We start from the raw sequence: 56955 nt of genomic DNA, 5'->3' as shown, positions 1-56955 counted from the left end.
TTAAAGACATTCAGCAAGTCTTCATCGAAGGACAATCAGCTGATCCAAGTCAGGCTCAAGCGATATTTGAAGAAGCTATGGGGAAAATTGATAATATTTTACTACATTTCTAATAAAAAATAGCCACGCTTCATTTGGAGCATGGCTTTTTTTGCATTTCTGCAATATAATTTAACTTGCTCTGCCGGCTACGTCTTTTAAACAAGGCTTCGGCAGACATGGCTTCCTGCTTACTGGCAAAAACTTCTTGATAGAGTAGTTTGACAGGCAAACGACCACGTGTATATTTAGCACCTTTTCCACGATTGTGAGTAGCGAGTCTTTTTTCCACATTTGTTGTATAACCGGTATAGAGGCTATCATCAGCACATTCTAAAACATAAAAATAGGCTTTATTTTCCATAATAAATCTCATGAATAGCAGGAGTATAGTCGCCGTTTTCCTCGTGAACAACCAGAGGTGGCAGGATATGTAATCCATCTACAGAACCATCTTTGATAGCCTCAATCAGTAACATATTCGCTTCCTTACTGGCCTTGGGATAGACAAACTGGATGCGTTTTGGAGCCAGTTTGTAGATACGTAACTTATCTAAAATATCCAAAAATCGATCTGGTCTATGGACCATGGCCAAGCGACCATTGGATTTGAGTACTTGTTGTGCTACCTGGCAAATATTGTCAAGGTTGGTCGCAATCTCGTGTCTGGCTAAAAGGTAATGCTCGCTTTTATTGAGGTTAGAAGATTCATCTACTTTAAAGTAAGGAGGATTGCAGAGCATTAAATCAACTTTTGATCGTAAATCATATTGAGGTAAGTTTGCCAAATCGTCGTTAATCACTGTTAACTGTTCCTCTAAACCATTGAGTTCGATGGATCGCCGATTCATGTCCGCTAAGCGTTCCTGTAATTCAACCTGGACAATCTGAGCCTTTGTACGTGTGGAGGCAAAGAGGCCCACCGCCCCATTTCCGCTACAAAGGTCGACAATCAATCCTTTTTTAGCTGGCATTTTCGGAAAACGCGATAGGAGGACGCTATCAACTGAATAACTAAAAACTTCCCGATTTTGAATAATTTGAACATCTGTTGAGAAGAGCTGGTCAATCCGCTCCCCATCTTGTAATTCTATTTTATGCATATGATAATTATAGCATATTGTAAGAACAGAACTTCAGATTTTTTTCGGAGATAAAATATGGTATAATGTAAGGACTGAAAAGGAGATGACTATGTTTTACGCCTATTTACGTACCTTACTATCTTTTTTACTTTGGGCAATTAATGGAAATATCCATTATCATGATAAAGAAAAAATATTGCCACAAGAGGAGAATTATATTTTAATCGCTCCACATAAGACCTTCTGGGATCCTGTTTTTTTAGGATTTGCTGCTGCGCCAAAACAGTTTATTTTTATGGCTAAAAAAGAACTTTTCAAGGATCGCGGTTTTGGCTGGTGGATTCGCAAATGTGGAGCCTTCCCAATTGATCGTGAAAATCCTGGGATGGCAGCTATTAAATACCCTGTCAACATGTTGAAAAAAAGCAATCGTTCTTTGGTCATGTTTCCTTCTGGAAGTCGTCATTCTTCAGAACTAAAAGGTGGTGTAGCGGTCATTGCCAAGTCAGCCAAGGTTAAACTCATGCCTGCAACCTATGTGGGACCGATGAGCATCAAGGGGCTCTTGGCTGGTGAGCGAATCGATGTGGCTTTTGGAAATCCTATCGATGTTTCAGACATCAAGCGCTTGGATGATGCAGGGACGGCTGAAGTAACTCATCGAATCGAAACTGAATTTAAACGTTTGAATGATTACGCAGCATCCTTCCAAACTAAGAAAAAACCAAATATATTAACTTATATTTACCGTCTCCCTATCCTTATCCTAGTAGCAATTATTTTAGGATTAACCTATGTTTTTAGTTACATAGCAAGCTTCTTTTGGAATCCATCGGTAGAATTAAAAAAATGAATTGAAAAACTCGTTTCTGCGGGTTTTTCTTTTTTATTTTCGAATAAAAGGATGGAGGTAAATTTATGGAAGAAATGTTAAACATAGTAAAGGAACATAAGTGGTTTTGTGTAATTGCAAGTATGATGACAGTAGTGGTTGTGAGTGTTCTATTGCTCAACCAGCCTTCTCAGCCTGCAGATCAAACGGGTTTGGCAGCATTTTCACAGGACAACCAAGCAAGTAGTGTTCCAGAAGAGGTTGAAGAATCCAGTACAGAAAGCAAAACAAGAGATACTGAACAAGAAATCCAACTGGTTGTGGTAGATGTTAAAGGAGAAGTAGAGAGACCTGGACTTTACACACTTAAGTTCGAGAGTCGCGTCAATGATGCGATTGTTGCGGCTGGTGGTTTTACAGCAGAAGCAAATCAAAAATCAGTCAATTTAGCTCAAAAATTGGCAGATGAAGAGATTATTTACGTCGCACACAAGGATGAGGATGTTTCAGTAATAACAGCACCAAATTCAAGTGTTGTAGCTACTCAAACTCAAGAGGAGAGCCAATCTTCTTTGGTCAATTTAAATACTGCCACCGAGGCAGATTTACAAACCATTTCAGGTATAGGTGCAAAGAGAGCGGCGGATATCATTGCTTACCGTGAAGCCAATGGTGGTTTCAAATCGGTTGATGATCTCAATAATGTTTCAGGAATTGGTGATAAAACGATGGAAAGTATCCGACCATATGTCACGGTTGATTAGACTCCCCTGTCAGCCCATTCACTTTGCAGTTTTGGCGGTGTTAGCCTACTTTGCCGTTCACTCTTTTTCCCTTTTGACAATGAGCCTGCTGAGTCTGTTACTAGCAGTCTTTAGGCTTCGGCAAGGAAAGGTGGTCTTCATCAAAACGCTACCGCTTCTAGCCTTATGTGGTCTCTTCTTCGGATGTCAGAAGATACAATGGGAGCGGACAAATCAATGGGCTCCAGAGCAAGTGACAACTGTGCAGGTTATTCCTGATACCATTGATGTCAACGGAGACAGTCTATCTTTTCGTGGTCGGGCTGAAGGTCAAGTTTTTCAGGTTTTCTATAAAGTTGCAAGTCAGGAAGAACAAACCTACTTTCATGAGCTTACGGACTTGGTGCAGTTAGAGGTAGATGCAGAAGTTTGCCAACCAGCAGGTCAACGTAATTTCAATGGTTTTGATTATCAGGCTTATCTCAAAACCCAGGGCATCTATCGGACAGTAAAAATAAGTACCATTAACAATATTCTCCCTGTTCATTCTTGGAATATCTTTGACTGGTTGTCAACCTGGCGGAGGCAGGCTCTCGTTTATATCAAATCTCATTTTCCTGCTCCCATGAGCCACTACATGACTGGATTACTATTGGGAGAGTTAGATAGTGACTTTGACCAAATGAGTGACCTCTATTCTAGTTTAGGGATCATTCATCTTTTTGCCCTGTCTGGGATGCAGGTTGGTTTTTTCATTGACAAATTTCGCTGGCTTTTATTGCGTTTGGGTTTAACAAAGGAAACTGTCGATAAACTTCAAATTCCGTTTTCTCTTATTTATGCAGGATTAACAGGATTTTCAGTATCAGTCGTGCGGTCCTTGGTCCAGAAAATTCTTGGTAATCTCGGGCTACGAAAATTGGATAATTTTGCAGCAACAGTCTTTGTTTGTCTCTTGCTTATGCCACGGTTTCTTCTGACTGCAGGCGGTGTGCTAACATTTACCTATGCTTTGTTATTGACAGTCTTTGATTTTGAAGAGCTAGGGCAGCTAAAAAAGATAGCAGTGGAGAGTCTGAGTATTTCTCTTGGGATTTTACCGGTCTTGATGACCTATTTTTTTGCCTTTCAGCCCTTATCTATCCTTTTAACGTTTGTTTTTTCCTTTGTTTTTGATGTGTTGTTGTTACCTGGGCTATCTGTCATTCTTTTACTATCGCCCTTCATTAAAATGACGTGGGTCAACGGATTCTTTATCCTTATGGAAAAGATTATTGTATGGGTGGCAGAATTGGGGATTCGACCTTGGATTTTAGGAAAACCTACGGGCCTTGTCTTTTTGCTCTTGCTGTTCTCCCTTTTCTTGCTTTATGATTTTCACAGAGAGAAGAAATGGCTCCTTGGATTGAGTCTGATCCTTGCTCTGCTATTTTTCATAACCAAACACCCGCTGGAAAATGAGGTGACGGTGGTAGACGTAGGGCAGGGGGATAGTATCTTTTTGCGGGACATTCGGGGGCGGACGGTTCTGATTGATGTGGGTGGTCGGGTTGACTTTGCTGCAAAGGAAGCTTGGCGGGAGCGGGCTAGGGAAGCAAATGCGGAGCGAACACTGATTCCTTACCTGCATAGTCGAGGTGTGGATCGGATTGATGATTTGGTTCTGACCCATACCGATGCAGATCATGTGGGTGATGTGCTAGAAGTGGCTAGGCAGATTCAAATAGGTAAGATTTACGTTTCTCCAGGTAGTTTGACTGTACCAGATTTTGTTGCGACTTTGAGGAAAATAAATGTCCCTGTTCATGTTGTAAATCCTGGAGATCGATTGCCCATTTTTGATTCCTATCTAGAAGTTCTATATCCCAATAGAATCGGAGATGGAGGTAATAATGACTCAATTGTACTCTATGGTCGTTTGTTAAAAATGAATTTTCTCTTTACCGGTGACTTGGAGCAAGGGGAATTAGATTTAATCACTTCTTATCCGCAGCTACCAGTCGATGTGCTGAAAGCAGGTCACCATGGTTCCAAGGGCTCTTCATATCCAGAATTTTTAGACCATATTGGAGCAAAAATTGCTCTGATTTCTGCTGGTGAAAATAATCGCTATCAACATCCACATAAGGAAACTCTGGAACGTCTTGACAGTCAAAATATGCAGGTTTACCGAACGGATCTGCAAGGAGCAATCCGTTTCCGAGGTTGGAAACAGTGGAGTATTGAAACGGTAAAAGAGTGACGCTCTCTCTGTAGCTGTTTTCTTTTTTGCATGGTATAATGGAGAGAAGAATACGGAGAGATTATGACAGTAATTGAACAGATTGAACAAATAAAAAAAGGGAACTTAGGTTTATTGACCATTTTGTGTGGTGAAGATGTTGGTCAATATCACATTGCGAAAGACTTATTGATGAAGCAACTGGAATTTGATACTTCGGACTTGGGTTTTGCCTATTTTGATATGTCAGAGGCTGACTATCATCAGGTGGATTTGGATTTAGTTTCTCTTCCTTTCTTTTCTGATGAAAAAGTAGTAATTCTTGATTATTTCGCAGATTTAACAACGGATAAGAAGCGCTACTTGACGGATGACGAACTGAAGCAATTTGAGTCTTATTTGGAAAATCCAGTTGAGACCACGCGCTTGATTATTCTAGCACCTGGTAAGTTGGATAGTAAGCGTCGACTTGTCAAACTTCTGAAAAGAGATGGATTGGTTTTAGAAGCAAATCCTCTAAAGGAAATGGAGCTGAAGAATCATTTCCAGAATGAAGTTGGTCGACTTGGGTTGCGGATGGATCCAGATGTTTTTCACTATCTTATGGTAAAATCCAACTTTGATTTTGCAGAAGTTAGTAAAAATTTGGTCTTTCTACAATCCTATAGAGGACAAAATGAAATTTCGCTGGCCGATATAGATGTGGCAATCCCAAAAACTCTTCAAGATAATATCTTCGATTTAACTCAACTTGTCCTTCAAACTAAAATGGATGAAGCAAGCCATCTTGTTCGGGATTTACGATTGCAAGGAGAGGACGAAATCAAGTTGATTGCGATTATGTTAACTCAGTTTCGCACCTATCTTCAAGTGCAAATACTACATGAGCAAGGTCGTGGTGAACAGCAGATTGTTACTGCGTTGTCAGATTTATCTGGTCGCAAGATTAATCCCTATCAGGTAAAATATGCCTTGCGTGATTCAAGAAATCTGTCGGTTGGTTTTTTGAAAAAGGTCGTCAAGCTATTAATTGAAACAGATTACAAAATTAAAACAGGACAATTTGATAAAGATTATCTATTTGACATTGCCTTGCTAAGAATCGCAACATCGTAATTTTCAGACAAATAAATTGAAAAGGCTCTCAAAAAGGGTTACAATAGAACTATCAAATTTATAGGAGAACAGAATTATGGCGATTATTTTACCAGATTTACCTTATGCTTATGACGCTTTGGAACCACATATTGATGCGGAAACAATGACTTTGCACCATGATAAGCACCATGCAACTTATGTAGCAAATGCCAATGCAGCACTTGAAAAGCATCCTGAAATTGGCGAAGATCTAGAGGCTCTCCTTTCAGATGTTGAACAAATTCCAGCAGATATTCGTCAGGCCTTGATCAACAATGGTGGCGGACATCTTAACCACGCTCTCTTTTGGGAATTACTTTCTCCAGAGAAAACTGAAATTTCTGAAGAGTTGGCTACAGAAATCGATGCGACATTCGGCTCTTTTGATGCCTTTAAGGAAGCATTTACTACCGCTGCAACAACACGCTTTGGTTCAGGTTGGGCTTTTTTGGTAGTTAATAAAGAAGGAAAATTAGAAATTCTTTCAACCGCTAACCAAGATACACCAATCATGCAAGGCTTGAAGCCGATCTTGGCTCTCGATGTTTGGGAACATGCATACTACCTAAAATACCGCAACGTTCGACCAAATTACGTCAAAGCCTTCTTTGAAGTGATAAATTGGAACAAGGTTAACGAACTTTATAAAGCTGCAAAATAAGCTATTTACTCTTCCATTGGGGAGAGTTTTTTATGTAAATAGTCTGTAGCCCTACCTTAGCCACGGTAGAAAATTCATCAAAACGCTTTACATAGGTGGTTAGTTAGGGTATAATATAGTCTGTGTGTAATGGACACACGAAAATACAGTTTATCCGCTGGGTTTAAAAGCACCTAAGATTGACAAAGATAGGAGAATAAAATGAATCCATTAATCCAAAGTTTGACTGAAGGTCAACTTCGTACTGACATTCCTTCATTCCGTCCTGGTGACACTGTACGTGTTCACGCTAAGGTTGTCGAAGGTAATCGCGAACGTATCCAGATTTTCGAGGGTGTTGTTATCTCTCGTAAAGGCCAAGGCATCTCAGAAATGTACACTGTACGTAAAATTTCTGGTGGTGTTGGTGTTGAGCGTACTTTCCCAATCCACACTCCACGTGTTGATAAGATTGAAGTCGTTCGTTACGGTAAAGTTCGTCGTGCTAAATTGTACTACCTACGTGCATTGCAAGGTAAAGCAGCACGTATCAAAGAAATCCGTCGTTAAGATAGTCCCTTGGACTGACGTAGTCGGAATGAGAAGAGGCAGCTTTAGCTGTCTTTTTTCGTTCTAGACATTTATTCGGCAACAGTCTATGATGATATCGAAAAAGACGGGCGGTTTGGTAGAATACTGAGAAGAGATATCTGGAAAGATATGAGACAGACGTCTCGCAATCTTTCTATTCATCATTAATTGTGATAAACTAAATATAATATCATATGGTTGGCAGTTTTCTAATACTGCCAATACTTGTTTCATCTTTTAGAAAGTTAGAAATGAAAATAATAAAACAACTTTGGTGGTTTTTTAGGCTAGAGAAAAAACGGTATGTAATGGGGATTGTTTCCTTGTGCTTGGTAAGTGCATTGAACTTGCTTCCGCCCTATATCATGGGAGAAATTATTGATCAGATTGCAGGGAACCATTTATCAGGCAATGAACTTCTGATTGGGGTAGCTGGTTTGGTTCTCTCTGCAATCGGTATGTATGTATTGCGTTATATTTGGAGAATGAATATTCTAGCGACTTCCTTTCGGCTTGGCAAAATTATGCGTGCTAGGCTATTTGAACATTTTATGAAAATGTCTCCACCCTTTTTCAAAATCACCGAACAGGTGATTTGATGGCGCACGCTACTAACGATATCAATGCTTTGACACGATTAGCAGGTGGAGGAGTGATGTCATTTGTCGACGCGACGGTAACGGCTATCATGACATTGGTGACTATGTGTTTCATGATTTCTTGGAAAATGACCCTAGTTGCCATTCTGCCCTTGCCTTTTATGGCCATGACAACTAGTTTTTTGGGCAGAAGGACACATGAGAATTTTAAGGCTTCTCAGGCAGCTTTCTCAGAATTAAATAACAAGGTTCAAGAATCGGTATCAGGTATCAAAGTGACCAAGTCATTTGGTTATCAGGAAAAGGAAACTCAGGCATTCCAAGAAGTCAATCAAGCAGCCTATTTACAAAATATTAAGACCATGCGGTATGATGCCATGTTTGATCCAGCCGTTTTATTCTTTGTTGGTCTTTCTTACGTACTGACCTTGTTCGTTGGTGCTCAATTTATTCGACAAGGTCAGGTGACAGTTGGGCAACTCGTAACCTTTATGACCTATTTGGATTTACTGGTTTGGCCATTAATGGCGATAGGATTCTTATTTAATATTACACAACGTGGCGCTGTTTCCTATGAGCGTATCCAACGATTATTAGATATTCGTTCAGATGTTGAAAATCCACAGAATCCTTTACCTGCACCTGAAAATGGAGACATTCGTTATGAAATTGATGCATTTTCATATGAAGAACAACCGACACTTGAAGACATCTATTTCACTATTGAAAAAGGGCAGACGGTTGGTCTAGTAGGTCCTACAGGGTCTGGGAAAACTACTTTATTAAAATTAATCTTGCGTGAATATGATGTGGAAGATGGTCGTATTTTATTGAACAATGAAAATGTAAAAGACTATCGTTTAGCAGATTTGAGGAGTCTGCTGGGCTATGTTCCCCAAGATCAGTTTCTATTTGCAACAAGTATTTCAGAAAATATCCGCTTTGGAAATCCCAATTTGAGAGAAGAGGAGATTGAGGAAGCTGCTAAAATTGTTCATGTGTATGATGATATAATGGATATGCCTGAAAAATTTGACACCGTTGTGGGAGAAAAAGGTATTGCCTTATCTGGTGGACAAAAACAGCGATTGGCTATGGCACGCGCAATGATTTTAAATCCAGAAATCCTATTGTTAGATGATTCCTTATCAGCAGTTGATGCCAAGACGGAACATGCTATTATTGAAAATGTCAAGGAGGGCAGGCGAGGTAAAACAACCATCATCACAGCCCATCGTTTATCGGCAGTAGTCCATGCAGATATGATTTTGGTATTAGAGAATGGGCGTATTACTGAACGGGGACGTCACCAAGAATTACTTGAGAAGAAAGGTTGGTACTATAATACATATAGGATGCAGCAATTGGAAATGGAGGAGTATGATGAATAAGAAAGCACCACAAAATGTCTTTTGGCGGCTATTGTCCTATGTCAAACCCTATCTATTTCTAACCATCGCTGCCTTAAGTTTTTTATTGTTAACCACAGTTATTCGTAGTATCATTCCCTTGCTGGCATCTTATTTCATTGATCATTATGTCCATCAAGTAACAGATGGGATTTTGTTGGTTTTAGGTGGCTATTTTGGTCTGTATATCCTCCAGATGTTGTTTCAGTATATTGGTAATTTTTGGTTTGCGAAGGTTTCTTACAGTATTGTTCGAGATATTCGCCAGGATGCCTTTTCTAAAATGGAATCTTTGGGGATGGCCTATTTTGATCAAACACCGAGTGGTTCGATTGTATCTCGATTGACAAATGATACGGAGAGTATTTCAGAGATGTTTTCTGGGATACTGTCCAGCTTCATTTCCGCTATTTTTGTCGTAGCTGTCACTTTGTATACCATGTTTGCTCTTGAGTGGAAATTAACCAGCCTCATTGTCCTCTTTTTACCAATCATTTTTATATTGGTGAATATGTATCGAAAAAAATCAGCACCCGTTGTGGAAAAAACACGGAGTTTATTGAGTCAAATCAATAGTAAACTTGCTGAGAGTATTGAGGGAATTCGGATTATTCAGGCCTTTAGACAAGAGGAACGATTATCTGATGAGTTTGAAGCTATTAATCAAGAATATCTAGCCTTTGCCAGTCGGTCAATGGCATTGGATAGCCTGTTTTTGCGACCTGCTCTTTCGCTGATAAAAATACTAGCCTATGCTTTTCTAATGACCTATTTTGGCTTGGATTGGTCAGATGCACCGGTTTCCGCAGGCCTCATTTATGCTTTTATCCAATATGCCAATCGTTTATTTGATCCTCTTTCAGAAGTTACCCAACACTTTTCAACCCTTCAGACTTCTATGGTGTCTGCGGGGCGCGTGTTTACTCTAATGGATCAAACGATTGAGGAGCCAAGGCAAGAGAGTACGGATGTGCGAATCATTAAAGGTGATGTTGTCTTTGAAGATGTGTCATTTTCTTATGATGGCAAGCGGAAAATTTTGGATCATGTTTCATTCGAAGTAAAAAAAGGACAAACTATTGCTTTTGTTGGGGCTACAGGATCTGGAAAATCTTCCATAATAAATGTATTTATGCGTTTTTATGAATTTCAATCGGGCCGCATCCTTATTGATGGACAAGATATACGTCAATTCGCACCTCACGAATTGCGTTCTAATATTGGGCTTGTATTGCAGGAACCGTTCTTGTATCATGGAACCATTGCTTCCAACATTCAAATGTATCAAGATATCAGTCAGGATGATATCATTGAAGCTGCTCGTTTTGTTGATGCAGCACCATTTATTGAAAAATTACCTAATGGTTACCAACAGCTTGTTACAGAGAGGGGTTCTTCGTTTTCAACTGGGCAACGGCAGTTACTTGCGTTTGCAAGAACCATGGCAAGCCAGCCCAAGATTTTGATTCTAGACGAAGCGACTGCTAATATTGATTCTGAAACAGAACAGACTGTTCAGCATTCACTTGAAAAAATGAGAAAAGGACGTACAACCATTGCAGTTGCGCACAGGTTATCAACGATTCAAGATGCAGATTGCATTTACGTTTTAGATAAAGGCAAAATTATTGAATCAGGTAGCCATGAAGAATTACTAGCCCTCAAGGGAACCTATCATCGGATGTATGAGCTTCAGGCTGGCCAATTGGCACGGTAATTAAATTGTTAAACCACCGTAGGAGGTATTATGATGACTCAACCACATATCCCATCAGTCATGTCTGATTTACGACAAGATATTGTTCAAATGCCCAAAGTCATAAAAGAATGTAGTGGCATTCGCATTTATGGTCGTCGCATTCGTTCCATCTTATTTACCACCGATGTTTCAATTATTGCGAATCATGATGCGGATGCCATTCTAGCGGTTTATCCCTTTACTCCAGTTCCTGCCATTATTAAGAGTATCATGATAGTTGCTTCTGTACCTGTTCTGGCTGGCGTGGGTGGTGGCTTAACAACTGGTGTGCGTTCGGCTAATATGAGCTTATTGTCTGAATCAGAGGGAGCCTATGCTGTTGTTGTAAATGGCCCAACAACTGTTGAAACAATTGAGGAAATCAATAAGGTCATCGATATTCCCATTATTTATACAGTCGTTTCAGATAAATCTGATATCAAATCTCGGATTGAAGCGGGGGTAGATATCTTGAATGTTTCATGTGGTGTTGAAACCCCGAAAGTTGTAGAAAAAATTCGGAAAGAGTATCCCGATTTTCCTATCATGGCAACTGGTGGACCAACCGAAGAAAGCATTCGTCAAGTTATAGCAGCTGGAGCAAATGCTATCACCTATACCGCCCCAAGTAATGGGGAATTGTTCAAAGGTAAAATGGAAAAATACCGTAAACATGCAGCAGACTAAAACAGTCTCAGTCTTGCATTCTGTCCTTTTCTGAGTTACAATAGAAAGGCAGACTTCCCTTAGTTAAATGGATATAACAAATTCCTCCTAAGAATTAGTTGCAGGTTCGATTCCTGCAGGGGAGATAGAAATACAGAAAAAACCCTTGATACACAAGGGTTTTTAACTTTCTTGCCCCGAATTCGCCCCAAATTTTTCCATTAAATTTCTGACTTTGTCGAATGATTGTTCTTGCTTGGCCTTAAATAAGTGCGAATATGTTTTCAATGTTTCAGTTGCATCCTTGTGTTCAACTAACTTGGCAATGGTCACAGCGTCCACATCATGATAGATTAGCCAGCTAACGTAGGTATGATGCAAGCCATGTACATTAAATGTTTGACGTGTCTTTTTCTTTAAAATTTTATTTTCGCCAGTCCCGGTCAATTTGGTAAATAATCTTTTATCTGGATTGTCTATATATCCAACTTTCATGTACTCGTCGTATGCTTTCAGCCACTCGCTATCAAACGGTACATCTCGTTCTGATTGCGGATTCTTAGTAGGTCCCCAACCTTTCTTCTTTCCGTAAACCTTGTAAGTCCTGCGGATTCGTAAACACATATTTTCGCGGTCAACGATAGGTTCTGTAATGCCGGCTGCTTCCGAAAATCGCAAACCCGTCTTTCCAATTGTGTACAGGAAGAAGTGAGAGTGGTACTTGATTGTCTTTCGATAATCTGTGATTAATTGTTCATATTCATCTAGTTCTAAATAATTGTCTTCTTCTCTTTTGGACTCGACATCGGAGAAAACTTTGACAATTTCGGTAAAATCTTTTTTTAAAATACCTTGATGGAAAGCAACTTTAATTGATGCCCTTATATGCGAATTGAACCTTTTGACACTATCTTTCACATAACATTTTGCCAGTTCGTTTATAATGTTTTGATAGGAAGTAGCATTTATCTTTGAGAGTTTCGTTTCAGGGAAATAGTTAGTAATTAGTTGTCGAGACATTAGTTGTCGGATATGATGATGAACAAGATGCCATACTTGCAGCAGATAAAATCAGTAGGTTTATAGTGGTAATTTTTTTCATTGTATACTCCTGCACTTTCGCTTTGGTCAGTTGGAAGTGTGGGGATTTTTTATTTTTAACCGATAATAGCTTCAATGATATTCCACAATATTAAGAATGGTATTCCAACGACAACCAGACCTGATATACATCCAAGAGCAAAAAGTCCGCCCTGTAGTTTCCGAAAAATTCTGCTCTTTGTTGTGGCCAAAAAACTCTTGGTACCATGAAGTCGTTTTATTATAAATTTTATTATAAACCGCCTTCTTTGGATTATTAATCAACTCCATTCCATTTTTACCATATGTAGGATTGATAGAGCTTTTTAACATTCTTTTCGCTCTGCCTGTTGTTCTAGCAGACAAACTTTTTTTCACACTTGGTTTTCTGTATCCGATTTTCATTCTATATACCTGCTAAATTAGTATACTCCTCAATTACAATAGTCTCGTTGACTGTGGTTTTTAAGTCGTATTTTTCCATAAAGCGAACGTAATTAAACTCTCTGACATCGTCCACTAAGGTCAATTCTTCTTTGACCAGATAATGAATCATATTTCTATCCGCTTGCAGTTTGTACTATTCACGCCTTCGGTCATATTGCGACGGGTCGTGGTCTTCGTGGCCGATTTCGTGGTAGATGACCTTCTTGTGTTGGAATTCATCCAAGAAGGCGTCAACTGCAATCATGTTCGCACGCTTGTTGTATATGCCTTCTTGATTCAAAAAATGCTCCTTATTTGGTACTCCAAGAAAATCTTGACTCTGTTTACCCGGGATTGTTGACAGCAAGTGTCATCGTCTTCTGTTGGTGGCTGATGGCTAAGAAAAATCTTTCTCCGATTAAAACTATGTTGCTACTCGTTGTTATTGCCTTTATCGGTGTTGTTCGTGGAATTTTTGATCCAGGCTTATCATATTAAGATGGCAAAATATTGATGGAGAGGAAGTCCTAGTATGTCAAATGATGAGATAATTAACGGATATCATGTTGAGATTGCCTATCAGAAAAGGATGATTCAGAATCTTGGTAAATGGTTGAGTCTAGCTTTTGCTATAACTGGCATTGGTGGGATGCTACTCTATTATCAACGAGGTCAACTTTTAACCTTACTAGTTGGTATTACTTTGGTCATACTAGGTCTTTCAGGAATGCTAATCATTGGCTATGGCATTTACAAGGGCACAATAAATATTCAAAAAGTGGTTAACCACCTAGAGGTTACCATTGAAGCGAATTCATAATACTATATATACAATAAAACTACAAAAAAACGCATAAAATCAAGCTTATTTGGAAGGCGATTTTATGCGTTTTACTTTTCATGGCAATATCAGCTTATTTTGAGAACTTGGTGTTTATGCATATTTGGTGTTTATGCATATAATATGTATTCTCTTCCATTTATCTCACTTGCATTCCATAAATGGTTTGCTTTCGATTGACAAAATACGCTATGATAAGTACGGGTATTGCGTATTGGATGATACTACTTCCGAACACTTCGTATCCAATAAAAATAGGAGCTAGTAAGGTATTGGTGGCTGTTCCAAATACGGCACAATACCCAAGGGCTGCAACAAGCTCAGTTGGTAGACCTAGCAATCCTGCTAAAACAGCCCCAGAACTTGCTCCAATCGCAAAGAGTGGAGTAACTTCGCCCCCTTGAAAACCTGCGGCCAAACAAAGACAGGTGAGTAGGAGTTTTAGTAGCCAATCGTAAGCAAACACTTGTTCCCCAGCTAAACTTGCATCGATCAAATTGGTTCCTAGACCAGTATAACGACCTTGATGGAAGAAAAATAGTAGAACGGTCAGTCCAACTCCCATGATAGCTATTTTAATGTAAGGATTTGGAAGCCATCGAGTTGAGATGCTTTTTGATTGCGTCAAAAACCAGGCGAATAAATTGCCGATGAAACCGAAGCAAAGGGCAATAAATAGCCATTTGAAACTATCTGTAAACTGGAATGAAAAAGATGAAATAGTGTGGGAAAATTTCTCTAATCCCAATAAATGGGAAGTAGTAGAAGCTGTGAAAGCCGCAACTAGACAATAGGGGAGACTAGTCCAAGCATATTGGCCAACGATTAAAACCTCAATAGCAAAGAAACCAGCAGCCAATGGTGTTTGAAATAGCCCTGCAAAACCTGCGGCCATACCAATCTTTGTTATCATGTCTTTGGGCAAGTGTGTGAAACCATGTTTTTTTAACCAGTGTGAGAGACTGGCTCCAAGTTGGACAGCTACCCCCTCGCGACCAACGGAAGCGCCAAAAAGATGACTGAGCCAAGTTGTAGAGATGATGAGCGGAATGAGAACTGGAGAAATTTGTACTATCTCCCCTTGTCCAGCTTTGAATACTAAGCCCATACCTGCTTGGACTTCCCTCCCCCATTTTTGATAAATGAAAATAATCAACACCCCTACAAGTGGCAGAAAGGGGATTAGATATATAAAATATTCAGATCGTAAGTCTCCAACCCCTAGTAGAATTTTCCCAAAAAGTGTGGTGATAATTCCTGCACCGACTCCAATTAAGCAAGAAAAGAAAAGGAGTTGGATGGTATGTTTCATCTTATTACTCATGATTCGCTAACTTGGAAGATTGATATGCTCTTGATTGGGCTATCATATCACTAAAGGTCGCTTGAATAGCAGAGCGGTAATCATCCTTTTGGACTAATTTTCCAACTCTTTCAAGAACAGCTTTTTCTCGGCTGGTATCCAAAACAGGCTTACCTGTTGCTCGTTTGTAGGCTGCGACTTGATCAACAAGCTCCATACGTTTTTCCAATAGTGCAACAAGTTCCTCATCAAGCTGATTAATTTGTGAACGAATCATGTCTAAATCCATTATTTACTCCTCCAGAGATTGTTTCAGTTGGTTTTTAGTATAGCAAAAAACAAGGCGAAAAACCAGCCTTGTTAAGAATGTTTACCAACTTGCTTTTTTAACCCCAGGGAGTTGACCAAGATGAGCTGATTCACGGAAAGTAATTCGACTCACACCGATTTTTGCATATAAGCATGCGGACGGCCATCTCTGTCCGGTCTCGGTATTTCAGTCGATTAGGATTTGAGTCGCGAAGCAATTTTCTGAGTGCTTGGTAGTCACCTTTTTCTTTGAGACTTTTTCGCAAATCTGCATAACGTTCGATTAGTTCCAACTACCTCTGATAGCGGGCCATTTTTGATTCTTTAGCCATAAAATTCACCTTTTTCTAAAAACTTAACCAGTTATTTATATATCAAAAAAAAGATTGCAAACAATAGGTGTACAATCTTATTAATAGGCTAAAAAAAACAGACCAGACCTATTGATAAGCCAGTCTGTTTATCAATTAATTCAAAGTATCTAATTTTGCAACAAGGTCTGTTGCAAATTGCTCAAGATTAACAATATCCTCATCTTCAGCTGCAAGGTCTACTTTGACATTTTCAGCACCCTTAGTTGCACCACGTGAACCCAACATGACATCAAAGTCATCTACTGCACTACAGAAGTCATCATAGAAGGTATCACCAGAACCGCAAACACCGTAGACCTTACCAGTCAAATCTAAGTTAGCTAGGTCAGCATAGAAATCAACAATTTCATCTGGAAGTTCACCATCACCACCATACGAATAGGTATAGCTAGCTACAACAATAAGGTCTGCATCCAAAATATCTTCTGTTTCAATAGTCGTACATTCATGTACCTGTACTTCAACGCCCAACTCTTCTAGCTTACTGGCGACGATGTCAGCAATTTCTTCTGTGTTACCAGTCATACTAGCGTAAACTATTTTTGCTAGTGCCATAATTTCCTCCAAATTACATAGTAATTCCATTATACCACACACCCATCATTTTCAAAAGGGGAAGTTTATGCTAAAATGATAAAAAGGAGTTGCTATGACAATTTACAGTAAAATTATTGAAAAAATTAACGAATATGACACGATTATTATTCATCGACATAAAAGACCAGATCCGGATGCGATTGGTAGTCAAGTTGGCTTACAGAAACTCTTGCAGAAGAATTTTCCTGAAAAAACCATCAAGGTAACCGGTTTTGAGGAACCAAATCTTGCTTGGATGGCAGGAATGGACGTAGTTGCAGACCAAGACTATCAAGGAGCCTTAGTAATCGTGACAGACACTGCCAATACTGCGCGTGTGGATGACGACCGTTATACTCAAGGAGATTTCTTGATAAAAATCGATCATCATCCCAATGAGGAGCCTTATGGTGACCTGCTCTGGGTCAATACGGAAGCCAGCTCATGCAGTGAAATGATTACGGAACTAGCCATCCAAAGCCAACTTGAACTCGATGGAGAGATTGCTTGTCTACTCTATGCAGGAATTGTGGGCGATACAGGCCGCTTTCTCTATCCAGCAACCAGCTCGCGCACCTTTGAGATTGTTGCTCGTCTCCGCCAAGAAGATTTTGACTTTGCAAGGATTTCTCGCCAGATGGATACCATTGATTTCAAGATTGCCAAGTTGACAGGTTACGTCTACGACAACTTGGAAGTGGATGAACATGGTGCGGCACGTGTCGTTTTGACACAGGATATTCTCGAAAAATATGGGGTGACCGATGCGGACACTTCCTTTATCGTAGGTGCACCAGGACGGATTGGAGTTGTTCAATCTTGGGGGATTTTTGTGGAACAAACTGACGGAAATTACAGAGTCCGTTTGCGCAGTAAGTATCTTCCAATCAACGAGATTGCCAAACGCCACGATGGCGGTGGCCACCCACTAGCAAGTGGTGCTAACTCTTATTCACTCTCCGAAAATGAGCAAATATACCAAGAAATCCAAGAGGTAGTGAGGAATGCAAGCAAGTAGTCGCTCCCTTCGACTTATGGGAACTATCATTGAAACCAAAATATGGCATCCTCAGGCAGAACCGATTTTGGATCAGGTAGAAGAGCTTCTCTATCTCTACAAGGATCGGTTTTCTGCTAATGACTTGACCTCTGAATTAATGGAGGTCAACCTCAATGCTGGTGTTCAGGCGGTTCCTGTTGCCGATGACCTGTATGAATTGATTACATTGGGCAAAGAACATAGTCTGGCTCAGGGATCTTTTTTGAATATTACCATTGGTCCCCTTGTGCAAAGCTGGCGGATTGGTTTTAGTGATGCCAAACTTCCAACTCAAGCAATGATCAGTGAAAAACTCCAACTCATCAATCCAAGGGACATTGAATTAGATGACCAAGAGCACACAGTCTATTTGAGAAAAGAGGGCATGGCGATTGATTTGGGTGCTCTTGCTAAAGGATATGTAGCAGATAAGATTGTCGACTTCTTGAAAAGAATAGGTGTGGAAGCTGGATTGATTAACCTGGGTGGCAATGTCCTGACCTTTGGTCAAGCTCCTCACAATCCAGATGGTTATTGGCGAATTGGTATACAGGATCCTCAGAAACCACGTGGTGAAAATGCCATCGTCCTAAAAATACGAGAAGAATCGGTTGTCACCTCTGGTATTTACGAAAGAACCCTAACCGTTAATGGAAAGACCTATCATCATATTTTGAGTCCTGAGACTGGCTATCCAATCGAGTCGCAGCTGGCTAGTTTGACCATTGTGTCCAAACGATCCGTTGATGGTGAGATTTGGACAACTCGATTGTTTGGTCAAGAAATGACTCGGATTTATAAGATGGTAGAGGAAACTGATAGTATCGAGGCGGTTTTGATTGGGCTTGATGGCAGGATTCTAGTGACTTCAGGGCTTTCTGAGAAAGTTCTTGCCGGTAAAGAAAGGGTTTCTGATAGCTTGGGCAGTCCTTCAAGAGGGGGATTTGGGGCAAGGGTCACTTCTGATGTAGCTTCGGGTGCATCAGCACTTTAGTTTTTGGGAGTTTTTGAAATAACCTAAAATAGTTAAAAATTGATTTAAAAGACTTGCCAGAAGGAAAAATTTTTGGTAGAATTAAATGGTTATAATCTATGGCTCGAAAAAGAGACCATGGCAGAAAGGAATTTTTATAATGAAAAAAGATATCCATCCAGAATATCGCACTGTTGTCTTCTTGGACACAACTACTGGCTACAAGTTCCTTAGTGGTTCAACTAAGAAATCAAACGAAACAGTTGAATTCGAAGGTGAAACATACCCATTGATCCGTGTGGAAATTTCATCAGACTCACACCCATTCTATACTGGACGTCAAAAGTTCACTCAAGCAGATGGACGTGTGGATCGTTTCAACAAAAAATACGGTCTCAAATAATCATCGTTATAAAACCGTTAGAAACGTTGATTTTAAGCCATTCCCGTGCCTTGGGAATGGCTTTCTTTTTGAAATGGTAACGAAAAAGTAACGGCTGGTCGTTACATTCCCGAAAATTGGGCAAACTTTTCAGCCGCTTTTCTTTTGTATTTTCGTTTTATGGATGTATTACTGTTTAAAGTAGTGGTTGTTCCATCAATTGTTTTATAATGCCTTGATGAGATTGAACTAGTTTGTACTTATACGATTTTGGCTATACATTTCAACTTTTGATTTCAATGACCAGTCTTTTTTTGCTATAATGGAAAGAGTTAGTATTTGAGTTGAAAGTATGAGGTCATTCATGAATAACAGAGGAACAATTGATAGTCGAATAGATTATTCACTTATTTTACCCGTCTTTTTTTTACTAGTTGTAGGCATACTCTCATTGTATATTGCAGTTAGTCAGGATTATCCTGATATTGTACTTCAGATGGTTGGGCAACAGGTTGCATGGATAGGAATTGGAGTTATTGCTGCCTTAATCGTTATGTTTTTTTCTACCAAGTTCTTATGGCAAATTACACCGTTTCTCTATGTTTTGGGTTTAGGATTGATGGTTCTTCCATTATTTTTCTACAGTCCGGATTTAGTTGCTTCAACAGGTGCTAAGAACTGGGTTACGATTGGAGATACAACGCTGTTTCAACCTTCTGAATTTGTGAAAATCTCATACATCATCATGTTGGCAAGAGTGATTGTTACATTTCACAAGTACCATGAAGAACAGTCCATAAAGAATGATTTTAAATTAATAGGATATTTGACACTCTTTACGATTCCTGTTTTGGCATTATTGGCCTTACAAAGTGATTTGGGTACATCTTTGGTTTTCATTGCTATTTTTTGCGGAATGGTTCTTTTATCAGGAGTATCATGGAAAATATTGGTGCCCATTAGCCTTGTTGCATTCGTTTTGGTGACTGGCTTTATGTTGATTTTTATTTCACCTGGTGGAACAACTCTATTGCATAATTTGGGAATGGACACGTATCAAATCAACCGGATTTCCGCTTGGTTGGATCCTTTTGAAAACGCTCAAACAACGACCTATCAACAGGCACAAAGTCTCATTGCGATTGGAAGTGGTGGTTTGAAAGGGATTGGATTTAATCAGACTAATTTATTCATCCCAGTTCGTGAAAGTGACATGATTTTTACTGTTATTGCTGAGGATTTTGGTTTTATAGGTAGTAGTGTGTTGATTGGTCTATATTTATTGTTAATTTATAGAATGTTACGGGTTACCTTAAAATCGAACAACAAATACTATACCTACATATCTACAGGCTATATCATGATGCTTTTGTTCCACGTTTTTGAGAATATTGGTGCAGCAACTGGATTATTGCCTTTGACAGGTATTCCTTTACCTTTTATTTCACAAGGTGGATCATCAATGGTAGCCAACTTAATTGGTATAGGATTGATTTTGTCCATGGGTTACCAGTATCATTTGTCGAATGAAAGAGACAATGATCGTTCACGTAAATTTAAAAAAATTACGATCAAACGTTTAGAAAGATAGGTTTTATATGGTAAAAGTTGCAGTAATGTTGGCGCCGGGTTTTGAAGAAATCGAGGCTTTGGCACCTGTTGATATTTTTCGTAGGGCTGGATTTGACTGTCATATGATAGGATTGCTGGATCGAACCGTTGAAGGTTCTCATGGAATTCGTGTGGAAGCTGATACAAGGTTTTCGGGACAATTAACTTCCTATGATCTTGTTGTATTGCCGGGGGGGATGCCAGGTGCTACAAACCTTCGTGATCATAGTGAATTGATCGCGGACTTACAGGCTGTTGTTGACACTGGTAAATTTGTTGCTGCTATCTGTGCTGCTCCTATTGTGCTGGACAGAGCAGGCTTATTGGAGAATAGAAACTACACTTGCTATCCAGGTATGGAACAGGATATTCAATCAGGGAATCATATTGAAGAAGTAGTTGTAGTTGATGGTCCAATCGTTACAAGTCGTGGGGCAGGAACCAGTCTGGAATTTGCTTATACGTTGGTAGATATGTTTGGCAATGATGGGCATGAATTAGCTAAGAAGATGGTTTATCGCCGTAATTAAGTAGAACGAGAAAGGTAGAATGAGAGTCATCTACCTTTCTTTTTTACTGTTAAATTAGTAAAAAATATGCTATAATGAAAGGTATTCACTAGAATGTTTTTAATAGCGATAAAGGAAGAAAAATGACAGAAGAAATCAAAGATTTACAAGAAAAAGCTCAAGAGTATGATGCCAGTCAAATCCAAGTTCTAGAGGGTCTTGAAGCTGTTCGTATGCGTCCAGGGATGTATATTGGTTCCACATCTAAAGAAGGTTTACATCATTTGGTGTGGGAAATTGTCGATAACTCGATTGACGAGGCGTTGGCGGGATTTGCGAATAAAATTGAAGTTATCATTGAGAAAGATAATTCTATTACCGTTATTGATAATGGACGCGGTATTCCTGTTGATATTCAGGAAAGAACGGGTCGCCCAGCTGTTGAGACGGTCTTCACAGTGCTCCATGCCGGAGGTAAATTTGGCGGAGGTGGCTACAAGGTATCTGGTGGTTTGCACGGCGTTGGTTCTTCTGTTGTAAATGCTTTGTCTGCTCAATTGGATGTACGAGTCTATAAAAACGGTCAGGTTTATTACCAAGAATACCGAAGAGGTGAAGTTGTTGCAGATTTGAAAGTAATAGGTGAAACAAACCGTTCTGGTACAACTGTTCATTTCACACCAGACCCTGAGATTTTTACTGAAACAACTGAATTTGAATTTACTAAATTAAACAAGCGAATTCAAGAACTTGCATTTCTAAACCGTGGTTTAAATATTTCAATTACTGACAAACGGGAGGGCTTGGAACAAACCAAGGAATACCATTATGAAGGCGGGATTGCCTCTTATGTTGAATACCTCAATGAAAATAAAGATGTGATTTTTGAGACACCAATTTACACTGAGGGTGAGATGGAGGATATCACTGTTGAGGTTGCTATGCAATATACAACAAGTTATCATGAAAATGTCATCAGTTTCGCCAATAATATCCATACTCATGAAGGCGGTACTCACGAACAAGGTTTCCGTACAGCACTGACTCGTGTCATCAATGATTACGCTAAAAAGAACAAAATCTTAAAGGAAAATGAAGACAATCTAACTGGTGAAGATGTTCGAGAAGGTTTGACAGCAGTCATTTCTGTTAAGCATCCTGTACCGCAATTTGAAGGACAAACAAAGACAAAACTTGGAAATAGCGAAGTTGTAAAGATTACAAACCGCCTCTTTTCTGATGCTTTTGCAGAGTTTCTGTTGGAAAATCCACAGATTGCTCGACGGATTGTTGAGAAAGGGATTCTGGCGAGCAAGGCTCGTATTGCAGCCAAACGTGCGCGTGAAGTAACTCGTAAGAAATCAGGTCTTGAGATTTCCAACCTTCCTGGTAAGTTAGCTGATTGTTCATCGAATGATCCAACAAAGACAGAGTTGTTTATCGTTGAGGGGGATTCAGCCGGTGGATCAGCAAAATCTGGACGAAATCGTGAGTTTCAGGCAATCTTGCCAATTCGTGGTAAAATCTTGAACGTTGAAAAAGCGAGCATGGATAAGATTTTGGCTAATGAAGAAATCCGTAGCTTATTTACTGCTATGGGGACTGGGTTTGGAGCGGATTTTGATGTTACCAAGGCTCGTTACCAAAAATTAGTCATCATGACGGATGCCGATGTCGATGGTGCTCATATTCGTACTCTCCTTTTGACTTTATTCTACCGCTACATGCGTCCGATTGTTGAAGCAGGATATGTCTACATTGCACAACCACCTATCTATGGTGTTAAGGTTGGAAGCGATATTAAAGAGTATATTCAACCAGGTGTCAATCAAGAGCAGGAATTACAAGAAGCTTTAGAGAGACATAGTACAGGACGCTCTAAGCCAACTATTCAGCGTTATAAAGGTTTGGGAGAGATGGATGATCATCAATTATGGGAGACAACTATGAATCCAGAAAACCGTTTAATGGCGCGTGTTTCAGTTGATGATGCTGCAGAAGCTGACAAGATATTTGATATGCTGATGGGGGATAAGGTCGAACCTCGTCGAGAGTTTATCGAAGAAAATGCCGTGTATTCAACACTAGATGTGTAAAAATGAAAAAAATAGTGCAATTGCTAGTAAGATATGGTATAATTAAGCGATATTTACTCGTAATCATTATGAAACTAAGGAGATTTACATGCCTACTGGAACAATCATTTTAATCATTTCGATTGTTATTATTTTAATCATTGCCTATGTAGCCTGTCTGATTGTTCGCAAACGTAATGAAAACCTTTTGGTTGCATTAGAGAAGCGCAAGGAAGATTTATTTAATCTGCCAGTGAATCAGGAAGTGGAGGCCGTTAAGGCGCTTCATTTGATTGGTCAAAGCCAAGTTACATTCCGTGAGTGGAATCAAAAATGGGTGGATTTATCACTCAACTCATTTGCTGATATTGAAAATCATATTTTTGAAGCTGAAGGTTTTAACAATTCTTTCCGATTCATTAGCGCAAAAAATGCAATTGATAGTATTGAAAGCCAGATTAATTTGGTTGAGGAAGATATTGAAGCTATTCGCCACGGACTTGTTGAGTTAAAAGAACAAGAGGAGAAAAATTCAGGTCGCGTGAAACATGCATTGAATCTCTTCGATAGTTTACAGGAAACAGTACGAGATAATGCTGATAGTTTTGGGGAAACCTTGCCAGAATTAGAGAAACAGTTGAAGAATATTGAAGTCGAATTCTCTGAGTTTGTCATGTTAAATTCATCTGGGGACCCAATCGAGGCGTCTGAAATTCTTGATAAGACGGAAGAGCATATGATTGCCCTGAGTCAAATTATGGATCGTATTCCTAATTTGATTGAAAAGCTCGAAAAATCATTCCCAGATCAATTAGATGATTTGGAGACTGGTTATCGCAAATTAGTAGAACAAAACTATTTGTTTACAGATAATGATATAGAATCTCAATTCCAGAATATTCGTGTCTCTATTCGTGAAAATACAGCCTTGGTTGTATCTTTTGATTTGGATGCAGCTGAAGTTGAAAATGAAAAGATTCAAGCTAAACTGGAAAACCTTTATCAATTGTTCACTCGTGAAGTCGAAGCACATAAAGCAGTTGTGAAGATTAGTAATACCTTGCCAAAATTCTTGGCACATGTCACAGAAAATACTGCGAAACTTGACGAAGAAGCTTCTCGTTTAAATGCAAGTTATTTACTGGCAGAAAGTAAATTGTCTCGTATTAATCAATTGAAAAAACGTTTGGAGTCCATTGAAATAGTTGTGACTGAAAGTGTTGATGAGATTGAGACTCCACAAGTTGCTTATTCAATTTTACAAGAGCGTCTAGAACATGCTTTATCAACATTGAAAGAAATCGAAGAAGAGCAATTGGTACTTGCAGAGTATCTGAAGTCACAAGAAATTTCAGAAAATGCAGCGCGTAAAAAAGCTACACTTTATATCAATAAGCTTCATACCTTGAAACGCTACATGGAAAAACGCAATATGCCAGGCATTCCTGGTGAGTTCTTAACAAGTTTCTTCAGAACAAGCGATCATGTTGAGGCATTGATTTCTGAATTGGACTATAAACGAATTAACATCGAAGTGGTTAACCGTTTATTAGAAAATGCTACTTACGATATGAATCAACTGGAAGAGTTAGCTTATTTAATTGTACAAAATGCAACTTTGACAGAGCAACTCTTACAATATTCTAACCGTTACCGCTCATTCGATGAGAATGTTCAAAAAGCTTTTAATCGTTCTTTAGCTATTTTTGAAAAAGAGTTTGATTATCAAGCCTCTTTTGAAGAAATTTCATTTGCATTGGAGACAGTTGAGCCTGGTGTAACAGAACGTTTCGTTCGTTCATATGAAAAAACTCGCGAAGCCATTCGCTATTAAACAAAGACGAAAAGACCAGTATATCGCATTAGGAAAAGCGATATACTGGTTTTTTTTGTAAGTCCTATCGGTAATTGATGACTTCTTCTTTAGAAATAGAGTATTCTTCTAATAAGGATTCGAGCTGATCAAAGCCTAATCTGAAATGGGCCAGTTTATGACCATCAGATCCAATTGAATAGCGATGGCACCCCAATTGTTGAACCAGAGAAAGTGCATAACGATAAAGGTCTTCGTGATGGTAGAGGTAGATACTCTTTGCATTTAATTCAAATGCAAGATTATTCTCGATCATTTTTTGAAAAATACGAATTAACTGTGGTTCATATATCTGTAAATCCTTGACAGATAAGTCGAAGAGACGAAATCCATAGTCAAAATGGGCAAGAACATCAGCCTCAACGCGTCCGATAGCGTATTCTAGTCGATCTAAGTAGTCACTTATGATGGTATGCATATCCATGTCAGCTACTTCATCGTCTAAGTAGTCATTTACTCCATTATGGTGGACGGAAAGTAGCTTTAGATCAAACTCTTTATCAGCCAGATAAGAAAGAATGTCTGCTTCGCGTGGCTGGAAGTAGCCAATTTCAATTCCTTTTTTGATGCGGTTATTGTATTGTTTGTTTAGCTCAGCTATTTCTTTAGAATAGGCTTCATAGTCGGGTACATCGTCCTGTTTGCTGTAAGGGTTGGATAAGTCAAAATGTTCTGTTGTCACAATTTCGCCATCGTACTGATCCAAATAATCTTTAAAATCTGTTTCTGAGTCATAGGAATGATGAGTGTGCAAATGGTTATCTCGCATGGCAAACCTCCTTTTTTTCTATTGTAACAGAAGCTAGAATCTTGAGCAAGACTTACTTTAAAGGCGAAGGTTAGGATTATCATAAATAATTCTGATAATTCTTGCAATTTCTTAAAAATTTGGTAAAATAGTACAAAATAGAAAATCGAAGATAGAAACAATCCCAAATCACTTGCAGAGAGTATCTAGTTGCTGAAAGGATACAATGATTTGGGCACACATTCTTGAGTGCAGTTGTGAACGGTTGAAAGACTCAATAGCAATTGACGTCTGCTCACGTTACGAGCTGAAGTCTTAGACTTCCTGAGGGATATGTGGCGACATATATCTGAATGAAGGTGGAACCACGTGCAAACGTCCTGATACGAGGACTTCGCATGTGGTTTTTTGATTTTGGAGGATAAAATGGAACTAAAAGGACTGAGAAAGATTGAACCTTACATAGCTGGAAAACAGCCAAAGGTAAAAAATATGATTAAGCTTAATACAAATGAAAATGCCTATGGTCCAAGTCCGGCTGTCATAGATGCATTGGCGAAATTTGAAGGAAAACACCTCCGGCGCTACTCTAGCTTAGATCAGGCTGATTTGCGTCAGGCACTTGCGCATCAGCATGGATTGGATCCGGAGCAGTTTGTGATAGGAAATGGTTCAGATGATATTCTTTCCATGGCTTTCCTTGCTTTTTTTCAAACCGAATCGCCTGTGTTATTTCCAGATCTAACCTATGGGTTCTATAAGGTATGGGCTCAACTCTATGGTGTTCCTTATGAGGAGGTTCCTTTGAGAACTGATTTTAGCTGGCATGTAGCTGACTATCAGAGGGAATGTGGAGGTATTATTCTAACCAATCCAAATGCACCGACAGGGCGTTTTCAGACCTTAGATGAGATCGAGGCTGTATTGAAAGCCAATTCACATGTAGTGGTTATAATTGATGAAGCCTACGTCAATTTTGGTGGACAGTCAGCATTGGGGCTTCTTGATAAATATCCGAATTTATTTATTACTCGTACATTTTCTAAAGATGCTTCTCTAGCAGGATTGCGAGTTGGATACGGTGTAGGTTCTAAGCAACTCATAAGTGTGATTCAAGCCGTTCGCAATTCGATCAATCCCTATAATGTTGATGCGATTTCAGAAACACTTGCACTTGCAGCAGTGGAAGATTGGTCATATTATCAACAGTCTTGCCAAGCCATTATGGAAACACGTGATTGGTTTGCAAATGAATTAGAGGGCTTAAACTTCGATGTCTTACCTTCATCAACAAATTTTCTTTTAGTCAAACCCTCATTGGTTAAGGCGGAGGAGCTGTTTGCCTATTTAGAAAAAGAAAATATTTATATTCGCTATTTTCCTTCCCAGGAACGAATTCAGGATTGGCTTCGTATTTCCATTGGAACGCAGAAGGAAATGGAAACTGTCCTATTAAAAATAAAGGAATATTGTCATGAACAAACGAACATTGCCACAGGGCTTACATGATAAACTGTTTAAACGGGCCAAAGCAACTTATGAAATTGAAAGAACTGTTAGTGATCTCTTAATGGAACGAGGATTTCATCGGATTGAGACACCAACATTGGAACATTTTGAAGTTTTTTCTGATCAGGTAAATAGAGATAATTACCATTTATTTGATAAAGAAGGTCAATTACTTAGCCTGCGCCCAGATATTACCAGTCAAATTGCCAGAGTTATTGCCTCAACACGGGTGCACACACCAATTAAATTTTCATACTCTGGCAAGGTTTTTCAAAGTCAGGAGTTGATGCGGGGGTTGGAAAATGAGCGAACTCAGGCTGGTATCGAAATTATTGGCTTTCCTGCTCAAGTAGCATATCAGCATGCCATTTCTAGTGCGAAGGAAGCTCTTGATAAGCTTGGATTAAAGGGATATAAATTTGAGTTTTCTCATGCGGCAATTTTAAGGACCATCTTCGATCATCTTGAATTGACTGGTGAACTTGCAAATGAACTCTCTCTCCATATTCGGGATAAAAACATCACTAAGTTAAATGAATTTACCAAGCGAAACCCTAGTGAATTTGATGGCTTTATTCGTAGGCTTCCTTATTTATTTGGAGAGAGTGAGACGGTCTTGAGACAAGCTCGGGAAGTGGTGACCAATTCTCAATTACTCAAGACCTTTGATCAATTAGAAGAATTGATTACCTTGATTGAGAAAGACTTAGGTATCGTAACTGTAGATTTAGCGCAACTTCCAACAGTTCCATACTATACCGGTATGATGTTCAAGGTTTTTGATCAACAGGTACCGGATGCCTTCTTATCTGGAGGGCGATATGATAAATTGTTTGAACGATTTGGTGCTCAGAAACTGACAGCGGTTGGATGGGCTTTAGAGATTGATGCGGTTTATCAAGCAATCCGTAAGAATATTGATTATGAAGGGGGCCAGTAAGATGGTGGAACAAGTAACCATTGCTCTAACCAAAGGGCGGATTGAGAAAGAAACGCTTGCTTTACTTGAAAAAGCTGGATTTGACATGTCCTTTATGATGGAAAAAGGGAGAAACTTGATTTTTGAAAGTCCAGATGGGCAGTTTCGTTTTTTATTGGTCAAGGCTCCTGATGTAACGACCTATGTTCGACATGGGGTGGCAGATTTAGGGATTGTTGGTAAGGATGTGCTGATTGAGCACCCAACTGGTTTTCTTGAAATGTTAGATTTAAATTTTGGACTTTGTAAATTTTCAGTAGCTTCCATTCCTACATACAATCCAAGTGACCATAAGCGCAAGCGTATTGCAACCAAATATCCAACTGTTGCCATGGAATATTTTAATAAAAAAGGTGAAGATGTTGAAATCATTTCTATACAAGGCAGTGTGGAAATTGCTCCAGTATTAGGGTTGGCAGATGCTATTGTGGATATTGTGGAAACTGGAAATACCTTAGTTGCTAATGGTCTCGTAGTTTTCGAAGATATTTGTCGCATTTCGACAAGGTTGATTGTTAATAAGGCAAGTATTAAGAACAAGCCCCAAATTCGTGAATTTATTGAAAAATTGGAAACGATTGTTGGAAATGAGGAGGTACCCTTTACATGAAACGATTAAGTGGAAAAAGTCAAGAAATTGCACAGCTTCTCTATGAAGAACAGATTGCACTAAATGCAGAAACTGTATCGGTTGAGGAAGTTGTTAAAGACATCGTGGCCGATGTTGCTCAAAATGGTGATGAGGCTCTTATACGTTACAATCAACAGTTTGATGGTATTCATGTGGAACAACTGGCTGTTTCTGATGAGATGATTGATGAAGCCTTTGCGGCTATTGATCCGCAAATCCTTTCTGCCTTACAAAAAGCGAAGGCGAATATTGAATCCTACCATCTGCAACAGGTTGAAAAGGGATTTGAAGATCAACCATCAACTGGTGTTATCCGTGGTCAGTTGATTCGTCCATTGGAGAGGGTTGGTGTCTACGTCCCAGGTGGTACTGCTGCGTATCCTTCATCTGTTCTAATGAACGTTGTTCCAGCTAAAATTGCTGGTGTTTCAGAAATTGTAATGATTACTCCTCCACAGGAAACCTATCATCCAGCTATATTGGTTGCAGCAAAACTAGCTGGTGTAGATAAGATTTATCAGGTGGGTGGGGCTCATGGCATTGCTGCTCTTGCATATGGAACGGAGTCTATTCCAAAGGTAGATAAGATAACAGGTCCTGGAAATATTTATGTAGCAACGGCAAAAAAACTAGTTTATGGTTTGGTTGGGATTGATATGATAGCTGGACCATCCGAAATTGGGGTGATCGCAGATGAAACAGCTAACCCTGTTTATGTTGCTGCGGACTTATTATCACAAGCTGAACATGATAAATTGGCACGAGCTATTTTAGTGACTAATTCGGCCAAACTGGCTCAACAAGTAGAACAAGAAATTGAACGGCAGCTTGAATCACTACCGAGAAAGGAAATTGCAGCAGCATCAATTGCTGATAATGGACGGATTATCCTCACAGAAACAGTAGATGAAATGTTTGAGCTGATGAATTTGGTTGCTCCAGAGCATTTGGAAATTGCAATGGAAAATGCCTATGAATATCTACCATTTGTCAAACATGCAGGCTCTATCTTTTTAGGACATTTTACTAGCGAGCCTATTGGAGATTATTTTGCAGGGACCAATCACGTCCTTCCTACATCTGGAACCAGCCGTTTTTATTCAGCATTGGGAGTTCATGATTTTATCAAGCGTATTCAGTATACACAATATAGTAAGGAAGCTGTACAAGCAGCCAGTCAGGCCATTACAACCTTGGCATATTCAGAAGGTTTGGCTGCTCATGCACGTGCAATTGAGGTGAGAAATGAAGAAAGTTAAAGGATTATTGGTCATGGATGTGGATAGCACCTTGATCATGGAAGAAGGAATTGATTTATTAGGCGAGGAAGCAGGGGTAGGCGAACAGGTTGCAAGTATTACCGAGCGTGCCATGCGGGGTGAGTTAGATTTTGAAGAAGCACTTCGGGAACGTGTTGCCCTGTTAAAGGGCTTGCCAGAAACAGTTCTGGATACTATCTTAGGACGTATTCATTTCACACCTGGGGCAGAAGAACTGGTAGCAGAGTTGCACAAGCGAGGTTATAAGGTTGCAGTTGTTTCAGGCGGCTTCCATCAAACGGTGGATATCCTAGCGGAGCGACTCAATCTCGATTATGTTAAAGCTAACCACTTGGAAATTATCAATGGTAAATTAACAGGTCGTGTTCTTGGTGAAATTGTGACTAAGGATGTAAAAAAAGCTCAGTTGAAAGCTTGGGCTTTAGACAATGACTTAGAACTGAAGGATACGGTTGCCATGGGAGATGGAGCCAATGACCTACCTATGATTCAGGAGGCGGGTATTGGAATTGCTTTTTGTGCGAAACCAATTGTTGAACAAGCCGCTCCTTACCGTATCACCGAAAAAAATCTCTATAAGGCAATTGAAATTATTGATGAGGTAAGTGCATGAGACAAGCAAGTATTGAACGTAACACATTTGAGACCAAAATCAAGTTGACGGTAAATCTGGATCAACAAGAACCTGTTGAGATTGCAACAGGTGTAGGTTTTTTTGACCATATGCTGACGCTTTTCGCCCGTCATAGCCGCATTTCACTCCTTGTTACTGTAGATGGAGATACTTGGGTGGATAGTCACCATACTGTTGAGGATGTGGGAATTGTTTTAGGACAAGCTATAAGAGAAGCCTTAGGTAAAAAAGAAGGTATAAACCGCTATGGAACTAGCTTTGTACCCATGGATGAAACGCTTGGAATGGCTAGTCTTGATCTTTCTGGTCGTTCTTACCTGGTTTTTGATGCTCATTTTGACAATCCAAAATTAGGAGATTTTGATACTGAATTAGTGGAAGAATTCTTTCAAGCGTTGGCCTGCAATCTACAAATGAACCTCCACTTAAAAATATTACATGGAAAGAATAGTCATCACAAGTCAGAAAGTTTATTCAAGGCTACTGGTCGTGCTTTACGAGAAGCAATCACGATAAACCCTGAGATTCAAGGGGTTAACTCAACAAAAGGGATCTTGTAAGATGATGATTGTAATTGATTATGATGCTGGCAATACTGCAAATGTATTGCGAGCTTTAAAGAGTATTGGAGTAGAAGCAGTATTGTCTGCAAATCCAGAGAAAATTCGGAAGGCCCAAGGATTAATATTGCCTGGAGTAGGAGCCTTTCCTTCTGCAATGGCGGAGTTGGAAAAACGCCAACTCATCCCAGCCATTAAGGAGGCTGTAGCTGGCGGAACACCCCTCTTGGGAATTTGTCTTGGGATGCAGTTGCTTCTTGAAGAAGGATTGGAACACCAGCCAACTCAAGGATTAGGACTGATTCCTGGAACGTGTCGGCCAATCCTACCAGAGGCTGGATTTCCTGTCCCCCACATGGGATGGAATGTTTTGCAAACGAGACAACAGAATCCACTCACTAGTGATTTAGATGGAGAATCTGTCTATTTTGTCCATAGTTATTTTACAGATATTCCCAATGAATATTTGGATGTAACTTCCTCTTATAGCCAAGAAATTCCAGCTATGATATCCAAAGAAAAAGTGTATGGTGCGCAATTTCACCCTGAAAAATCGGGGGAGATTGGCCTAGGCATTTTGCGGAATTTTGCTCAAGTTTGTCAACTAGAAAGTAGAGGTGGGATATGAAGATTTATCCAGCCATAGATATAAGAGAAGGTCGCGCTGTTCGTCTGTTCAAAGGAGACTTTCGTCAAGAGACAGTTGTTAATCCAGATGTGATTGGACAAGCTAAACTATTCAAAGAAGCTGGTATTGATTTTATCCATGTTGTGGATTTGGATGGAGCTTTGGAAGGGCGGGCTGCCAACCGTGATTTAATTGCTCAGTTAAAACAGGAGACCAATTTGAACATACAAGTTGGTGGGGGAATTCGCACCATTGAGCAGATTGCGGACTATTTGGAAGTTGGTATTGATCGTGTGATTATTGGTTCTATGGCTGTCAAAAATCCTTCTTTTGTGCAAGAGGCACTAGCTCAGTTTGGCAGTGATAGAATCGTTGTAGGGATTGATGCAAAATTTGGTCGTGTCGCAACGGAAGGGTGGCTTGAAACCAGTGATGTAGACTTTGTTCAGCTTGCTTTAGAAATGGAAAAAATTGGTGTCCGCTTATTTGTTTATACAGATGTAGAACGCGATGGAACGCTAGCAGGTCCCAACTTTGCTCATTACAAAGAGTTAATTGCAAAACTCACAAGTGCCAAAGTAATTGCTTCTGGTGGTATTCATGCTCTCAGTGATTTGGAACAATTAAAAGCAATTGGTGTTTACGGTACGATCGTAGGCAAGGCTTACTATAGTGGAAGAATTAGCCTTGCTGAACTGGTTGAAGTGGAGGAATAATATGTTAGCGAAACGCATTATTCCTTGCCTTGATGTCAAAGACGGCCGAGTGGTTAAAGGTGTTAATTTTGTCAATTTAACTGATGTGGGGAATCCTGTTGATGCTGCCAAAGCCTATTATGAAGCTGGTTGTGATGAACTAGTTTTCCTTGATATTACAGCAACCCATGAAGAACGAGATACGACTGTTGATATGGTACGCCGAGTTGCAGAGCAGGTTTTTATTCCTTTTACAGTTGGTGGAGGTATTCGGTCGGTCGAAGATATGAATAAGATGCTAAAGGCTGGTGCCGACAAGGTTTCTGTAAATTCATCAGCTGTTGCAAATCCACAACTCATTGCGGACTGTGCAGAAAAGTTTGGTAATCAATGTGTAGTGGTGGCAATAGATGCAAAAAAAGTAGAGGATGGTTCCTGGCATGTCTTTGTAGCAGGTGGTAGAAAAGATACAGGTATTGACCTACTTGACTGGGCCAAAAAGGTAGTTTCCCTTGGTGCTGGTGAAATCCTTTTAACCAGCATGGATAAGGATGGCACCAAGTCTGGTTTTGATATCGAAATGCTCAATGCTGTGGCTAATGTAGTGACGGTTCCGATCATTGCTTCAGGTGGTGCGGGCAATAGCCAACATATCTTAGAGGTTTTTGAACAAACTCCTGCTACTGGAGCGTTGGCTGCTTCTATATTTCACTATGGTGAAGTGAGCATTGCTGATACTAAGCAGGCTATGCGACAAAGTGGAATAGAGGTAAGAGTGTGATGGTACAGTTAAATTTTGAAAAGCAGGGGGGACTGATACCTGTGATTGTTACAGACTACCAAACAGGTCAGGTCCTCATGCTCGCTTACATGAATCAAGATGCCTATGAAAAAACACTAAGTACCAGGCAAATGCACTACTGGAGTCGTTCTCGCCAGGAGCTTTGGCATAAAGGCGCAACGAGTGGACATTTTCAAGAGGTAGTCTCCATAAAAACGGATTGTGACAATGATACTCTCCTGGTATCCGTTCGACAAACAGTTGCTGCCTGCCACACAGGTGCATACAGTTGTTTCTTTAATGATATTTTGTAATGAAAGGAAAAAAGATGCTCAATACCCTATATCAAGAAGCTCTAGATCGTAAAACCAACCCCAGAGAGGGTTCTTATACCAATTACCTTTATACCAAAGGCTTGGATAAAATCTTGAAAAAAGTCGGAGAAGAATCGACAGAAGTTGTACTCGCTGCAAAAAATGCAGATAAAGATGAAATTTCTCAAGAAGTTGCTGATTTGCTCTACCATTTAGCAGTACTTTTAGTGGAAACAGAAGTATCACCTCAAGATGTAGAAGCTGTATTAATTGAACGTCAAGGAAAAATAAGTAAAACAACCGACAGAAAAGAAATCACCAATTACTAGTGAATTTAGGGTAACTAATCGAAAGAAATTAATATCTTTGATTTCCGTTACTTCCAGTTAACCAATATGTTTAAGTTAGGCTAGGGTAGTAAATCTTTGACTTACACTTTTCGAAAATCAAAATTATCCGTTGACAAGAGCCTTGATGAGTGGAGTGGGAAAGACATTGACCAGGTCAAAAAGAGTTCCCCTCACTTCCAAATATGTAGGTTCGGGCTTCTGTGGTCACCTTCTAATTTTACGGTGGCCAGCTAAAACAGTTTCCCAAACAAACCTCGCTTTTATTTTTTAGCTCGGGTTAAAACAGTCACTTCCCTGACTGTTTTAATCCACTCCACTGGACTATTTTGACACAAATTTCGTTTGTTTTTTCCTACCGCTAATAATATCCCAGATTGTTAGAGTAATCTGAGATTTTGACACGAACTCTGAGAAGTGGCCCTGGGCTTGAGGCAAGCCTCAGCTTGTTGTAGTTGAATGAGAAAGTAACATAGTAATATCTTCGGCTTCATGTCCCGAAGACAGATTGCAATATTTCTAGACTTCAACTATCTATCAGATAGTTGAAGCTAGGGTGCTTTCGATTTTCATTGAGTATTAAAAAGTATTAGAATGTTGATGGAAATAAAAATCAGATGTTCATTGTAATGTGAGCATCTGATTTTTTTAGTTGAAAAAAATTCTCGAGTCTAATATCTAAAGGAGGCTGGGCATAAAGCCCAGGGTCGCTTCTCAGAGTTCGCGTCAACATCTCAGCGCAGTGGTTGATTGGCAGATTTGTTCGTGTTTTACACTCCAAATCTAACCTAATCAACTGTGCGGGGGTGGGAAGACGAACTCTTTTTATCTTAGTCGAGTTCTTTCCCACTCCCATTACTTTTCAAATTCTGCTTTGCTTTTAACATCGCCGTATTCTTCAGCAACTTCTTTACTGAGAATGTCTGCGTAGCTTGCAAGTGGGATGTCTTGACCATATTTTTTACGGAGAGCTGTTGTGACTAACCGATACGCTAAGTTGACATTGCGAGACAAGATGGGACCATGGAAGTAGCTACCAAAGGTATTTTTGTAGTGCATACCCTCTCCTCCATCTTCCTTGTTGTTCCCATTACCATAGACAACATTACCTAGCGGTTTCTGATTATCAGCCAAGAAAGTTCGGCCTTGGTGGTTTTCAAATCCATAGTAGGTCTCATTAAATTCATCATTGTGAATTTTGATATCCCCAATATAGCGGTTATTAGTCTGGTTGAGTGTATAGTGACCTAAAATGCCTAAACCGTCAATTTTACGTCCACCTGCTTCAATATAATATTTACCAAGTAATTGGAATCCTCCACAGATGGCTAGCATAACACCTCCATTTTCAATGTAGTCAGCTAGATTTTCTTTTTTTGTTGGCAAATCTTTGGCTAGAACAGATTGCTCATAATCTTGACCGCCCCCGAAAAAGACGATGTCATATAAGTCTTTGTCAAAACGGTCTGTCAGCGAAACAATGTCGACTTGAACTCGCGCCCCCAGCTTTTCAGCAACATATTTGAGCATAAGGACATTGCCATTATCACCATAGGTATTCATCAAGTCGCCGTAAAGGTGAGCGATATGGAGATCGTATTGATAGTCTTTATCAGGGCTTTTTAAACAGGTATAGACCATTATTTCATCTCCTTTCCAACGGCTTGACGCTGAGCGAGTAAGTCACGAAATTCCAACATAGCTGTATATGTAGCCAATATATAGGCGTGTTGGCTGCTAGATTGCTCTATTAAGCTCATGATGTCCTCCAGTTTAGATGTTTCAACAATCTGGTTTTCAGGGAAACCAGTCACACGAAGGCGACGGGCAATCTCTGATGAACGAACCCCACCAGCAAACACTTGTGGAATGTCCATTTGGGTTATTTGCTCAAAGTCTGCATCCCAAATCCAGCTGGTATCAATACCGTCAGCGTAGTTGGCGTTAAGTAGGACTGACAAACTAAAGTCATATGGAGCCAATTTCATCATTTCAATGGCTTGAGTTGCACCTACTGGATTTTTGATAAGGACAAGTGTGCAATCCTTATCCCCTAATTTAAAGGATTCTTGGCGACCAAAAACTGCCTTAGATTTATCAAAACCGGCTTTGATTTCTTCAGGTGAAACTCCGAAGAATTCAGCGACACTGACTGCTGCAAGAGCATTATAAATGTTGTAGAGACCACCGATATTGATTTTATAATCTTGGCCATCAATCACGAAAGTAGAAGAAGTATTGGTAATTTCCTTCAACTCAGTCAACTTGTAGTCCAGCTCAGGTCTGCTAAAGCCACAGTTGGTACAAATATAGCTCCCTAAGTTGGCATATGTATTGAGCTTGTACTGGATAATCTGGTGGCAATGTGGGCAAAGAATGCCTTCAGTATTGTAATGGGCCAGTCGTGGTTCATGTTCTTCCGTTGCAAAACCGTAGTATTTAACTGGATTGATAACAGAAGTTGAATTGAAGAGCGGGCTATCACCATTCGCCAATATAGTTGCTTGAGGAGCTTTGGATGCCCCGTCCAAAATCATCTGATAGGTGGTATAAATTTCACCGTAGCGATCCATTTGATCACGGAAGATATTGGTGAAGACTATTAAGCTAGGTTTAATAAAATCTGTAATACGAGCAAGGCTGGCTTCGTCAATTTCCAAGACAGCTATTTTTTTGCCATTCTTATTTTTCTTAGCTGATAAAAAAGTGGCTGTAATCCCGGTAATCATATTGGCACCACTAGTGTTGGTTGTGATTTCTCCAAATGCTTCTTGGAGAATTCCAACTGTTAATGCGGTTGTCAACGTCTTGCCGTTTGTTCCGGTAATGACGACAACTTCATAATCCTTAGCTAAACTGTCTAAAATATGTTTATCGAATTTGAGGGCGATTTTTCCAGGAAGGGTCGTTCCTCGTCCAAGTTTTTTCAAGATAAATTGACTGGATTTCCCTGCTGCAATCCCTAGTAATGTATTTATTTTCATGGAACTATTTTAACATAAAATAAACTGTTTATCTATTATGGAACTATGAGATACTTCACAATGATATGTCATTTTTTTTATCCGTTAAAGAAAGCTCGGACTCATATATGTGCCTAATTTGTGATATAATAGAAACACTACTGTGTTATACTTTAGAAAGTGTGAGGTATACATGTTAAACTTAAACCAATTATTTGATTTAGGCTATTGGTCAAGTTTGATAGCAAGTCCATGGACTGCTCTTCTTCACCTAATAGATATTAGTATTGTTGCTTATTTGATTTATAATTTTAGTAAGGCCATCGCTGGTACTAAGATTATGACCCTCATTCGAGGAGTATTTCTTTTTATTATTGTTCAAATTGTAGCAAGTATTTTTGGCTTACAAACGATAGCTTGGTTGATTAACCAGGTCATCACTTATGGGGTCATTGCAGCAGTTGTTATCTTTGCTCCTGAATTTCGAGCTATGTTGGAAAAGCTCGGGCGAACAACTCAGATTTTTACGACAAATACCGTCAGTGCGGAAGAAAAATTAATAGTTGCCTTTCTTAAGTCGGTTGCTTACATGTCCCCACGGAAAATCGGAGCCTTAGTGGCGGTTGAGCAAGCTCAGACCTTGCAGGAGTATCGATCTACCGGAATTCCGTTAAATGCAGATGTGTCCAGGGAACTTTTAATTAATATTTTTATTCCCAATACTCCTTTGCATGATGGGGCAGTAATCGTTAAGGAGGACAAAATCGCAGTAGCTTGTGCCTATTTGCCTTTGTCTGAAAGTGCAGGGATTTCCAAGGAATTTGGGACACGACACCGCGCTGCGATTGGATTATCGGAAGTGTCAGACGCCTTTGTCTTTATTGTTTCAGAGGAAACGGGCAGTATCTCTATTGCACATAATGGCATTTTCAAACATGATCTGACCTTAGAAGAGTTTGAAGCAGAGTTACGGGCTACTTTTATTCGAGAACCTGATATCAAACAAACTGTATGGAAACGATTGAGGGGAGGCAAGAATGAATAAAAAGTTTAGAACAGTTGGTCATCTCACCCTATCTATTTTTTTAGCCCTCTTACTCTTTTTCTATGCTACGACAACCAATTATAAAAATTCAGAGTCATCTGCGAGTAATACCGAATCAGAAACCTATGTTCATACTTTAAGTGGCGTCCCAATTGACATTGAATACGACACGAATAAGTATTTTATATCTGGTTTCTCCTCAACTGTGGATGTCGAGTTACGAGGATCCAACCGTGTACTTCTACAACGAGAATCTGATGAATCGACTCGCACTTTTCAAGTTGTTGCAGATTTAAGAGAGCATACGGATGGCACGCAAACAGTTAAATTACAATTAGCTAATCTACCAGCGGGTATCAGTGCCACATTGGCACCAGATGCTATTACTGTTAAAATCGGGAAAAAAGTTAGTCAGAGTTTTGCCGTTGAAGGGGTCTTTTATAGCAATCAATTGGCAAGTGGATACAGTGTGTCTAAAGTCACTGTGGATGTCAGCTCTGTAAAGGTGACTACTGATGAAGAAACCATGGCAAAAATTGATCATGTGGAAGCAGTTGCAGTTGATATTAGTAATTTAGACTCAAATTATAGTGGTACAGCCAAGCTACAAGCAGTTGATAGTGATGGAAATGTCTTGCCAGTGGTTTTATCTGAAACAGAAGCAAATATTCAAGTCGTTGTTACAAAAACAAAATAAGGAATGAAAAAAATGGGTAAATATTTTGGTACGGACGGTGTCCGTGGAGAAGCAAACGTAGAATTGACGCCAGAATTGGCATTTAAACTAGGTCGTTTTGGTGGCTATGTCCTTAGTCAACATGAAACGGATGTACCTCGAGTTTTCGTGGCGCGTGACACACGTATTTCAGGGCAAATGCTTGAGTCTGCTTTGGTTGCAGGCCTTTTATCAGTAGGTATTCATGTATATAAACTTGGTGTGCTCGCAACACCTGGTGTTGCCCACTTAGTCAAAGCAGAAAAAGCTAGCGCAGGGGTTATGATTTCTGCAAGCCACAATCCAGCACAGGATAATGGAATTAAGTTTTTTGCTGGTGATGGTTTCAAATTAGATGATGCATTGGAAGCAGAGATAGAAGCTCTTCTTGATGCGGAAGAAGATACATTACCACGTCCGTCTGCTCAAGGTTTGGGTGATGTAGTGGAGTATCCAGAAGGTCTACGCAAGTATCAACAATTTTTAGTATCAACTGGTACTGAATTAGAAGGTATGAAAGTTGCTTTGGATACAGCTAATGGTGCAGCGGCAACTTCTGCTCGCCAAATTTTTGCAGACCTAGGTGCAGATTTGACGGTTATCGCTGAAAATCCAGACGGTTTGAATATTAATGAGGGCGTTGGTTCTACGCATCCTGAAAAATTGCAAGAATTAGTTAAGGAAACCGGTAGTCAAATTGGCCTTGCCTTTGATGGAGATAGCGATCGCTTGATTGCTGTAGACGAGAATGGTGATTTAGTAGATGGCGATCGCATCATGTATATCATTGGTAAATACCTTGCTGATCGTGGTCTATTGGCCAAAAATACAATTGTGACCACAGTTATGTCCAATCTCGGATTCCATAAGGCCTTGGATCGCGAAGGAATTGAAAAAGCTGTGACCGCAGTTGGAGACCGTTATGTGGTCGAGGAAATGCGCAAAGAAGGTTACAATATTGGTGGTGAACAATCTGGTCACGTAATTCTTATGGATTATAACACCACAGGTGATGGCCAATTGACCGCTGTGCAACTGACTAAAATCATGAAAGAAACAGGTAAAACCTTGTCAGAGTTGGCAGCAGAAGTTACGATTTATCCACAAAAATTAGTCAATATTCGTGTTGAAAACAGCATGAAGGATAAATCTATGGAGGTTCCTGCTATCGCAGCTATCATTGAAAAGATGGAGGCAGAGATGGCAGGGAATGGCCGTATCTTAGTTCGTCCAAGTGGGACTGAGCCACTATTGCGTGTTATGGCGGAAGCCCCAACAGATGCTGAGGTTGACTATTATGTAGATACAATCGCAGATGTGGTTCGTGCTGAAATCGGTTTAGATTAAAAGAGTAAACAGAGACTGGAAGCATTTCCAGCCTCTTTTGTGAGGAATTTATGAGTATTTTAGAAGTAAAGAATTTGAGCCATGGCTTTGGTGACCGTGCAATTTTTGAAAATGTCTCCTTCCGTCTCTTGAAAGGGGAACATATCGGACTTGTCGGTGCCAATGGTGAAGGGAAATCGACCTTCATGTCCATCGTGACAGGTCAATTGCAGCCAGATGAAGGTAAGGTTGAATGGTCACGTTATGTAACGGCAGGTTATTTAGACCAGCATGCTAAATTAGAAAAGGGTCAATCTGTCCGTGACGTCTTACGCACAGCCTTTGATGAATTATTCAAAACCGAAGCTCGTATCAATGATATATATATGTCAATGGCTGAAGATGGGGTTGATATTGATGCTCTTATGGAAGAGGTTGGAGAACTCCAAGATCGCTTGGAAAGTCGTGATTTCTATACTTTAGATGCTAAAATTGATGAAGTAGCTCGTGCTCTTGGTGTCATGGAATACGGTATGGACAAGGATGTGACGGAATTGTCTGGAGGTCAACGGACCAAGGTACTCTTGGCTAAGTTGCTTTTAGAGAAGCCAGATATTTTGCTCTTGGATGAACCAACCAACTACCTGGATGCTGAGCATATTGATTGGCTCAAACGATATTTGCAGAACTATGAAAATGCATTTGTTTTAATTTCCCATGATATTCCATTCTTGAATGATGTGATCAATATTGTTTATCATGTTGAAAACCAACTTTTAACTCGCTATACCGGTGACTATTATCAATTCCAAGAAGTCCATGCCATGAAGCGTGCACAATTGGAAGCGGCCTATGAACGTCAACAGAAAGAAATCGCTGATTTGCAGGATTTTGTGAATCGAAATAAGGCTCGAGTTGCTACTCGAAATATGGCTATGTCTCGTCAGAAGAAGTTGGATAAGATGGAGATTATTGAACTTCAATCCGAAAAACCAAAGCCATCCTTCGACTTCAAAATGGCACGCACACCAAGTCGATTTATCTTCCAGACCAATAATTTAGAAATAGGATACGATCGCGTTTTAACACGTAAACCGCTCAATTTAACCTTTGAGCGTAACCAAAAGATTGCCATTGTCGGTGCCAACGGTATTGGTAAATCCACCCTTCTCAAAAGTCTTCTAGGCATTATTCCACCGCTAGGAGGAACTGTTGAGCGTGGGGAGTATTTAGAATTAGGTTATTTTGAACAGGAAGTTGCTGCTGGTAATCGTCAGACGCCACTTGAAGCGGTATGGGATGCCTTTCCTGCACTTAATCAAGCGGAAGTCCGTGCTGCCTTGGCTCGCTGCGGTTTAACCTCTAAACATATCGAAAGCCAGATTCAAGTCCTTTCAGGTGGAGAACAGGCTAAGGTTCGTTTCTGTTTGCTTATGAACCGTGAAAACAATGTACTTATCCTTGACGAGCCAACCAACCATTTAGATGTGGATGCCAAAGATGAACTTAAACGAGCTCTCAAAGCCTACAAGGGCTCTATTCTCATGGTCTGCCATGAGCCTGATTTCTATGAGGGCTGGGTTGACGATGTTTGGGATTTTAATGACCTGACTTAAGAAGTAATACTCAATGAAAACCAAAATCCGACTTGCTCCAATTGTCCGGGGAACCTTTGAAGGTTGGAAATAGGCGAACCTAGTTCGTTTCGCTCAGATGCAGATAGAACTCTGTTCCTTTTCTATTTCAAGGGAACAGGCTGAAAACCTCCTCAGGAGCGCTTTACAGTCATCAAATTAAGTCAACAACGTCTGATTTTGATTTTCGAAGAGTATAGGCTGCCGAAAGGTAGCTTTTTCTTTGTATGCATACTATAATAGAATGAGCATAGTAAAGGAGGTAAAAACATGAAAAGAATAGAACGAGGTCACACTGGCTAGACCTCTCCAGAGGAAAAAAGAATGACTAAATATGTAGACTTCAATCAAGATAGATGGAATAGGGTATCAAGTAGACAAGGTAATCCCTATACAATTCCTCTTAGTCATGAGGAATTTGAACATGCAAAGGCAAATTCCCTCACCGTCGCTTTGACAGTTGGAAAGACAGTTCCACTTAACTGGTTTGAAAAGGCTAGAGGAAAAAAATTATTGGGACTAGCTTGTGGAGGTGGTCAACAGGGACCGATTTTTGCAGCTCATGGTTATGAAACGACTATAATGGATTTTTCTCTGAAACAGTTGGAAAAAGATAGGTTCGTTGCAGAGCGAGAAAATTTAGATTTACAGACGATTCAGGCAGATATGACACAAGCTTTTCCTTTTGAGGACGAAACTTTTGACATTATTTTTTGCCCTGTTTCAAATGTCTATATCGAAGACCTAACCAATATGTGGCAGGAATCCTATCGGATCTTGAAAAAGGGCGGACTACTCATGGTGGGCTACATGAATCCTTGGATTTATGTCTTTGATGCTGACGAGGTCTGGGATCAGCCAGACAAGACCTTGATACCGAAGTACAGCCTGCCTTTCAACGCACGAAAATTAGAAGAAGCAGGACAAATTGCGATTGACCCAGAATATGGCTATGAATTTAGCCACACCTTAGAAGAACAGATTGCTGGGCAATTTCGAGCTGGTTTTGCCATGATTGATTTTTACGAATCAAAGGATCATCGCAATCGCCTGTCCCAATTTGGTTCAGATTATCTGGCGAATTTGTCAATAAAATTATAGAGTTAAGCTACCGAAAGGTAGTTTTTTTATAGATGATTGAGTGTTTCACAATGAGATCTCAGATATTTTGACCGATTAATCAAAATATATTATTATATATTTGATAGTAATGTAACTGATAATAAAGGATTGAAAGGAAGATATATCATGAAGTACCAATTTAAAAGGATCATGTTGTTGACAATTCTAACTGCGATATTCTTATCTGCATGCCAGCCAGCTAAAAACGAAATGGATTCTCTTGAGCAGTATAGGACCGAATATATCGGAGATAATAACAATGTAATTAAGATTGCAAGTTTACAGGATTACCCGACAGGTTACACGTATGATCATATTGAAATACGTTCAGATGAAGAACCATATGAGCTTATCATCTATTTGAAAGTAACTGAAATGCCTGACTCTGACTATTTAGATTTAGAGCAGAATAGTAACTCCATTTTTGACTTGATTGCTAATTTAGGAAAGATAACCTTTGTCAATGAAGAAACCCAAAAAGAAATAGTTTCATATAATAAAGAATGACCTGCCTTATGTAGGTTATTTCTCAATTATGAGTATCGTCTGAATTTTATTAGATAGTTTCAAAATACTTGACATATTGATAGATAGGAGTATAATTAGAATTATTCTAAACAAACTTTAGAATCATTATAAATTGGAGGCGTTAACTATGACAATGAAAGATTATGGAAAAGATCCATTTGTAACCAATATTGAAACTGCTACGCTAGAAAATACAAACTATCGAACAGCAATTTGGACTGGTGAATTGCTTCAAGTGACCTTGATGTCCATTCCAGTCGGAGAAGATATTGGTGCGGAAGTGCACAATGAAAACGATCAGTTCCTCCGCATTGAACAAGGTCATGGCCGAGTTATCATGGGAGAATCTGCTGAAAAGATTACCTTGGATAGAGAAGTTGGACCAGAAGATGTTATCTTGATTCCAAACGGTACCTACCATAATGTCATCAATATTGGCCAAGAAGACCTCAAAATCTATTCTATCTATGGACCAGCCCATCACGCTCATGGTACGGTTCATGAAACACAAGCTATTGCACTTGCTGCGGAAGAAGCTGAAGAACATGGTCACTAATACACCGATTTTTGAACTAAAATCCGTCGGCTTATCTGATAAAGGTAAGTCGATTTTGACTGATATTTATTTTTCTGTTAGCGAAGGTGAGCGTCTAACTTTGGTTGGGCCTTCGGGTAGCGGAAAAAGTAGCATCTTAAAATTATTAGCAGGGCTTACTTCAGCGACTCAAGGACAGATTCTTTTTAGAGGAAAAGAAATAGAGAAGCTGGATATGCCCACCTATCGAAGAGAGGTTTCCTATTGCTTTCAACAACCTGTACTTTTTGGAAATACAGTCGAAGACAATCTGCGTTTTCCATTCACAGTGAGACAGTTAGAATTTGATAAATCAAAAGCGATTACAGCCTTAAAAAATGTAAATTTAAGTGAAGATTTTCTTACCCAAGGGATTACAGAATTATCAGGTGGTGAAAAACAACGTGTCGCTCTTGTACGCAATTTACTTTTTGAACCTCAAGTTTTGCTATTAGACGAAGTTAGTGCAGGGTTAGATGCGGAGACCAAAGCTATTGTGAATCAATTACTTACTGATTACCACATTTCTGGAAAAACATTAATTGAAGTGACGCATGACCAATCAGAAATTGATGGGGCTAAGCATATTTTGAGAATGAAAGATGGGAGGATGCAAGCATGAACTCTGTTTCAGTAGATAATTTATCCCTAGTCTTAATTTTCGGCTTGGTTTTACTTGCGATGGGGATAAGCCAAAAAGAGAAACTAGGGCTGACAAAAGATATTTTGGTAGCGGTTGTCCGTACGATTGTTCAGCTATTCGTTGTTGGCTATATTTTGAAATTTATTTTTCAAGTTTCGAATGTTTTCCTCAGTTTGGGTATGGTGTTGATTATTCTTTATAATGCCAGTGTACAAGCAAATAAACGCAATCCAAACAAGAACAAAAAGCTGATTTATCCTTTTCTTGCTTTGCTTACTTCCACCAGTATCACTTTAGGATTGTTACTGTTATCAGGTGCCATCCAATTAATACCTTCTCAAGTCATTCCAATTTCAGGGATGCTGGCTAGTAATGCAATGACAGCAATCGGTCTATCCTATCGAGCAATGTACCGATCCTTTACTGATAACCGCCAACAGGTGTTGGAAAAATTAAGTCTAGGGGCAACGAGTAAATTGGCTTCACAGGAAATTTTGCGAGAATCCATTCGGACTGGTATGCAACCGACAATTGACTCAGCCAAAACTGTTGGTTTAGTCAGTTTACCAGGAATGATGTCTGGACTGATTTTTGCAGGAGTAGACCCTGTCTAAGCCATTCGCTATCAGATTATGGTCATGTTCATGCTGCTATCAGCGACCAGTCTCGCATCTGTTATAGCCTCATATGCGGCCTATAAGACTTATTTTACAGATAGGACGCAGTTAGATTTTGAATAAGGAAAATGATCTTTCTGTGTGAAAGGTCATTTTTTATCGGTGAAGTCTGCGAAAATATGATAAAATAGACTTACTTTGATACTGAAAAGGAGAACATATGACAGTAGATTTTAGAGCAGAGTTTGACAAACGCAAAGATGAGTTTTTAGCGGACCTCTTTGACCTCTTACGCATCAATTCTGAGCGTGACGATAGCCAGGCAGATGCCCAGCATCCATTTGGACCTGGACCAGTACGTGCCTTGGACAAGTTCCTTGAAATCGCAGAGCGTGACGGCTATCCGACTAAAAATGTCGATAACTATGCAGGTCACTTTGAGTTTGGTGAAGGCGACGAAGTCCTTGGTATTTTCAGTCATTTGGACGTGGTGCCAGCAGGAAGCGGTTGGAACACTGACCCATACGAGCCACAAATCATCGATGGTAAGCTCTTTGCCCGCGGATCTTCTGACGACAAGGGACCAACCATGGCTTGTTACTACGGCTTGAAAATCATCAAGGAGTTGGGTCTTCCGACCTCTAAAAAAGTCCGTTTCATCGTTGGTACCGATGAAGAGTCTGGCTGGGCGGACATGGATTACTACTTCGAGCACGTCGGCCTTCCTTTGCCAGATTTCGGATTTTCTCCAGATGCTGAGTTTCCGATTATCAACGGGGAAAAGGGCAATATCACAGCTTATCTTCATTTTGCGGGGGAAAATAGCGGAGCTGCTAAACTGCATTCCTTCACTGGTGGTTTGCGTGAGAACATGGTGCCTGAATCTGCGACAGCTATTATCTCTGGCGACCTAGCAGATCTGGACAGCAAGTTGGCAGCATTCACAGCTGCTTATGGCCTAAATGCTGACGCGGAAACTCTTGAAAATGGTCAAGTTCAAGTCACCGTCATCGGAAAATCAGCCCACGGTTCAACCCCAGAAGAAGGTGTCAACGGAGCAACCTATTTGGCAAAATTCCTCAGCCAATTCGCCTTTGACGGAGCAGCTAAAGCCTATCTTGATTTGGCTGGTCAAGTCCTTCTGGAAGACCACGATGGACAAAAACTCGGCGTAGCCATCTACGATGAGCAAATGGGAGCTCTTTCTATGAACGCTGGTGTCTTTAAGTTTGATGAAACCTCATCTGATAACACCATTGCTCTCAACTTCCGTTATCCAAAAAATACCAACCCAGAAACCATCAAGGCTGGTTTGGAAAAACTGGGCGTGGAAGCTGTTAGCCTGTCTGAGCACGGTCATACTCCACATTATTGCCCGATCGATGACCCAATGGTCGCAACCCTCTTGTCTGTTTATGAAAAACACACAGGCTTGAAAGGTCACGAACAAGTAATCGGTGGTGGAACATTCGGCCGCTTGCTCAAACGTGGTGTTGCCTACGGAGCTATGTTCCCAGGCGATGTCAATACCATGCACCAAGCCAATGAATTTATCGAAGTGGAGCAACTCTACCGTGCAGCTGCCATTTACGCAGAAGCTATCTATGAATTAATCAAATAGTACGAACCCATATTTACAGTACTGCACTTTTATCTAAGGCTAGTTTCTCAGCTACTCATCGTTCGTTTTTTTCATAATACAGTCGGTATTCCTTCAAAAAACTGCCTTGATTAGCTGAAAAACTATCACTTATATCAAAGTACTTTACTTGTGAATGTAGGTTCTTATCAAGATGGGTTCGCCCATCTTTTTTAGGAGGGAGAATGGAACTGACAGAACTCACAGTTGCAGGTATGGAAATGGTCAAACATCTCTTCTTATCTGTATTTATAGTCAATGAAAATAAAAATCAGATTAGGCGACGCAGATGCAGATAGCACTCTGTCACTCTATTACTGTCAAGTGACAGGCTGGAAACCTCCACTGGAGCTTTCCACTCATCTTCCACTTCGTATGTTCTTCTTCTTTGGACAATATACGAAACAGTGGCACTTAGCACTTGCGGGCTTAACGATTGCGATTATTCCGGCCATTCTCAGTTACTTCTTTGCCCAAAAACACATTATTAAAGGTGTGGCCGATGGTGCTGTGAAGTAACGTGTGGTGATGAATAAAAAAATAACAACCAAAAGACATGGAGTAAGCGAAAACCCGCTCCATGTCTTTTTAATTAATTTTACGATACTGACTCGGTGACATCTGATACTCTCGGGTGAATAGGCGGTGAAAATAAGGATAGTTACCGAAGCCGCACGTGAAAGCGATTTGTTCGAGGGTCATATTGGTATATTTCATTTGATTGATAGCCGCCTCTAATTTGATGTGCTGAGCGTACTGAATCATCGTCTTATCGGTATGGTCTTTAAACAAATGACTCGCACGGGAGACACTTAAATCGACTTCATTCGCAACATCTTCAAGTGTTAGTCGCTCGAGTGCATGTTCTTCAATATAACGCATCATTCGAGTCACAATGAAGGGGCGTTGAATTGAGTGACGGGCATTTATTTCTGCTTCAATCATCAACATAATGCTTTTCAATAGATGCGTGTTCAAGTCATGGTTTTGTTCATGACTGGGACGGAGCTTTTCTGTTGATAATAGTCGCCACAATGTCACAATCGTATCGGTTGATGAAAGCGCGGCAAAATCGGGACAATCAAGTTTTTCCCACCAATCCTCTAACCAATCCCCGGTGACAAGTAAATGATAATCCCCGCTTAATTGATTCGGTTCAATCGTCAGTTCATAGTGTGTGCCTGGAGGGACGAAGATAATCGATCCTTGTTCTAATTGATATGTTTTACTTTGAATAGTCGCTTTACCTCTTCCTTCAATTTGTACACGAATTAAAAAGTGATTAAACCCGTTACGACGTAAGTCGTGATAACCATCGGTATGTGATGAGTAATTGCAGTGATCAATGTTCATTAAAAGCTTCCTCCATCTGTAGCAAGATAGGATAGGAATTTATTATATCATCTATTTTAAAAAAGAGAAAGAGACGGTAAGATAAAGTTAATCAAATAAAACGTAAGTGAAATAAGATAATGAAAACGTTTAATAAAAAAGGAGTGAATACACATGAAAACATTAAAAGTAGGCATCATTGGTTGCGGGAATATTTTTCCGATGCACGCGGCAAGTGTTATGGAAAGAGACGATGCTGAACTCGTCGCTGTCTGTGACGTAAAGAAAGATCGTGCTGATGAAAAAGCAGAGCAATTAGATACAAAATCTTATTATGATTACGAAGAGATGATGGACACAGAACAGCTAGACGTTGTGCATATTTGTTTACCGCACTACTTACACGCACCAGCAACAGCGGCCGCAACGAAACGACAGATTCACGTGATGACAGAAAAACCGATGGCGATTAACTATGATGATGCCAAAGCGATGATTGACGGCGCAAAGGAAAACGGCGTGACACTAGGTGTTATTTTCCAAAACCGCTACAATCCAGGTTCACAATTAATTAAGAATATGTTGACCTCAGGTGAACTAGGCGCCGTGAAGTCGGGTAAAATACAAGTCACATGGGACCGATCAGATGAATACTATCAAAACAGTGATTGGAAAGGGACTTGGGATAAAGAAGGCGGCGGTGTCATTATTGACCAAGCGATTCATACAATGGATTTAATGCGCTGGTTCGTTGATAGTGAGTTAAACTATGTCGATGCCTCAATCAGTAACCGTGCCCACGAAATCATTGAAGTAGAAGATGCAGCCGAAGGTGTGATTGCTTATAAAAATGGTGTCGTAACGGCCTTCCATGCGATTAATTACTATACGTATGATGCCCCAGTCGAAATTGAATTACACTGTGAAAATGGACTGGCGAAGATGGTGGCAGACAAAGCGACGGTTACATTAAATGACGGGCGCACCTTTATTGCGGATCATAACCCGCTTGAAACATTCACTTATGACTCAGGAGTGAAAGGGTATTGGGGTGTGAGTCATGTGAAACAAATCAATAATTATTATGACGTACTTCAAGGTAAAGTGGACGCACTTGATATCCCAGCTGAAGAAGCACTTAAAACCCAACAAATGATTAATGCTGTCTATCAATCAGGAAAAGAAAAACGACGTGTACATTTCTAAAGACAATCATTTGTACAATATTAAGCAAGAGGAGATAAAGGGAGGCTATTAGAATGAATATTTTAGTGTGGAACGAAAACAGACATGAACAAAAAAATCCAAAAGTCAGTGAGATTTACCCGGAAGGTATTCATGGGGCAATTAAAAGCTTTTTGACAGAGGCAGGTCACGAGGTGACAACGGCGACCTTGGATGAAGAAAACCATGGTCTATCTGATCATTTATTAAATCAAACCGATGTATTAATTTGGTGGGGCCACCTGGCGCACGATGAAGTAAAAGATGAGTGGGTAGAAAAGATTCAACAACGTGTATTAGATGGTATGGGCTTATTAGTCCTTCACTCAGGTCACTTCTCTAAAATCTTTAAAAAGCTTATGGGAACCAGTTGTGATTTGAAGTGGCGTGAAGCGGATGATAAAGAACGTTTATGGGTTATTGATCCGACTCACCCGATTGTTTCTGGGTTAGGGAGTTATATTGAGCTTGAAAAGGAAGAAATGTACGGGGAACATTTTGATATTCCAGCCCCTGATGAATTGGTCTTTGTCAGTTGGTTTGAAGGCGGCGAAGTCTTTAGAAGTGGGGCAACATATAAACGCGGACGCGGGAAAGTCTTTTACTTTAGACCGGGTCATGAAACGTACCCAACGTATCATAATCAAGAGATTCAAACGGTGATTAAAAATGCGGTTAACTGGTTAAAAGTAACCCAAACAAATCAGCCGACCTACGGCAATAGCGGGCCACTAGAAACCATTTCAAAGAAGGGATGAAGATATGATACCAGTAGCGATTCAGCTCTTCACTTTACGCGAAGCGTGTCAACAAGATATGAAACAAACATTAGAGCGAGTGAAAGCCATCGGCTTTCAAGGTGTTGAACTGGCCGGCTATGGCAATTTAACGGTGGAGGAAGTTAGAGCTATCCTAGATGCGCTTGATTTAACCGTCGCCGGTAGTCATGTACCACTCACAGACTTAATTAACCGGTTAGATGAGGTAATTAACGAACAAAAATTGTTAGGTAATACACGGGTGGTATGTCCATTTATCTTACCAGAAGACCGGACGCATGAATTTTATCAAGATTTACCGTCTGTCTTACAGTCGATTCAACTAGAACTTCAATCACATGGAATGGACTTACTGTATCATCACCATGATTTTGAATTAGAACCTTATAGTGATGATGAAAATGTGCTTGAGTACCTACTCAGAACAGTTGACGGTTTAAAACTAGAGTTAGACGTGTACTGGATTCAAAAAGCTGGGGAAGATCCGATTACGTGGATCAATAAGTATAAAGACCAACTTGCACTTGTTCACTTAAAAGATATGACGAAAGATGAGCGAGCTACCTTTGCGCCATTAGGGACAGGGCGTACAGATTTATCAACGATTCTAAATACAGCGACACCTGCTTACTGGATTGTGGAACAAGACCAAACCGATGGTGATCCGTTTGATGCGATTCAAACAAGTATGACGTTTTTAAAAAATGAAGGAGTGATTTAAGATGAGTAAATTAAAAGTAGCAGTCATTGGTTGTGGGAGTATTAGTAAATATCGTCACTTACCTGAATATCATCAAAATGAGGCAGTAGAAATTGTCGCCTTGTGCGATATTGTCGCTTCACGTGCTGAAGCGATGCAAGAACTTTATGGTGGTGCGGTCTATACAGATTATGAGGAACTTTTAAAAAATAAAACGGTTGACCTTGTGAGTGTCTGCCTACCGAACGCGCTCCATGCGCCGGTCTCAATTGCTGCACTTGAAAGTGGTGCTCACGTGTTATGTGAAAAGCCGATGGCAACAACACAAGCTGAAGCAGAAGCGATGATTGAAGCAAGCGAGAAAAGCGGAAAAACGTTAATGATCGCGCATAATCAGCGGTTTGTACGTTCACACCAAAAGGCAAAAGAATTGATCGCAGAAGGAGCAATCGGAAAAGTATATAGCTTCCGTACGACATTTGGTCATGGTGGACCAGAAGGCTGGAGTGTTGACGGTGAAAACTCATGGTTCTTTAGAAAAGACGATGCGGTAATCGGGGCAATGGGTGACTTAGGTGTCCATAAGGCCGACCTGATTCGCTATATTTTAGGTGAAGAGTTTACTGAAGTATCAGCGATGGTTGAAACGAATGCGAAAGAGAATATCAGTGTCGATGATAACGCTGTGTGTCTCTTAAAGAGTACTTCAGGTGTGATTGGCACATTAACAGCGAGTTGGGCATATAAAGTTAACGAAAGTAATGCCACTGTTATTTACGGGGAAAAAGGTGTGTTACGTCTTGAAGATGATCCAAATTATAGCTTGATTGCCACGTATACGGATGGCAGTAAAGTCAACTATGAACTTGGAAAAATCCAAACGAACGAAGAAGGTCAACAAACATCTACGGGTGTCGTAAGTCACTTTGTTGAATCGGTGAGAACGAATACAAAGCCTTTAATCGATGGTGTGGAAGGTAAGAAGTCATTAGGTATTATTCTTGCGGCGATGGAATCAAGTCAAACAGGTCGAACGATTAAATTAAACTAAATAATCAGATTGTGTATGATTAGAATCGGTGTGATGATTATGAATAGTGAATGAAAAGGAGCGAATAGAATGAAATTAGGTGTCTTTACCGTATTATTTGCGGATAAAAATCTCGAAGAGATGTTAGATTATGTGAAAAATGCAGGGTTAGATGCGGTTGAAATTGGTACAGGTGGCTATCCAGGTGATGCGCACTTAAAACTCGATGTGTTACTAAATAGCGAAGCAGAAAGACAAACCTTTTTAGAAAAGGTCAATTCACGTGGTTTAACAATCAGTGCCCTTAGTTGCCACGGGAATCCCGTCTCACCAGATGAAGCTTTTAGAAAAGACTCACACGAAACGTTAGTCAAAACGATAAAACTTGCAGGACTATTAAACATTCCAGTGGTCAATACCTTCTCTGGTACACCGGGAGATTCGGAAGATGGTAAATATCCAAACTGGCCCGTAACACCGTGGCCAGAAGAATACAGTACCGTACTTAAGTGGCAATGGGAAGAAAAACTCGTGCCTTACTGGAAAGAAATAAACACGATTGCAGAAGAAAATAACGTTAAGATTGGATTAGAACTGCATGCGGGCTTCTTAGTTCATACGCCGCATACGATGTTAAAATTACGTGAACAGACAGGGAATGCGATTGGAGCCAACCTTGACCCAAGTCACTTATGGTGGCAAGGGATTGACCCTGTCGCGGCCATTAAGATCCTTGGAAAAGCCAATGCGATTCATCATTTCCACGCAAAAGATACGTATATTGACCAGGAACATGTGAATATGTACGGTTTAACGGATATGCAGCCATATAGTGAGGTGCAATCACGCGCTTGGACATTCCGTTCTGTTGGCTATGGTCACTCAGTGAAAGTATGGAGTGATATTATTAGCGCTCTGCGTACGTATGGGTATGATCATGTCATTAGTATTGAACATGAGGATCCCATTATGTCGATTGATGAAGGGTTTATGCGTGCGGTTGAGAACTTAAAATCTGTGTTGATTTATGACCAACCAGCTGATATGTGGTGGGCATAATACATCAAGACTCAGATGAGCTAAAAATAATAGGGAGAAAGAGACTGGGATAAAAAAATCCATTTTCTCAAAATGTGAATATTTTTTCTCTAAAAAAGAATAAGATCACCGCTACTGAAATATACTCGCTTTCTGAATGTATCTTTAGCTCAAGGGACTGCAATTACTCGCCCCAACAGAAACTTTCGTTGTTCCCACAGGAGTCTCGCATATTTCAGTTGCTAACTTAGGCTTCCTAGCAAAAAAATAACCGAGCCATAATTGGCGTTAGTCAATTATGGTTCGGTTATTTTAATATCTTATTTGCCTTTGCCCCAGCTTCAATATGTAAAAATCCATTGACTTTTTTAACTAATGGTTATATAGTTAATTACATAAGTAACTAACCAAATAAGTTAGGTGATGAAATGTGAAGCAAACTATAGACAACAGTAAACCAATTTTTCAACAGATCAAAGAACAAATTGAAGATATGATTATGAACGACACTATTTCAGAAACTGGCCGAGTCCCCTCAACAAATGAATTTGCAAAATATCACAAGATTAATCCTGCAACAGCTGCTAAAGGTATTAATCAGTTAGTCGAGGAAGGAATAATTTATAAAAAGAGAGGTGTGGGCATGTGATTTAATCTTACATTTAGGTTGTTTCACCTATAATCTCTTACGACTTATTGGTCAAGAAAGCCTTAAGAAAAACGATGCACCTGTGAAGAAAAAAGTCTTTCGACGCCGTGTAAAAACAGTTATTCAAAACTTAATTACACTTGCTTCGAAGATGGTGAGACACGCACGTAAACACTATTTAAAATTCGGTAATAATAGCCCGTGGTTTCTTACTTTCAAACGCGTTTATACAGCCTTTTTATGTTGATTATTTGTTCATAAATTAGGAAAAGCACTTACTATGACACCTGTTTTTAAAAATAGTTAGACGCAGATATATTTAAGCATGCCTTAAAAACCATCGAAAACTTTGTATAACTGTCAATATATAGTACCTCATAGCCTATTAATAAACCATAAGGTGTAAATGTTAAAAAATCCACTTAGAAAACCTATTTTCTGATGACTTATCACGGATTCAGGTATAAAAAATGTGGTTTTCATGCTCTAGAAGCAGATGTAACAATGGTCAAGAAAGTAGGACATCATGGAACTTGCTGATATTCGTCAGGCGATTATGGAGGATTTAACCAATCAAGCTTTTACGAAAAAAGGGATAAAGCCGCTTTTCCAAGCACCATCTACCGCAAAAATTCTCATTATTGGACAGGCACCGGGATTAAAAACACAAGAAAAAGGTCGCTTATTTGATGATGCTAGTGGAGAGAATCTGCGGAAATGGTTGGGAGTAGATAGGGAATTCTTCTATGCATCTGGTCATTTTGCTATTCTTCCTATGGATTTCTATTATCCAGGAAAAGGGAAGTCTGGGGATTTGCCGCCTCGCAAGGATTTTGCGCCCAAATGGCACCCACTCATTATGAAGCAACTACCCCAGATTGAGCTGACCTTGTTGATCGGTAAGTATGCCCAGGACTATTATTTAGGAGAATCCCATAGGACTTTGACCGAGAGAGTGGAGAATGCAGCTGATTACCTGCCCACCTATTTTCCCCTACCTCACCCATCGCCAAGGAACAATATATGGCAAGCTAAACATCCTTGGTTTGTTGAAGAGATTTTGCCACTGCTGAAAAACAACATAAATATATTGATAAAGCAAAACTAACATGATATAATTGTATATGTATACATAGTAAATTTTTCTTATCTTTGTTCATCGAAGGAGGTGTCTGATGAGAAAATGGAAAACACTGATTGTCACTTGTCTAACTATTTTAGCGGTTTGGTTGTTAATTCCACCTACCTTAGTAAATGCAAACCAGATTCCCGATCGACCGATAGATACAACAGTAGTAGATGATACTCAATTACTTTCTAGCGAGACCATTGCTGAAATTGATCAGCTTAATCTCAATTGGTCAACAACGGAACAAGGTTTACAGGTCGGTGTCTATATGACGAATAGGCTGTGGACAGATATCGAAAGTTTGGCCAATGAGATATTTCGTCAGTGGCAAGTTGGATTTTCAGGCACAAAAAATGGGATACTTCTGGTTATTGCAATAGAAGATAGGAAATTTCGGATTGAAACGTCAGATAATGCTGCGACAGTCTTGACAGATGTAGAAGCAAAAGAAATTCTCGAAAATGCAAGAGAATTCTTTCGACAGGAAGATTACAATGGCGGTGTGACCTATATTGTTCAATCCATTGGTGATCAGTTTTATGGTACCAGCGTTGGTCAGCGCCAGTTAGCCACCTTAGAAGAGAGAACATCGGAAGAGGAGGAGGGCTTTTTCGCTTTCTTAACTATTGTCGTTGTGATTATTATTTTTGTGATAATTGAAAAATCCAGTCGTGGAGGAGGTGGACCAGGCAATTTGCTCTGGATGTTGGTGGATAATCAGCATCACTACCGCAATCATCACTCGTCTAATTCCTCATCGTCCGGCTTCGGTGGCGGTGATTGGTCCGGTGGTGGCGGAGGAGGTGGAGGTGCCTCTTCCGATTGGTAAGGAATCTTGTAATGATTCTGATAGCTATTCGTTTTTTAGAATGTTTAATCATTGTTAGAAAGGAAATCATATGAAAAAGAAATGGTTGGTTCTCCTCATTCCAGTCCTAGCTCTGCTATTTTTAGGATTGGGAGCAGTCGGGCAATACAATGGCTTGGTGGACAGTTATGCTGAAGTTGAAAATGCGCAAGCCAATGTAGACACACAGTTGCAACGACGCTATGACTTGATACCTAATGTAGTCGCAGCTGTCAAAGGAGCCATGGAACACGAGGAAGAAATATTTACTGCTATTGCAGAAGCGCGTGCTAAAATTGGCTCCAGTCAACAGGGAACGGGTGAATATAACCAAGCTCAAAGTCAGTTGGATTCTGCAGTTTCTCGACTATTGGTAGTGGCAGAAAACTATCCACAATTGACAGCTAATCAACAGGTTTCAGACTTGATTACAGAGCTTGAAGGTACCGAGAATCGAATCTTAGTTGCCCGTAAAGATTATAACGCAGTGGCAACATCTTACAATAAAAAAATCAAACGCTTCCCAACATCAATCTATGCACGTCTATTCGGATATGAAAAAGTTGAACTCTTCCAAGCAACAAATGATGCAGCAACGACTGTGCCAAGTGTTGATTTGAGTGACGAAGAGTAGAATAAGATTCTTGTTTTCATTAGATTAGAAATAACAAAATAGAACTCGGCAAAAAACCGAGTTCTATTTTGTTATGGATTGACCCAAACACCACTCACATAATCTTCTGATAAGGTCGTTTTATTGGTTATCTTTTTAGTCTGCAAATCATAAATGATAAGAGTATCCGAAAGAATCATCATCAGACGACGATTGTCCATTTGGCGGAAATGTTCAAGATAGTGGGGTCGAGGATTTAACTCCTTCAATGTATGAAAAACTTGTTCCCCAGTTTCTGCATTGTAATGGTAAATGAGATGGGACTGAATTGGTAATCAGTGTGTTCGATAAAAAGCAAATTTTTATCTTTTAGTCGATAGATTGCGCTCGGTGAAGAATGATCTAATGTAATTGATGAAAATGTCCGTTTTGATGTGTCAAAGGTCAGGAGTTGAGACATTCTTTCAATTTTTTCATCGTAGTGTCTCCTTTCTATTTTTAGCATAATATAATGTACAGCAATCAACAAGTATTTTTTTATTTTTTGTATATAAAGAGGCTGGGCAAAAACTAGCCAGTAAATAAAAAACACAGATAGATTCAAGCTGATTTTGATGAAATTCAGCCGAAC

General features: G+C 39.8%; 59 protein-coding genes, 1 tRNA gene and 6 pseudogenes (1 of these 66 only partly in view). 51 read left to right on the top strand and 15 right to left on the bottom strand.

Features of this window, described 5'->3' with window-relative positions; genetic code table 11:
• Nucleotides 1-113, top strand: partial view of an FMN-dependent NADH-azoreductase gene (locus ACPC57_RS05620; protein ID WP_434066477.1) — the 3' portion only. 499 nt of this gene lie to the left of the window's left edge; only the last 113 of its 612 coding nucleotides appear in the window; the start codon falls outside the window, past its left edge; its stop codon occupies nt 111-113.
• Nucleotides 114-130: 17 nt separating this feature from the next.
• On the opposite strand, the gene ACPC57_RS05615 is transcribed toward ACPC57_RS05620, so the two are convergent.
• A complete protein-coding gene (locus ACPC57_RS05615; protein ID WP_434066476.1) occupies nt 131-403 on the bottom strand; it encodes a GIY-YIG nuclease family protein in 273 nt (90 codons plus the stop codon).
• Nucleotides 393-1142, bottom strand: coding sequence for a tRNA1(Val) (adenine(37)-N6)-methyltransferase (locus ACPC57_RS05610; RefSeq protein ID WP_130554335.1), 750 nt, complete (start codon nt 1140-1142; stop codon nt 393-395). Before ACPC57_RS05610 ends, ACPC57_RS05615 begins: the two co-directional genes overlap by 11 nt.
• A gap of 91 nt (nt 1143-1233) precedes the next feature.
• On the opposite strand from ACPC57_RS05610, the gene ACPC57_RS05605 reads away from it, so the two are divergent.
• From ACPC57_RS05605 to ACPC57_RS05560, 10 genes and pseudogenes are all read left to right on the top strand, one after another.
• The gene (locus ACPC57_RS05605) at nt 1234-1977 is read left to right on the top strand and encodes a lysophospholipid acyltransferase family protein (RefSeq protein WP_217374832.1); all 744 of its coding nucleotides are present in this window, start codon (nt 1234-1236) and stop codon (nt 1975-1977) included.
• 65 nt (nt 1978-2042) lie between these two features.
• The gene (locus ACPC57_RS05600) at nt 2043-2720 is read left to right on the top strand and encodes a helix-hairpin-helix domain-containing protein (protein ID WP_434066475.1); all 678 of its coding nucleotides are present in this window, start codon (nt 2043-2045) and stop codon (nt 2718-2720) included.
• Nucleotides 2704-4941, top strand: coding sequence for a DNA internalization-related competence protein ComEC/Rec2 (locus tag ACPC57_RS05595; protein ID WP_434066479.1), 2238 nt, complete (start codon nt 2704-2706; stop codon nt 4939-4941). The genes ACPC57_RS05600 and ACPC57_RS05595 overlap by 17 nt, the downstream gene beginning before the upstream one ends.
• Before the next feature lie 63 nt (nt 4942-5004).
• Nucleotides 5005-6036 (top strand): DNA polymerase III subunit delta, encoded by a 1032-nt coding sequence (gene holA / locus ACPC57_RS05590; protein ID WP_277836755.1) that lies wholly within the window; start codon nt 5005-5007, stop codon nt 6034-6036.
• A gap of 76 nt (nt 6037-6112) precedes the next feature.
• Nucleotides 6113-6718, top strand: coding sequence for a superoxide dismutase SodA (gene sodA, locus ACPC57_RS05585; protein ID WP_434066474.1), 606 nt, complete (start codon nt 6113-6115; stop codon nt 6716-6718).
• A 201-nt stretch (nt 6719-6919) separates the two neighbouring features.
• Nucleotides 6920-7267, top strand: a complete 348-nt coding sequence (rplS, locus tag ACPC57_RS05580) for a 50S ribosomal protein L19 (protein WP_011921928.1) — start codon at nt 6920-6922, stop codon at nt 7265-7267.
• Between the two features lie 272 nt (nt 7268-7539).
• Nucleotides 7540-9278: pseudogene (locus ACPC57_RS05575) on the top strand (ABC transporter ATP-binding protein).
• Nucleotides 9268-11013, top strand: a complete 1746-nt coding sequence (locus tag ACPC57_RS05570) for an ABC transporter ATP-binding protein (RefSeq protein ID WP_434066473.1) — start codon at nt 9268-9270, stop codon at nt 11011-11013. Before ACPC57_RS05575 ends, ACPC57_RS05570 begins: the two are co-directional and overlap by 11 nt.
• A 33-nt stretch (nt 11014-11046) precedes the next feature.
• The gene (locus ACPC57_RS05565) at nt 11047-11721 is read left to right on the top strand and encodes a hydrolase (RefSeq protein ID WP_217375147.1); all 675 of its coding nucleotides are present in this window, start codon (nt 11047-11049) and stop codon (nt 11719-11721) included.
• 53 nt (nt 11722-11774) lie between these two features.
• Nucleotides 11775-11846 (top strand) — tRNA-Arg (locus tag ACPC57_RS05560).
• Between the two features lie 37 nt (nt 11847-11883).
• On the opposite strand, the gene ACPC57_RS05555 is transcribed toward ACPC57_RS05560, so the two are convergent.
• From ACPC57_RS05555 to ACPC57_RS05540, 4 genes and pseudogenes are all read right to left on the bottom strand, one after another.
• Nucleotides 11884-12618, bottom strand: coding sequence for a site-specific integrase (locus ACPC57_RS05555; protein ID WP_434066472.1), 735 nt, complete (start codon nt 12616-12618; stop codon nt 11884-11886).
• A 372-nt stretch (nt 12619-12990) separates the two neighbouring features.
• Nucleotides 12991-13185 (bottom strand): annotated as a pseudogene (locus ACPC57_RS05550) (hypothetical protein); the annotation flags it as partial.
• Between the two features lies 1 nt (nt 13186).
• Complete coding sequence (locus tag ACPC57_RS05545) at nt 13187-13336, bottom strand: hypothetical protein (RefSeq protein WP_274504714.1); 150 nt, start codon at nt 13334-13336, stop codon at nt 13187-13189.
• Nucleotides 13337-13360: 24 nt separating this feature from the next.
• Nucleotides 13361-13573 carry a hypothetical protein gene (locus ACPC57_RS05540; protein ID WP_254451637.1) on the bottom strand — a complete coding sequence of 71 codons (213 nt, stop codon included), beginning with the start codon at nt 13571-13573 and terminating at the stop codon, nt 13361-13363.
• Between ACPC57_RS05540 and ACPC57_RS05535 the strand changes: the two are divergent.
• Nucleotides 13498-13704 (top strand): annotated as a pseudogene (locus ACPC57_RS05535) (PTS system mannose/fructose/sorbose family transporter subunit IID); the annotation flags it as partial. The gene ACPC57_RS05540 and the pseudogene ACPC57_RS05535 overlap by 76 nt on opposite strands.
• Nucleotides 13705-13738: 34 nt before the next feature.
• The gene (locus tag ACPC57_RS05530) at nt 13739-14026 is read left to right on the top strand and encodes a hypothetical protein (protein ID WP_434066471.1); all 288 of its coding nucleotides are present in this window, start codon (nt 13739-13741) and stop codon (nt 14024-14026) included.
• Nucleotides 14027-14186: 160 nt separating this feature from the next.
• Here ACPC57_RS05530 and ACPC57_RS05525 read toward each other — a convergent pair whose 3' ends face one another.
• The 4 genes and pseudogenes from ACPC57_RS05525 to ACPC57_RS05510 all read right to left on the bottom strand — a co-directional run bounded on the left by ACPC57_RS05525 (nt 14187) and on the right by ACPC57_RS05510 (nt 16588).
• Nucleotides 14187-15371 carry a chloride channel protein gene (locus tag ACPC57_RS05525; RefSeq protein WP_434066470.1) on the bottom strand — a complete coding sequence of 395 codons (1185 nt, stop codon included), beginning with the start codon at nt 15369-15371 and terminating at the stop codon, nt 14187-14189.
• On the bottom strand, nt 15364-15639 hold the full coding sequence (locus ACPC57_RS05520) for a chorismate mutase (RefSeq protein ID WP_130554325.1): 276 nt from the start codon (nt 15637-15639) through the stop codon (nt 15364-15366). The genes ACPC57_RS05525 and ACPC57_RS05520 overlap by 8 nt, the downstream gene beginning before the upstream one ends.
• 81 nt (nt 15640-15720) lie before the next feature.
• A pseudogene (gene rpsN / locus ACPC57_RS05515) lies at nt 15721-15952 on the bottom strand (30S ribosomal protein S14).
• A 174-nt stretch (nt 15953-16126) separates the two neighbouring features.
• On the bottom strand, nt 16127-16588 hold the full coding sequence (locus ACPC57_RS05510; protein ID WP_217374881.1) for a flavodoxin: 462 nt from the start codon (nt 16586-16588) through the stop codon (nt 16127-16129).
• A gap of 94 nt (nt 16589-16682) precedes the next feature.
• Here ACPC57_RS05510 and ACPC57_RS05505 point away from each other — a divergent pair, with 94 nt between their 5' ends.
• The 7 genes from ACPC57_RS05505 to ezrA all read left to right on the top strand — a co-directional run bounded on the left by ACPC57_RS05505 (nt 16683) and on the right by ezrA (nt 25032).
• A complete protein-coding gene (locus ACPC57_RS05505; RefSeq protein ID WP_274504717.1) occupies nt 16683-17627 on the top strand; it encodes a DHH family phosphoesterase in 945 nt (314 codons plus the stop codon).
• Nucleotides 17614-18642 carry an FAD:protein FMN transferase gene (locus tag ACPC57_RS05500; RefSeq protein ID WP_277836750.1) on the top strand — a complete coding sequence of 343 codons (1029 nt, stop codon included), beginning with the start codon at nt 17614-17616 and terminating at the stop codon, nt 18640-18642. The genes ACPC57_RS05505 and ACPC57_RS05500 overlap by 14 nt, the downstream gene beginning before the upstream one ends.
• Nucleotides 18643-18781: 139 nt before the next feature.
• Nucleotides 18782-19024, top strand: a complete 243-nt coding sequence (locus tag ACPC57_RS05495) for a type B 50S ribosomal protein L31 (RefSeq protein ID WP_172036431.1) — start codon at nt 18782-18784, stop codon at nt 19022-19024.
• A gap of 331 nt (nt 19025-19355) precedes the next feature.
• The gene (locus ACPC57_RS05490) at nt 19356-20594 is read left to right on the top strand and encodes an FtsW/RodA/SpoVE family cell cycle protein (protein ID WP_217374884.1); all 1239 of its coding nucleotides are present in this window, start codon (nt 19356-19358) and stop codon (nt 20592-20594) included.
• A gap of 7 nt (nt 20595-20601) precedes the next feature.
• Nucleotides 20602-21144 carry a DJ-1 family glyoxalase III gene (locus tag ACPC57_RS05485; protein ID WP_217374885.1) on the top strand — a complete coding sequence of 181 codons (543 nt, stop codon included), beginning with the start codon at nt 20602-20604 and terminating at the stop codon, nt 21142-21144.
• A 122-nt stretch (nt 21145-21266) separates the two neighbouring features.
• The gene (gene gyrB, locus ACPC57_RS05480; RefSeq protein WP_434066469.1) at nt 21267-23219 is read left to right on the top strand and encodes a DNA topoisomerase (ATP-hydrolyzing) subunit B; all 1953 of its coding nucleotides are present in this window, start codon (nt 21267-21269) and stop codon (nt 23217-23219) included.
• Between the two features lie 88 nt (nt 23220-23307).
• Nucleotides 23308-25032, top strand: a complete 1725-nt coding sequence (ezrA, locus tag ACPC57_RS05475) for a septation ring formation regulator EzrA (protein ID WP_274504721.1) — start codon at nt 23308-23310, stop codon at nt 25030-25032.
• 64 nt (nt 25033-25096) lie between these two features.
• Here the strand turns inward: ezrA and ACPC57_RS05470 are convergent, their stop codons facing one another.
• Complete coding sequence (locus tag ACPC57_RS05470) at nt 25097-25840, bottom strand: PHP domain-containing protein (protein ID WP_217374888.1); 744 nt, start codon at nt 25838-25840, stop codon at nt 25097-25099.
• Nucleotides 25841-26245: 405 nt separating this feature from the next.
• On the opposite strand from ACPC57_RS05470, the gene hisC reads away from it, so the two are divergent.
• The 11 genes from hisC to hisE are packed head-to-tail and all read left to right on the top strand — an operon-like array spanning nt 26246 to nt 34159.
• Nucleotides 26246-27328, top strand: a complete 1083-nt coding sequence (gene hisC, locus ACPC57_RS05465; protein WP_217374889.1) for a histidinol-phosphate transaminase — start codon at nt 26246-26248, stop codon at nt 27326-27328.
• Complete coding sequence (locus ACPC57_RS05460) at nt 27294-28268, top strand: ATP phosphoribosyltransferase regulatory subunit (RefSeq protein WP_277836749.1); 975 nt, start codon at nt 27294-27296, stop codon at nt 28266-28268. The genes hisC and ACPC57_RS05460 overlap by 35 nt, the downstream gene beginning before the upstream one ends.
• Nucleotide 28269: 1 nt before the next feature.
• The gene (gene hisG / locus ACPC57_RS05455) at nt 28270-28917 is read left to right on the top strand and encodes an ATP phosphoribosyltransferase (RefSeq protein ID WP_172036684.1); all 648 of its coding nucleotides are present in this window, start codon (nt 28270-28272) and stop codon (nt 28915-28917) included.
• A complete protein-coding gene (gene hisD, locus ACPC57_RS05450; protein WP_434066468.1) occupies nt 28914-30197 on the top strand; it encodes a histidinol dehydrogenase in 1284 nt (427 codons plus the stop codon). The genes hisG and hisD overlap by 4 nt, the downstream gene beginning before the upstream one ends.
• Nucleotides 30184-30831, top strand: a complete 648-nt coding sequence (serB, locus tag ACPC57_RS05445; protein WP_277838011.1) for a phosphoserine phosphatase SerB — start codon at nt 30184-30186, stop codon at nt 30829-30831. The genes hisD and serB overlap by 14 nt, the downstream gene beginning before the upstream one ends.
• Complete coding sequence (gene hisB, locus ACPC57_RS05440) at nt 30828-31412, top strand: imidazoleglycerol-phosphate dehydratase HisB (RefSeq protein WP_434066467.1); 585 nt, start codon at nt 30828-30830, stop codon at nt 31410-31412. The genes serB and hisB overlap by 4 nt, the downstream gene beginning before the upstream one ends.
• A 1-nt stretch (nt 31413) precedes the next feature.
• Nucleotides 31414-32040 (top strand): imidazole glycerol phosphate synthase subunit HisH, encoded by a 627-nt coding sequence (gene hisH / locus ACPC57_RS05435; RefSeq protein WP_434066466.1) that lies wholly within the window; start codon nt 31414-31416, stop codon nt 32038-32040.
• Nucleotides 32037-32756 carry a 1-(5-phosphoribosyl)-5-[(5-phosphoribosylamino)methylideneamino]imidazole-4-carboxamide isomerase gene (gene hisA, locus ACPC57_RS05430; RefSeq protein WP_434066465.1) on the top strand — a complete coding sequence of 240 codons (720 nt, stop codon included), beginning with the start codon at nt 32037-32039 and terminating at the stop codon, nt 32754-32756. Before hisH ends, hisA begins: the two co-directional genes overlap by 4 nt.
• A gap of 1 nt (nt 32757) precedes the next feature.
• On the top strand, nt 32758-33516 hold the full coding sequence (gene hisF / locus ACPC57_RS05425; RefSeq protein ID WP_434065010.1) for an imidazole glycerol phosphate synthase subunit HisF: 759 nt from the start codon (nt 32758-32760) through the stop codon (nt 33514-33516).
• Nucleotides 33516-33830 carry a phosphoribosyl-AMP cyclohydrolase gene (gene hisI / locus ACPC57_RS05420; protein WP_160864561.1) on the top strand — a complete coding sequence of 105 codons (315 nt, stop codon included), beginning with the start codon at nt 33516-33518 and terminating at the stop codon, nt 33828-33830. Before hisF ends, hisI begins: the two co-directional genes overlap by 1 nt.
• 14 nt (nt 33831-33844) lie before the next feature.
• On the top strand, nt 33845-34159 hold the full coding sequence (hisE, locus tag ACPC57_RS05415) for a phosphoribosyl-ATP diphosphatase (protein WP_434065039.1): 315 nt from the start codon (nt 33845-33847) through the stop codon (nt 34157-34159).
• A gap of 873 nt (nt 34160-35032) precedes the next feature.
• Here hisE and gatD read toward each other — a convergent pair.
• Nucleotides 35033-35818, bottom strand: coding sequence for a lipid II isoglutaminyl synthase subunit GatD (gatD, locus tag ACPC57_RS05410; protein ID WP_277836745.1), 786 nt, complete (start codon nt 35816-35818; stop codon nt 35033-35035).
• Nucleotides 35818-37161, bottom strand: coding sequence for a lipid II isoglutaminyl synthase subunit MurT (murT, locus tag ACPC57_RS05405; RefSeq protein WP_434066464.1), 1344 nt, complete (start codon nt 37159-37161; stop codon nt 35818-35820). Before murT ends, gatD begins: the two co-directional genes overlap by 1 nt.
• A 172-nt stretch (nt 37162-37333) precedes the next feature.
• On the opposite strand from murT, the gene cdaA reads away from it, so the two are divergent.
• The 11 genes and pseudogenes from cdaA to ACPC57_RS05350 form a co-directional block, all read left to right on the top strand.
• Nucleotides 37334-38185 carry a diadenylate cyclase CdaA gene (cdaA, locus tag ACPC57_RS05400; RefSeq protein ID WP_217374898.1) on the top strand — a complete coding sequence of 284 codons (852 nt, stop codon included), beginning with the start codon at nt 37334-37336 and terminating at the stop codon, nt 38183-38185.
• The gene (locus ACPC57_RS05395) at nt 38178-38882 is read left to right on the top strand and encodes a CdaR family protein (protein WP_434066463.1); all 705 of its coding nucleotides are present in this window, start codon (nt 38178-38180) and stop codon (nt 38880-38882) included. Before cdaA ends, ACPC57_RS05395 begins: the two co-directional genes overlap by 8 nt.
• A 12-nt stretch (nt 38883-38894) precedes the next feature.
• Complete coding sequence (glmM, locus tag ACPC57_RS05390; protein ID WP_434066462.1) at nt 38895-40247, top strand: phosphoglucosamine mutase; 1353 nt, start codon at nt 38895-38897, stop codon at nt 40245-40247.
• A gap of 50 nt (nt 40248-40297) precedes the next feature.
• The gene (locus ACPC57_RS05385) at nt 40298-41842 is read left to right on the top strand and encodes an ABC-F family ATP-binding cassette domain-containing protein (protein WP_130554758.1); all 1545 of its coding nucleotides are present in this window, start codon (nt 40298-40300) and stop codon (nt 41840-41842) included.
• Between the two features lie 342 nt (nt 41843-42184).
• Nucleotides 42185-42961 (top strand): class I SAM-dependent methyltransferase, encoded by a 777-nt coding sequence (locus ACPC57_RS05380; protein ID WP_239604655.1) that lies wholly within the window; start codon nt 42185-42187, stop codon nt 42959-42961.
• Between the two features lie 147 nt (nt 42962-43108).
• Nucleotides 43109-43489, top strand: coding sequence for a DUF4825 domain-containing protein (locus ACPC57_RS05375; protein WP_318150865.1), 381 nt, complete (start codon nt 43109-43111; stop codon nt 43487-43489).
• A gap of 148 nt (nt 43490-43637) precedes the next feature.
• Nucleotides 43638-44066, top strand: coding sequence for a cupin domain-containing protein (locus tag ACPC57_RS05370; RefSeq protein ID WP_172007025.1), 429 nt, complete (start codon nt 43638-43640; stop codon nt 44064-44066).
• The gene (locus tag ACPC57_RS05365) at nt 44056-44706 is read left to right on the top strand and encodes an ABC transporter ATP-binding protein (protein WP_434066461.1); all 651 of its coding nucleotides are present in this window, start codon (nt 44056-44058) and stop codon (nt 44704-44706) included. The genes ACPC57_RS05370 and ACPC57_RS05365 overlap by 11 nt, the downstream gene beginning before the upstream one ends.
• Nucleotides 44703-45467 (top strand): annotated as a pseudogene (locus ACPC57_RS05360) (ABC transporter permease). The gene ACPC57_RS05365 and the pseudogene ACPC57_RS05360 overlap by 4 nt, the downstream one beginning before the upstream one ends.
• A 97-nt stretch (nt 45468-45564) precedes the next feature.
• Nucleotides 45565-46965: a dipeptidase PepV gene (gene pepV / locus ACPC57_RS05355; RefSeq protein WP_434066460.1), complete on the top strand. Its 1401-nt coding sequence runs from the start codon at nt 45565-45567 to the stop codon at nt 46963-46965.
• Between the two features lie 381 nt (nt 46966-47346).
• A pseudogene (locus tag ACPC57_RS05350) lies at nt 47347-47502 on the top strand (carbohydrate ABC transporter permease); the annotation flags it as partial.
• 69 nt (nt 47503-47571) lie between these two features.
• On the opposite strand, the gene ACPC57_RS05345 reads toward ACPC57_RS05350, so the two are convergent.
• Complete coding sequence (locus tag ACPC57_RS05345) at nt 47572-48336, bottom strand: helix-turn-helix domain-containing protein (RefSeq protein ID WP_318150868.1); 765 nt, start codon at nt 48334-48336, stop codon at nt 47572-47574.
• A gap of 153 nt (nt 48337-48489) precedes the next feature.
• Between ACPC57_RS05345 and ACPC57_RS05340 the strand changes: the two genes are divergently transcribed.
• The 9 genes from ACPC57_RS05340 to ACPC57_RS05300 all read left to right on the top strand — a co-directional run bounded on the left by ACPC57_RS05340 (nt 48490) and on the right by ACPC57_RS05300 (nt 56345).
• Nucleotides 48490-49521, top strand: coding sequence for a Gfo/Idh/MocA family protein (locus ACPC57_RS05340; RefSeq protein ID WP_434066459.1), 1032 nt, complete (start codon nt 48490-48492; stop codon nt 49519-49521).
• A 53-nt stretch (nt 49522-49574) separates the two neighbouring features.
• The gene (locus tag ACPC57_RS05335; RefSeq protein WP_172036668.1) at nt 49575-50297 is read left to right on the top strand and encodes a ThuA domain-containing protein; all 723 of its coding nucleotides are present in this window, start codon (nt 49575-49577) and stop codon (nt 50295-50297) included.
• Between the two features lie 4 nt (nt 50298-50301).
• Complete coding sequence (locus tag ACPC57_RS05330; RefSeq protein ID WP_274505736.1) at nt 50302-51039, top strand: sugar phosphate isomerase/epimerase family protein; 738 nt, start codon at nt 50302-50304, stop codon at nt 51037-51039.
• A gap of 1 nt (nt 51040) precedes the next feature.
• On the top strand, nt 51041-52069 hold the full coding sequence (locus ACPC57_RS05325; RefSeq protein WP_434066458.1) for a Gfo/Idh/MocA family protein: 1029 nt from the start codon (nt 51041-51043) through the stop codon (nt 52067-52069).
• 69 nt (nt 52070-52138) lie between these two features.
• Nucleotides 52139-53107 (top strand): sugar phosphate isomerase/epimerase family protein, encoded by a 969-nt coding sequence (locus ACPC57_RS05320; protein WP_171988588.1) that lies wholly within the window; start codon nt 52139-52141, stop codon nt 53105-53107.
• 409 nt (nt 53108-53516) lie between these two features.
• On the top strand, nt 53517-53735 hold the full coding sequence (locus tag ACPC57_RS05315) for a GntR family transcriptional regulator (protein WP_434066457.1): 219 nt from the start codon (nt 53517-53519) through the stop codon (nt 53733-53735).
• A gap of 526 nt (nt 53736-54261) precedes the next feature.
• Complete coding sequence (locus tag ACPC57_RS05310) at nt 54262-54843, top strand: uracil-DNA glycosylase family protein (RefSeq protein WP_277836733.1); 582 nt, start codon at nt 54262-54264, stop codon at nt 54841-54843.
• Between the two features lie 67 nt (nt 54844-54910).
• Nucleotides 54911-55693, top strand: coding sequence for a TPM domain-containing protein (locus ACPC57_RS05305; protein ID WP_434066456.1), 783 nt, complete (start codon nt 54911-54913; stop codon nt 55691-55693).
• Nucleotides 55694-55763: 70 nt separating this feature from the next.
• Nucleotides 55764-56345: a LemA family protein gene (locus ACPC57_RS05300; RefSeq protein WP_277836731.1), complete on the top strand. Its 582-nt coding sequence runs from the start codon at nt 55764-55766 to the stop codon at nt 56343-56345.
• 71 nt (nt 56346-56416) lie between these two features.
• Here ACPC57_RS05300 and ACPC57_RS05295 read toward each other — a convergent pair whose 3' ends face one another.
• Nucleotides 56417-56593 carry a hypothetical protein gene (locus ACPC57_RS05295; RefSeq protein WP_289649079.1) on the bottom strand — a complete coding sequence of 59 codons (177 nt, stop codon included), beginning with the start codon at nt 56591-56593 and terminating at the stop codon, nt 56417-56419.
• Between the last annotated feature and the right edge of the window lie 362 nt (nt 56594-56955).

The sequence above is a fragment of the Streptococcus sp. VTCC 12886 genome, assembly GCF_049893425.1.
GTDB lineage: Bacteria > Bacillota > Bacilli > Lactobacillales > Streptococcaceae > Streptococcus > Streptococcus suis_AA.
This window is presented reverse-complemented; position numbering and strand designations above follow the sequence as displayed.

Excerpts from the sequence above, each read along its gene's own strand:
- gyrB (WP_434066469.1), top strand. The coding sequence starts at position 21,267 with ATGACAGAAGAAATCAAAGATTTACAAGAAAAAGCTCAAGAGTATGAT.
- ACPC57_RS05615 (WP_434066476.1), bottom strand. The coding sequence starts at position 403 with ATGGAAAATAAAGCCTATTTTTATGTTTTAGAATGTGCTGATGATAGC.
- ACPC57_RS05595 (WP_434066479.1), top strand. The coding sequence starts at position 2,704 with ATGTCACGGTTGATTAGACTCCCCTGTCAGCCCATTCACTTTGCAGTT.
- ACPC57_RS05530 (WP_434066471.1), top strand. The coding sequence starts at position 13,739 with ATGTCAAATGATGAGATAATTAACGGATATCATGTTGAGATTGCCTAT.
- ACPC57_RS05365 (WP_434066461.1), top strand. The coding sequence starts at position 44,056 with ATGGTCACTAATACACCGATTTTTGAACTAAAATCCGTCGGCTTATCT.
- ACPC57_RS05600 (WP_434066475.1), top strand. The coding sequence starts at position 2,043 with ATGGAAGAAATGTTAAACATAGTAAAGGAACATAAGTGGTTTTGTGTA.
- ACPC57_RS05300 (WP_277836731.1), top strand. The coding sequence starts at position 55,764 with ATGAAAAAGAAATGGTTGGTTCTCCTCATTCCAGTCCTAGCTCTGCTA.
- ACPC57_RS05395 (WP_434066463.1), top strand. The coding sequence starts at position 38,178 with ATGAATAAAAAGTTTAGAACAGTTGGTCATCTCACCCTATCTATTTTT.
- hisG (WP_172036684.1), top strand. The coding sequence starts at position 28,270 with ATGGTGGAACAAGTAACCATTGCTCTAACCAAAGGGCGGATTGAGAAA.
- rplS (WP_011921928.1), top strand. The coding sequence starts at position 6,920 with ATGAATCCATTAATCCAAAGTTTGACTGAAGGTCAACTTCGTACTGAC.
- hisC (WP_217374889.1), top strand. The coding sequence starts at position 26,246 with ATGGAACTAAAAGGACTGAGAAAGATTGAACCTTACATAGCTGGAAAA.
- hisA (WP_434066465.1), top strand. The coding sequence starts at position 32,037 with ATGAAGATTTATCCAGCCATAGATATAAGAGAAGGTCGCGCTGTTCGT.
- ACPC57_RS05370 (WP_172007025.1), top strand. The coding sequence starts at position 43,638 with ATGACAATGAAAGATTATGGAAAAGATCCATTTGTAACCAATATTGAA.
- ACPC57_RS05605 (WP_217374832.1), top strand. The coding sequence starts at position 1,234 with ATGTTTTACGCCTATTTACGTACCTTACTATCTTTTTTACTTTGGGCA.
- ACPC57_RS05385 (WP_130554758.1), top strand. The coding sequence starts at position 40,298 with ATGAGTATTTTAGAAGTAAAGAATTTGAGCCATGGCTTTGGTGACCGT.
- ACPC57_RS05485 (WP_217374885.1), top strand. The coding sequence starts at position 20,602 with ATGGTAAAAGTTGCAGTAATGTTGGCGCCGGGTTTTGAAGAAATCGAG.
- gatD (WP_277836745.1), bottom strand. The coding sequence starts at position 35,818 with ATGGTCTATACCTGTTTAAAAAGCCCTGATAAAGACTATCAATACGAT.
- ACPC57_RS05340 (WP_434066459.1), top strand. The coding sequence starts at position 48,490 with ATGAAAACATTAAAAGTAGGCATCATTGGTTGCGGGAATATTTTTCCG.
- ACPC57_RS05375 (WP_318150865.1), top strand. The coding sequence starts at position 43,109 with ATGAAGTACCAATTTAAAAGGATCATGTTGTTGACAATTCTAACTGCG.
- hisD (WP_434066468.1), top strand. The coding sequence starts at position 28,914 with ATGAAACGATTAAGTGGAAAAAGTCAAGAAATTGCACAGCTTCTCTAT.
- ACPC57_RS05545 (WP_274504714.1), bottom strand. The coding sequence starts at position 13,336 with ATGATTCATTATCTGGTCAAAGAAGAATTGACCTTAGTGGACGATGTC.
- murT (WP_434066464.1), bottom strand. The coding sequence starts at position 37,161 with ATGAAAATAAATACATTACTAGGGATTGCAGCAGGGAAATCCAGTCAA.
- ACPC57_RS05505 (WP_274504717.1), top strand. The coding sequence starts at position 16,683 with ATGACAATTTACAGTAAAATTATTGAAAAAATTAACGAATATGACACG.
- ACPC57_RS05510 (WP_217374881.1), bottom strand. The coding sequence starts at position 16,588 with ATGGCACTAGCAAAAATAGTTTACGCTAGTATGACTGGTAACACAGAA.
- hisE (WP_434065039.1), top strand. The coding sequence starts at position 33,845 with ATGCTCAATACCCTATATCAAGAAGCTCTAGATCGTAAAACCAACCCC.
- hisB (WP_434066467.1), top strand. The coding sequence starts at position 30,828 with ATGAGACAAGCAAGTATTGAACGTAACACATTTGAGACCAAAATCAAG.
- ACPC57_RS05330 (WP_274505736.1), top strand. The coding sequence starts at position 50,302 with ATGATACCAGTAGCGATTCAGCTCTTCACTTTACGCGAAGCGTGTCAA.
- ACPC57_RS05345 (WP_318150868.1), bottom strand. The coding sequence starts at position 48,336 with ATGAACATTGATCACTGCAATTACTCATCACATACCGATGGTTATCAC.
- hisH (WP_434066466.1), top strand. The coding sequence starts at position 31,414 with ATGATGATTGTAATTGATTATGATGCTGGCAATACTGCAAATGTATTG.
- ACPC57_RS05495 (WP_172036431.1), top strand. The coding sequence starts at position 18,782 with ATGAAAAAAGATATCCATCCAGAATATCGCACTGTTGTCTTCTTGGAC.
- ACPC57_RS05320 (WP_171988588.1), top strand. The coding sequence starts at position 52,139 with ATGAAATTAGGTGTCTTTACCGTATTATTTGCGGATAAAAATCTCGAA.
- ACPC57_RS05310 (WP_277836733.1), top strand. The coding sequence starts at position 54,262 with ATGGAACTTGCTGATATTCGTCAGGCGATTATGGAGGATTTAACCAAT.
- ACPC57_RS05325 (WP_434066458.1), top strand. The coding sequence starts at position 51,041 with ATGAGTAAATTAAAAGTAGCAGTCATTGGTTGTGGGAGTATTAGTAAA.
- ACPC57_RS05525 (WP_434066470.1), bottom strand. The coding sequence starts at position 15,371 with ATGAGTAATAAGATGAAACATACCATCCAACTCCTTTTCTTTTCTTGC.
- cdaA (WP_217374898.1), top strand. The coding sequence starts at position 37,334 with ATGTTAAACTTAAACCAATTATTTGATTTAGGCTATTGGTCAAGTTTG.
- ezrA (WP_274504721.1), top strand. The coding sequence starts at position 23,308 with ATGCCTACTGGAACAATCATTTTAATCATTTCGATTGTTATTATTTTA.
- glmM (WP_434066462.1), top strand. The coding sequence starts at position 38,895 with ATGGGTAAATATTTTGGTACGGACGGTGTCCGTGGAGAAGCAAACGTA.
- holA (WP_277836755.1), top strand. The coding sequence starts at position 5,005 with ATGACAGTAATTGAACAGATTGAACAAATAAAAAAAGGGAACTTAGGT.
- hisI (WP_160864561.1), top strand. The coding sequence starts at position 33,516 with ATGGTACAGTTAAATTTTGAAAAGCAGGGGGGACTGATACCTGTGATT.
- ACPC57_RS05305 (WP_434066456.1), top strand. The coding sequence starts at position 54,911 with ATGAGAAAATGGAAAACACTGATTGTCACTTGTCTAACTATTTTAGCG.
- pepV (WP_434066460.1), top strand. The coding sequence starts at position 45,565 with ATGACAGTAGATTTTAGAGCAGAGTTTGACAAACGCAAAGATGAGTTT.
- ACPC57_RS05500 (WP_277836750.1), top strand. The coding sequence starts at position 17,614 with ATGCAAGCAAGTAGTCGCTCCCTTCGACTTATGGGAACTATCATTGAA.
- hisF (WP_434065010.1), top strand. The coding sequence starts at position 32,758 with ATGTTAGCGAAACGCATTATTCCTTGCCTTGATGTCAAAGACGGCCGA.
- ACPC57_RS05520 (WP_130554325.1), bottom strand. The coding sequence starts at position 15,639 with ATGGATTTAGACATGATTCGTTCACAAATTAATCAGCTTGATGAGGAA.
- ACPC57_RS05470 (WP_217374888.1), bottom strand. The coding sequence starts at position 25,840 with ATGCGAGATAACCATTTGCACACTCATCATTCCTATGACTCAGAAACA.
- sodA (WP_434066474.1), top strand. The coding sequence starts at position 6,113 with ATGGCGATTATTTTACCAGATTTACCTTATGCTTATGACGCTTTGGAA.
- ACPC57_RS05570 (WP_434066473.1), top strand. The coding sequence starts at position 9,268 with ATGATGAATAAGAAAGCACCACAAAATGTCTTTTGGCGGCTATTGTCC.
- ACPC57_RS05335 (WP_172036668.1), top strand. The coding sequence starts at position 49,575 with ATGAATATTTTAGTGTGGAACGAAAACAGACATGAACAAAAAAATCCA.
- ACPC57_RS05610 (WP_130554335.1), bottom strand. The coding sequence starts at position 1,142 with ATGCATAAAATAGAATTACAAGATGGGGAGCGGATTGACCAGCTCTTC.
- ACPC57_RS05565 (WP_217375147.1), top strand. The coding sequence starts at position 11,047 with ATGACTCAACCACATATCCCATCAGTCATGTCTGATTTACGACAAGAT.
- ACPC57_RS05380 (WP_239604655.1), top strand. The coding sequence starts at position 42,185 with ATGACTAAATATGTAGACTTCAATCAAGATAGATGGAATAGGGTATCA.
- ACPC57_RS05490 (WP_217374884.1), top strand. The coding sequence starts at position 19,356 with ATGAGGTCATTCATGAATAACAGAGGAACAATTGATAGTCGAATAGAT.
- ACPC57_RS05460 (WP_277836749.1), top strand. The coding sequence starts at position 27,294 with ATGAACAAACGAACATTGCCACAGGGCTTACATGATAAACTGTTTAAA.
- serB (WP_277838011.1), top strand. The coding sequence starts at position 30,184 with ATGAAGAAAGTTAAAGGATTATTGGTCATGGATGTGGATAGCACCTTG.